Source organism: Antarcticimicrobium sediminis (assembly GCF_004348975.1).
Lineage (GTDB): Bacteria > Pseudomonadota > Alphaproteobacteria > Rhodobacterales > Rhodobacteraceae > Antarcticimicrobium > Antarcticimicrobium sediminis.
In genome coordinates this window covers 113,672-171,342 of the sequence record NZ_SMFP01000001.1, presented here as the reverse complement: position 1 = coordinate 171,342, position 57,671 = coordinate 113,672, and the positions used below count along the sequence as shown (strand labels likewise).

Genomic DNA, 57,671 nt, shown 5'->3' with positions numbered 1-57,671 from the left:
ATATCGACGATGTGGCGCCGCTTGCCCTGCGTCAGGTGGGTGGCCGGGTGGAGCGGTTCGGGATGCCAGTTGATCCAGGTAACCTGTTGTTTCTGGGGGATTTGTCCGGGCGTCCTGTGATCGGTCTGCCGGGCTGCGCGCGTTCCCCGGCGTTGAACGGGGTGGATTGGGTGTTGAGCCGCGTGGCCTGTGGGCTGGAGGTGAGCGAGGCTGATATTGCCGCGATGGGGGTCGGCGGGCTGCTCAAGGAGATCCCGACGCGACCGCAGCCCCGGGCTGGGCGCAAAGCCGAAACGTAGAGTTTCGGGGCGGTTTTGTACGATCTCGCCCTGTCGTCTAAGGGGGAGATCCGCCGGTTTGGGGCGTTTTCGGCCCGTTTTGTACAGTGCGGGTTTCGCGGACCGAACACCGCGCAGCCCTCCCCGGATCTGAGCTGGGATTAGGTGAGCGTCTTTTGACACCCCGGCGTAGGGGGCATCGAGGATTCGCGGGCAAAGGGCTGGTTCCGGGGGGTCGCTTATTTCTCGTTAGGGTTGTTCCGCATTCCCTCTCTCTGTCTTTTCGTTTGGCGTGGATCGGGCGCTGCCTTTTCGCAGGGCAGGGTCCGGAGCCTTGCGCCAAATTCAACCAAAGATTTCTGTTCTCAACGCAGCATTCGCGTGTTTAACTCCCCCTCGATAGAGCATCAAATCAACCGGGAGGAATTCATGACACAGGTGTCGATGACCGTGAACGGCGTGGCCGCCAGCGGTGATGTGGAGGGGCGCACCCTGCTGGTGTCGTTTCTGCGCGACCAGCTTGAACTGACGGGAACCCATGTGGGCTGTGATACCAGCCAATGCGGGGCCTGCGTGGTACATGTGAATGGCGAAGCGGTGAAATCCTGCACCATGCTGGCGCTGGAGGCCGAGGGGGCCGAGGTTTCAACCATCGAAGGGCAGGCCGCGCCCGATGGCACGCTGAACACCATCCAGCAGGCGTTTCAGGATCATCACGGGTTGCAGTGCGGATTTTGCACCCCCGGCATGGTGATGAGCGCAGCGGCGCTTTTGAAAGAGAACCCGAAGCCGAGCGAGGCAGAGATACGTGATTACCTGGAGGGGAATATCTGTCGCTGCACCGGCTATCACAACATCGTCAAGGCGATCATGGCCGCCAGCGGTCAGGACGTGAGCGCCATCGCGGCAGAGTAACAAGGACATGAGGGAGGGCGGCACTCTGCCCTGACGCCAACAAGGGGCGCAGGGGCAAACGGGCCACTTATTCCTCACAGGGAGGAGACACGAGACATGCCGAAGGATCACGGTATCGGCGCCAGCCCCAAGCGGCGCGAAGACATACGGTTCCTGAGCGGAACCGGGAATTATACCGACGACATCAATCTGCGCGGGCAGGCCTATGTACATTTCCTGCGCTCGGACGTGGCGCATGGCAAGATCAACGGGATCAACACCGAGGCCGCCGCAGGGATGCCCGGGGTGCTGCGCATCTTTACCGGCGCGGATTTCGAAGGCGTCGGCAGCATTCCCTGCGGCTGGCAGATCACCGACAAGCACGGCCAGCCGATGCAGGAGCCGGCGCACCCGGTTCTGGCGCAGGGCAAGGTGCGCCACGTGGGCGACCCGATTGCCGCCGTGGTGGCCGAGAGTGCCGCACAGGCGCGCGATGCCGCCGAGGCGATCGAGCTGGATATCGAGGAACTGCCGGCGGTCGTGAACATGAAGGCGGCGCTGGAAGAGGGCGCGACCAAGGTCCACGATGATCTGACCAGTAACCTTTGCTATGACTGGGGCTTTGTCGAGGAGAACAAGCCGGCGGTCGAGGAGGCGTTCCAGAAGGCGGCACATGTCACCACGCTGGAGCTGGTCAACAACCGGCTGGTTGCCAACCCGATGGAGCCGCGCGTTGCGGTGGGCGATTTCAACCGCGCCAGCGGCGACAGCACCCTGTACACCACCAGCCAGAACCCGCATGTGATCCGGCTTTTGATGGGGGCCTTTGTGTTGGGGATCCCCGAGCACAAGCTGCGGGTGGTGGCGCCCGATGTGGGCGGCGGTTTCGGCACCAAGATCTTTCACTATGCCGAAGAGGCGTTCTGTACCTTTGCCGCCAAGGCGTTGAACCGGCCGGTGAAATGGACCTCCAGCCGCTCCGAGGCGTTCATCTCGGATGCGCATGGGCGCGATCACGTGACCAAGATCGAACTGGCGCTGGACAGCGATAACAATTTCATCGCGCTGCGCACCGATACGATGGCCAATATGGGGGCCTATCTGTCGACCTTTGCGCCCTCGGTGCCGACTTGGTTGCATGGCACGCTGATGGCGGGGAACTACAAGACGCCGCTGATCTATGTGAACGTCAAGGCGGTGTTCACCAATACGGTGCCGGTCGATGCCTATCGCGGTGCCGGGCGGCCCGAGGCCACCTATCAGCTGGAACGGGTGATCGACAAGGCAGCGCGCGAGCTGGGCGTCGACCCCATCGCACTGCGTCGGCAAAACTTTATCACCGAGTTTCCCTATGCCACGCCGGTGGCGGTGGAATACGACACCGGCGATTACCATGCCACGATGGACAAGCTGGAGGAGATGGCGGACTTCAAAGGCTTTGCCAAGCGCCGGGAGGCGAGCGCGGCCAAGGGCAAGCTGCGTGGACTGGGCATGAACTGCTATATCGAGGCCTGCGGCATCGCGCCGAGCAACCTTGTCGGCCAGTTGGGTGCGCGCGCCGGGCTGTATGAAAGCGCCACGGTGCGGGTCAATGCCACCGGCGGGCTGGTGGTGATGACCGGCAGCCATAGCCACGGTCAGGGCCATGAGACCAGCTTTCCGCAGGTGATCGCCGAGATGATCGGCATCGACGAGAGCATGGTCGAGATCGTCCATGGCGATACCGCCAGAACCCCGATGGGCATGGGCACCTATGGCTCGCGCAGCCTTGCGGTGGGGGGCTCGGCGATGTTCCGGGCGACCGAGAAGATCATCGCCAAGGCCAAGAAGATCGCGGCGCATCTGATGGAGGCCGCAGATGCCGATATCGAGTTGAAGGATGGCGCGTTCAGCGTGGCGGGCACCGACAAGTCGGTGGCTTGGGGCGATGTCTGTCTGGCTGCCTATGTGCCGCACAACTATCCGCTGGAAGAGATCGAGCCGGGGTTGGAGGAAACCGCGTTCTATGACCCGTCGAACTTCACCTATCCCTCGGGCGCCTATGCCTGCGAGGTGGAGGTCGATCCCGAGACCGGCAAGGTCACCATCGAGCGGTTCTCGGCGGCGGATGATTTCGGCAATGTGGTGAACCCGATGATCGTCGAGGGGCAGGTCCATGGCGGGCTGGCCCAGGGCATCGGGCAGGCGCTGCTGGAGGGGGCGGTCTATGACGAGAACGGCCAGCTTTTGAACGCGTCCTACATGGATTACGCCATGCCACGGGCCAGCGATGTGCCGTTCTATCAGGTGGACCATTCCTGTGCTACGCCCTGCACCCATAACCCCTTGGGGGTGAAGGGCTGTGGCGAGGCTGGCGCCATCGGCAGCCCGCCGGCGGTGGTCAACGCGGTGATTGATGCGCTGCAATCTGCCGGGCGCGATGTCACCCATATCGACATGCCGCTGAGCCCGTCGCGGGTCTGGCAGGCGATGCACGGCTGATCAAGGGCGGGAGCGGGGGGCCAGCCCCCCGCGCCCCCCGGGATATTTCAAGTAAGAGGAAAGGGGGGACCCGGACCTCTTGAAGGAGAGACGAGATGTATAATTTCGAGTTTGAGAAGCCTGCCACGGTGGCCGATGCGGTCGCGGCGCTGGGCGCGGAGGAGGCGCAGGCGCTGGGCGGGGGGCAGACCCTGATCCCGACGCTGAAGCAGCGGCTGGCGAGTCCCACCAAGCTGGTGAGCCTGACCGGCATCGCCGAGATGCGGGGCGTCAGCGCCGCGGGCGGTGTCGTGACCATCGGCGGCGGCACCACCCATGCCACGGTGGCGGCGCAGGCCGGGGCCTATCCGGCGCTGGCGGCGCTGGCGGGCAATATCGGCGATCCGGCGGTGCGCAACCGGGGCACCATCGGCGGCAGCCTGGCCAACAACGACCCTTCGGCCTGTTATCCGGCGGCGGCGCTGGCATCGGGTGCGACGATCGTGACCAACACGCGCGAGATCGCGGCTGACGATTATTTCCAGGGCATGTTCACCACGGCGCTGGACGAGGGCGAGATCATCACCGGGGTGCGCTTTCCGGTGCCTGAGGCGGCGAACTATCAAAAGTTCGAGCAACCGGCCTCGCGCTTTGCTTTGGTCGGGGTTTTCGTGGCGAAATACGGCGCTGGCGTGCGTGTGGCGGTGACCGGCGCGTCGGAAGAGGGCGTGTTCCGCTGGAGTGAAGCGGAACAGGCGCTGGACCATGATTTCCGCAGTGACGCGCTGATGGATCTGGACATCAATCCGGACAACATGATCGGCGACATGCATGGCAGCAAGGCGTATCGGGCGCATCTGGTCAAGGTGCTGACCAAGCGCGCGGTTGCCGCGATGTAACAAGCGATTGATCTCGGCCGGGTTGATTTTGCTCAATCCGGCCGGCGCGTTTCGAGTGTAGAATAACCCCGTACATAGCCAAGAAGGATGCGCGTCGATGGGCGAGGACAAGACCACCTTTATCGATATTCCCGAGGCCGTCGGGGTGTTTGACAGTTTCGAGACCCTGCAACAGGCGATCTATGACCTGATGATCGCAGGGTTCAGCCGTTATGACATCAGCCTGTTGGGCGGCAAGGCAGAGATGGAGGAAAAGCTCGGTTCCTCGTTCTGGCAGGCCAAGGATCTGGAGGATAATCCCAAGGCGCCGCGCGCGGCCTTTGTCTCGGAAGAGGCGATGGGCGAGTTGGAAGGCGCCATTGGCGGCGGGTTCTTCTTTCTGGGATCTTACATTGCCATGTTGGCGATGCTGAACCCGCTGAGCACGCTGGCGGCCTCGATTGCGGCGATCACCATCGGGGGTGGACCGGCGGCAGTGCTGGGCACCTTGCTGGCGCGGCGGGTCAAAAAGAACCACCTTGCGTATTATCAGGAGCAGCTTGAAAACGGCGGAATTTTGGTCTGGGTGCGTGTTTCGGACAAGGAAAAAGAGCGGCTGGCGGTGAAAATCATGAAAGAGCATTCCGGCAAGGATGTTCATGTGCATGATTGGAGCGAATAGGTGTTGCGGTGAAACCGGGGCGGTTCAGGCGGCCAGTGCCGCAGGACCGGCCCCCTAGCAGATAGGAGACCAAGGATGGCAACCGGCAAGAAGGACGAGACGGTCAAGGACGCCAGCAAGGCCATGACCGATCTGATGGCGCAGTATCAAAAGATGGGTACGAACGCGATGTCGTTCATGGGCGGCGACTGGATGGAGCGGATGAGCGACATGGGCGCCGAGATGCTGCAGTTCTATACCCAGCGGATGCAGGAGGATGCGGCGCTGTATCAGAAGTTGATGCAATGCCGGGATCTGAAGGAAATGCACGATATTCAGGGTGAATTCCTGCAGCGTGCGATCAACCGCTATACCGAAGAAACCGGCAAGATCTTTGAGATGGGCAGCGGCGCTTGGACCAAGGGAAAGTGACAGGGCTGCGGTGAGGGAGCGGCTGACGCCGGACGCGTTAGCGTGTGTCGGTCAACGCGCCCTGCCGAGCCCTGAGGGGCATAGTGCCCCGTTCTTGAGGGCCCCGTTCTTGAGAGCGCGGTCGTGTCGGACATCAGATGATCATGTCGGAGACCAAAAAGCCCCCGCGTGGGCGGGGGCGATTGGAATTTGCATCAGGCGTCGCAGTTATTTCTGCGGCAGCGGGCCGACCAGCATGATCATCTGACGGCCTTCCATCTTCGGCATGTTCTCGACCTTGCCGAGTTCCTTGACGTCTTCGGCGACGCGTTCGAGCAGTTCACGACCCAAGTTCAGGTGCGCCATTTCACGACCGCGGAACCGCAGAGTCACCTTCACCTTATCGCCATTCTCAAGGAACTTGATGACGTTGCGCATCTTGACTTCATAGTCATGCGTATCGGTGTTGGGACGGAATTTGACTTCCTTGATCTCGATGATCTTCTGCTTCTTGCGGGCTTCGCTTTCGCGCTTTTGCTGTTCGTACTTGAACTTGCCGAAATCCATGATCTTGCAGACCGGCGGATTTGCGTTGGGCGAAATCTCGACCAGATCAAGGCCAGCCTCTTCGGCAAGCTGCATGCCCCGGGCCGGGGTCACGACGCCGACGTTGTCGCCATCGGCGCCAATCAGCCGAATTTCGTTGGAGCGGATCTTTGCGTTGACGCGCGGGCCGGTGTCACGTGTCGGCGGCGCATTGTGTGGTCTGCGAGCTATGGGTTTGTTCCTTCGGTTGTTTTCTAGGAGAATTCGATTTTGCACGATAAACTTGGGGCCCCGGTGTTTCAAGCGACAAATTGGCGTTCGCAGGGTCATAAATGCGATGGAATTCCCCCTTGCTGCGGCACCGAAGAAGGGTCAGGTGACAGGGTGCCAATGGATCGCCCGATCGGGCAGGGATCCGTGAGTGTAAAAGGAATTGATGAATGAACAAACTGCTTTGGGTCGTGATTGCCGCCGGCGCCCTCGGTGCCGGGTATTATGTGTATCAGGAGCAGACCAAGCCCGAGCCGATGACCGCTGCGCCTGAGGCCAAGCCTGAGGCCGCGCCGGAGATCGTGGCAGAGACCCCGGTGGAAGTGACCGTGGAAGAACCCGTGGAAGAGACCGCAGCTGAGTCGGTTGAAGAAGCCGCTGCTGACGTTGTTGAGGACGCGGCAGAGGCAGGCGCAGAGGTCATGGAGAAGGCCGGTGATGCCGCCAGCGCCGCCGGGGATATGGCGGACGCCGTTGCGGACAAGGCCGGTGAGATGGCCGATACCGCCGCTGACAAGGTGAGCGAGACGGTTTCTGAGGCTGTGTCCGGGGCCGTGTCCGGTGTAGTGTCTGGCGCGGATGTGACAGAGGGCGCAGTCGAAGCGGTGAGCGAAGGCGTTGCCGGGGCCGCAGACAAGGTTGTCGATGAGGTTGTTGAAGGCGTGACCGGAACCGTTGCTGATACTGCTACGGAGACAGTCACCGACGCCGTTTCCGGCGCAGCCACCGATGCCGCTACCGACGCCGTTACCGGTACTGCCACCGATGCCGTCACCGACGCTGTCACTGATACAGCTGCCGGGGCTGCCGGGGATGCGGTCAGTTCTGCTGCGGGCGATGTCGACTGGCTGAGTGTCGCCGGGTTCGACATGGACAAGGTGACCGAGGCGATCGACAATTCGGCGCTGGGTACGACGCAGAAGCTGCTGCTCAAGACCGGTGTCGAAAAGGCCAAAGACAATCCCGAGCTGCTGAGTGCTGCTCTGGACAAGGTGCGTGCGGCGCTGGGGCTGTAAACACAGTCCTTGGCGTCCACACGGAAACCGCCCGGTCTCTCACCTCGTGGCCGGGCGGTTTTTCTGTGTTTGGGGGGGGGCGTTTGGCGGGTTAGTCGAGGAAGGCTTTTTCAACCACGTATTGCTGCGGGTTAGAATTGGCGCCCTCAATAAGGCCGTAGCCTTCCATCAGCTCTTTGATCTCGATGTTGAAGGCAAGGTTGCCGCAGACCATGGCGCGGTCGGTTTCCGGCGAGAGCGGTGGCACACCAAGATCCTTGAACACATCGCCCGAGCGCATCAGGTCGGTGATGCGGCCCATCTTGGGGCTCTCCTCGCGGGTGGTGGTGGGATAATAGCGCAGCTTTTCGTGAAAGCCTTCGCCGATCAGTTCCGCCAGCAGTTCGTCGCTGCGGATGCTGTCGATCAGCTCCTTGCCATATTGCAGTTCGCCCACTTCGCGGCAGGTATGGGTGAGGATCACCTCGTCGTAATCCTCATAGGTTTGCGGATCGCGCAGCAGCGAGGCGAAAGGCGCGATGCCGGTGCCGGTCGAGAAGAACCAGATCCGCTTGCCCGGCAGCAGTGCGTCATGCACCAGCGTGCCCACGGGTTTGGGGCGCAGGATGATTTCGTCGCCCGGTTCGATATGTTGCAGCCGCGAGGTCAGCGGGCCGTCCTGCACCTTGATCGAATAGAATTCCAGTTCTTCCCCCCAAGAAGGGGAGGCGATGGAATAGGCGCGCAGCAAGGGTTTCTGCTTGCCGGTCTTGGGGTCGGGATCGCCCATCAAGCCGATCATGACGAATTCGCCCGAGCGGAAGCGCAGCGAGGCCGGTCGCGACACCCGGAAGGAGAACAGCCGGTCGGTCCAGTGTTTGACGAAGGTCACGGTCTGGGCGTCGGGCAGGGTGAGTTTCTTCGCGGGGGCGGGATCTGTGGCGGAATCTGTCACGGGGCGCATCTCGGTCATTGTTTCCTTGCCGGTTTGTATAACCGGCACCTCTGAGTAATCTTTGATTCAGGTCAGGTGAAGGGGGAATCTGCGGGATCGACCCGCCCGGCAAAGACCTTCAGGGCCTGGGCGCTGTACGCGAGCCGCGCAAACGGGCCTGATAATCATGCGCCTGCCAGTCGGCGCGGGCGCGCCATTGTTCCTGTGGCTGGCGCGCGGCGAGGGCGGCGTCGATTTCGACCTCGTCGAAACCGGCGCGCCGCGCCATGGCGTATTGATCGGCCAGAACATGACCCACGGCGCGCAACCGGCCGCGATAGCCCATGCGGCGCAAGGCGCGCGCGAGGGTGAAGCCGCGCCCGTCGGCAAAGCTGGCAAAGGGCACGCGGATCAGGTCGAGATCAGGCAGGCGGGGGGCCAGATTCTGGACCAGATCCGGGGTCAGATCCTCGGGGGCGAGGGTGGCGCTGCGGTGCTCGGGGCCGGTCCAGTCGTCGAGCGAAAAGCCGCTGTCGGTGACGAGTACGGTTTCGGGGGCCGGTTCGAGGCGTGTTTTCAGGGCGGTGTCGGTCATGCGTTGGCTCCTGTGCGGACGGGTTTGCCGTTGACGAAATGTATCCCGCATTCGTCCTTTTGCCGACCACGCCAGCGCCCGGCGCGGGGGTCTTCGCCGGGGGCGACGGGCGAGGTGCAGGGCGCGCAGCCGATCGAGGGATAGCCCTGCGCCACCAGCGGGTGACGCGGTAGGCGGTTTTCCTCGATATAGGTTTTCACGTCCTCCGGGGCCCAATGCGCCAGCGGGTTGATCTTGATCCGCCCGCTGTCCTTTTCGATCTCGAAGAAATCGAGCGCGGCGCGGCGGCCCGACTGGAACCGTTTGCGCCCGGTGATCCAGCCATCGAACCCCGTGAGTGCGACTTGAAGCGGCCGGGTCTTGCGCAGGGCGCAGCAGGCGTCGGGGTCGCGCCGGTGCAGGGTCGCGTCGGGGTCCTGATCCGGGATGTCGGCAGCGCGGATGATCTGCAGGTTGCGCAGGCCGAGCCGTTCGCTGAGTTCGCCCTGATAGACCAGCGTTTCGGTGAACAGCATTTCGGTGTCGATGAAGAGCACCGGCACGGCGCGATCAAGGACGGCGGCCATGTGCAGCAGCACCACCGATTCCGCGCCAAAGCTGGAGACCAGCGCGATGCGCCCGGCCTCGCTCAGGGCAGCGCGCATCACATCGGTCGCGCCGTGGTGGCGATAGCGGGCGTTGAGGCGGGCGACCTGTTCGGTGCGGGCTTCGACGGTTTCGATCGCCTCGACGGTCTTGATCGCGGCGGTGTCGGAGCCTCCGGCGGGAGTATTTTTGCCAAGAAGAAGCATGGGGTTATGCGGCCTTGGTACGGGCGCTGTCGTAAAGCGCGGATTTGAACGGGTCGGCGCCAAGGCGGCGGTAGGTTTCGAGGAAGGTTTCTTCCCGCCCGTCGCGCAGGGCGAGATAGGCGCGCATCAGCCGTTCGATCGCGGGCACGATTTCGTCTGCCGGGAACCCCGGGCCGGTGCGGCTGCCCAGCGTGGCGTCGGGGCCGCCGTCGCCGCCCAGCGTGATCTGGTAGTTTTCCACCCCGGCGCGGTCGAGGCCGAGAATGCCGATATGGCCGACGTGGTGGTGGCCGCAGGCATTGATGCAGCCGGAGATCTTGATCTTCATCTCGCCGATGTCGTGTTCCAGCTTGAGGTCCTCGAACCGGGTGGCGATTTCCTGTGCGATGGGGATCGAGCGGGCGGTGGCCAGCGCGCAGTAATCCATGCCAGGGCAGGCGATGATGTCGGAGATCAGCCCGATATTGGCGGTGGCGAGCCCCTGTGCCTTGAGCGCGGCATGGACTGCCGGCAGGTCGGCGCGGTGCACATGCGGCAGGATCACGTTCTGTTCGTGGCTGATGCGCAGTTCATCGTAGCCGTAGCGCGCGGCCAGATCGGCCATGGTGCGCATCTGTGCGGCGCTGGCGTCGCCGGGGGTTTCGCCGTGCGCCTTGAGGCTGATCGAGACGATGGCATGATCGGCGCGCCGGTGTCGGGCAAGGTTGGTATCGGCCCAAGAGCGAAACACCGGGTCGTTATCATAGGCGGTGTCATAGGGGGCGGTATCGCCGCTTTGAAAGGTGGGCGCGGCGAATTGGGCCTCGATGTCGGCCAGCAGCGCCTGGTCCGCGCCGGTGAAGTCCGGGCGGATCTCGGCAAAGCGGGCCTCGACCAATTGGCGGATCTGCTCGATGCCGTGGTCGTGCACCGTGATCTTGATCCGTGCCTTGTACTTGTTGTCGCGCCGGCCCAGCAGGTTGTAGGTGGCGAGCACCGCTTCGAGATAGGGCAGCAGGTCGGCGCGTGGCAGGAAGTCGCGCAGCACCTGACCGATCATCGGGGTGCGGCCCAGACCGCCGCCGATCAGCACCTGCAGCCCCGGTTCGCCGTCTTTCTCGACGAGGCGCAGGCCGATGTCATGGGCCTTGGTCACGGCGCGGTCCTTGGGGCTGCCGGTGATGGCGATCTTGAATTTGCGTCCGAGAAACTGGAACTCCGGATGATCGGTGGACCATTGGCGGATCAGCTCGGCCAGCGGGCGGGGATCGGCGATTTCATCGGCGGCGGCCCCGGCGAAGGGATCGGCGGTGGTGTTGCGGATGGTATTGCCCGAGGTCTGGATCGCATGCAGCCCGACCGCCCCCAGCGCATCGAGCATATCGGGGATGTCGCGCAGTTTCGGCCAGTTGTACTGGATGTTCTGGCGGGTGGTGAAATGGCCATAGCCCTTGTCCCAACGCTCGGCCAGGTAGGCGAGTTGGCGCATCTGGGCCGAATTCAGCGTGCCATAGGGGATCGCGACGCGCAGCATATAGGCGTGCAGTTGCAGATAGACGCCGTTCATCAGGCGCAGCGGTTTGAATTCGTCCTCGGTCAGGCTGCCGTCGATGCGGCGTTCGACCTGGGCGCGGAACTGGGCGTTGCGGCGGGCCAGAAAGGCAGTGTCGAAATCGGTATAGCGGTACATCGCGGGGTGCTCCTTGGGGCGGACCTAAAGGTCGGTCTGTTTGCCGTGGGCATAGTTCGAGGGGCCGGTGGCGCGGAACGCCTCGCGGAAATGGGCGGGTTCGGGGCCGCGCGGGCCGGGGCGGACCTCGGCCAGGTAGGGGCCGACAATGTGATCCTGTTGCCGCTCGGCAAGCAGCAGGCGCAGTTGGGCGTGGGCCTCGTCGGTGATCAGCTCGGCCTCGTCCAACTGGCGCGACCAGCGGTCATCGGCGGTCAGGTAGATGACGTCGCCCTTTAGCAGGTCAGAGGCGGTGACGATCTTGTGGCCAAAGGGGCGGGACATCAGGCGAATTCCTTTTGCGTGGCGGTCAAGTTGGTCAAGTCTGGCAGGGCCTGCGCGGCGGCGCGGGGGGCGAGCCCGTAGAGCGTGAGCACGGGACCGCTGAGGGCGGCAGCGGCAAGGTCGGTGGGCAGCCGGTCGAGTGTGGTGGCAAGGATGCGCTGATCGGGGCGCGAGGCGTTTTCGACCAGCGTGACCGGCGTGGTGCGCGCGGCCCCGTGCATGAGCAGGCGACCTTGGACAAAGCGGGCGGAGGACTTGCCCATATAGATCGCCGCCACCTCGCCCGGGCGGGACAGCGCGGCCCAGTCGTGATCGGCAAATCCCGCCATGTCGTGCCCGGTGAGCAGCCGCACAGAGGTATTGCGGCCACGGCGCGTCAGGCTTTGACCGATGGCGGCGACGGCGGCAGAGGCGGCGGTGAGGCCGGGCGCGATCTGCCACGGGATGCGGGCGGCGTCGCAGGCCTCGATCTCTTCATCGAGGCGACCAAACAGGGTGGGATCACCGGATTTCAACCGCACCACCCGGGCGCCGCTGCGGGCATGGGAGGTGATCAGCGCGTTGATCTCGGGTTGCGGCATGGAGGGGGCAAAGCCGCGTTTGCCGGTTTCGATCAGGCGGGCATGGGGGCCGGCCTCGGCAAGGATATCAGTGGCGATCAGGCTGTCGTGCAGGATGACATCGGCCTGTGCCAATGCACGCAGCGCCTGACGGGTCAGCAGATCGGGATCGCCCGGGCCTGCACCGACAAAGGCGACCGTGCCCGGCGCGAAAGCGGTGCGGGGGGCGGGATGGGATATCGGCTGCATGTCTGGCCCTTCCGGTGTGATTGACTTGAGGTCTAATATAGGAAAATATCCCGTTTGATTGCCATATGGGTGGGTCAATAAGGACATACGTTTCCCTACGCCAGGAACGGGGAGGGAATGTCCTGCATGTGAGAGAGGTGTGGAATGTCTGTGCGGATTGATGCGCTGGACCGGAAAATATTGGTCGAGCTGCAACGCGACGCGAGCCAGTCACTGGATGTGATCGCGGGCAATGTGGGCAGTTCGAAGACGCCGGTGTGGAACCGGATTCGCAAGCTGCGCGAGGCCGGGGTGATCGGCAAGCAGACGGTGATTCTGGATGCCGAGTCGCTGGGGTTCGAGGCCTGTTTCTTTGTGCTGATCCGCACTTCGGAGCATGAGGCGGACTGGCAGGGTGCGTTTCTCAAGGCGCTGCAGGACCGGCCCGAGGTGCAGGAGGCGCACCGGCTGGCGGGGGATATTGACTATATTCTCAAGGTGCGGGTGAAGAATGCGCGGGCCTATGATGCGTTCTATCAGGCGCTGATCTCGGAGGTGCGGGTGCATAATGTCACCGCGCTGTTGTCGATGGAGGAGATCAAATCGACCACGGATCTGCCGTTGGAGGGGTGAGGCCGTGGGCGAGGGGGATTTCAGTGCATGCCGTCTGGTCAATGCAAGCGCGGCTTTGCTAGTCTGGCCGCGATGAGCATGCCACCTGTCCCCTCCCGCCGGATCGCGCTGAGCTTTGCTCTGGTCTTCGTGCTGGGCGTGGTGGCGGTGGCGGCGGGGATCTGGCGCTATGGCTATCAGCAGGCGTTGGGGCAGTTGGCGCAGCGGGCCGAGGCAGATCTGGCGCTGGCCAGTGACCGGCTGACGACGCGCTTGCAGGTCTATCGCGAGTTGGCGGTGCTGACGGCGGATCATCCGGTCTTGCGCGGGCTGGAGGCGCCGGGGCGGCGTCGGGCTGCGCAGGCAATGTTGCTGGAGGTGGCCGACAAGACCGGGGCGTTGGATATCGTCTATGCCGATGCCAGTGGTCGGGTCCTGGCCGCCGCGCAGGGGGTGATCGGGCCCGATCTGGCCGACACCGGGTATTTCCGCCGCGCGCTGCATGGGGCGCTGGGGGCGGAGCACGGGTTGGCTGGGCCAGCGAGGGGTGGGCCAGCGAGGGTCGGACCAGAGCAGGCTGGGCCAGAACAGGCCGCGCCAGATCGGCGGCGGGCCTATTACTTTGCCGCGCCGGCTTTTGGCCCCGACGGGGCGGTGATCGGCGCGCTGGTGGTGGTGGCCGATGTCGAGGACGTGGAGCGCAGTTGGCGCGGTAGCCTGCCGGCGGTGTTCTTTGTTGATGAGCGCCACGAGGTGTTCATCGCCAACCGCTCGGACCTATTGTTCTGGCACCGGGAGCCGGGGCAGCTGGGGCTGACTCCGCCGGGGGGCAGGGCCTTGCCGTTTTCGACGACACGCAGCGGCGGGCATGAGATCTGGCGGCTGGACTGGGGCCAGTACCTGCCGCGTCAGGCGCTGCATCTGACGCGGGATTTGCCGCTGGTCGGGCTGACCGGCGAGATCCTTGTCGATGTGGCCCCGGCGCGGCGGCTGGCGGGATTGCAGGCGGCGACGGTGGCGGCGATCTGTCTGGCCTTTGGTGCGGTGCTGTTTCTGGTGACCGAGCGGCGCCGCGCGCTGGCGCAGGCCAACGCCCGGCTAGAGGTGCGGGTGGCAGACCGAACGCGGGCGCTGTCGCAGACCAATGCGATGTTGCGCCGCGAGGTGGCCGAGCGGCAAGAGGCCGAGGCGGCGCTGCAACAGGCGCAGGCCGATCTGGTGCAGGCGGGCAAGTTGAGCGCGCTGGGCCAGATGAGCGCGGGCATCAGCCATGAGTTGAACCAGCCGTTGATGGCGATCCGGCAATTCGCCGACAATGGGGCCGCCTTTCTGGACCGGGGACAGGGGGAAAAGGTGGCCGAGAACCTGAGCCGCATCGCCGATATGGCGGCGCGTATGGCGCGGATCATCAAGAACCTGCGGGCCTTTGCCCGCAACGAAAGCGAACCGATGGGCAAGGTGGATCTGGTGCAGGTGATCGACAGCGCGGTGGAGCTGACGGCGGCGCGGCTGCGCGCGGATGCGGTGCAGCTTGACTGGGCGGCACCTGCGGCTGCGCTATATGTCTGGGGCGGCGAGGTGCGTCTGGCGCAGGTGTTCGTCAATCTGATCAACAATGCCGCCGACGCGATGGCGGGCGGCGTGGTGCGGCGTATCGCGATCACCATCGCGGACGAGGAGGCGCAGCTGGCCGTGCATGTGGCCGACAGCGGGCCGGGGATCGCCGACCCGGACCGGATCTTTGAGCCGTTTTACACCACCAAGGAAGTCAGCGGCGAGGAGGGGATGGGGCTGGGGCTGTCGATCTCTTACGGGCTGGTGCAAAGCTTTGGCGGCAATATCCGCGGCACCAATGCCAGCACAGGTGGCGCCGTCTTTACCGTAGAGCTGGAGCGGTGCCGGCAGGAGCGTGCGGCATGACCAGGACCGTGCTGTTGGTCGATGATGATGCGGCGGTGCGCGATGCGCTGGGCCAGACGTTGGAACTGGCCGATCTGGAGGCGATCACGGCGGCCTCTTTCGTGGTGGCAAAGGACCATATCACGCCAGAATTCCCCGGCGTGATCCTGTCCGATATTCGCATGCCCGGGCGCGACGGGTTTCACCTGCTCGACTATGCGCAAAAGATCGACCGGGAATTGCCGGTGATCCTGTTGACCGGCGAGGGTGATATCCCGATGGCGGTGCGCGCCATGGGGCAGGGGGCGTTCGGGCTTCTGGAAAAACCCTGTGCCGCCGCTGATCTGTTGGCGGAACTGGAGCGGGCGCTGAAAACGCGGGCGCTGGTGCTGGAGAACCGGCAGTTGAAACAGCAGTTGGAGCGTGGCGATCCGGCGGCGCGTCTGATCTTTGGCGTCTCGCCGCAGGTCATGGAGATGCGCGCGCGGGTGCGCAGCGTGGCCCCCACCGGCGCCGAGGTGCTGGTGGTGGGGCCTCCGGGCAGCGGCATTCCGAAGGTGGCCGAGGTGGTGCATCTGATGTCGGGGGGCGCGCATGGACCCTTCGTCAAACGCCCGGCGGCGGGGCTGGCCCCTGGCGATTTTGCCGACCTGTGCGAGCAGGCGGCGGGCGGCTCGATCTTTCTGGACGAGGTCTCGGCGATGACCGAGGCGACCCAATACGCGGCGCTGGAACTGTTGGAGCAGGGCGCGCCGGCGCGGGTGATCGCGGGGTCCTCCGCCGATCTGGCACGCCGGGTCGAAGAGGGCCTGTTCAGCGCCGATCTGTTCTATCGGCTGGACGTGATGCGGGTGCGTATCCCGGCGTTGAGCGAGCGGCGCGAGGATATTCCGGTGCTGTTTCGCCATTATGTCGCCCAGGCGGCGGAACAGGCGGGCATCCCCGCGCCCGAGATTGACCCGGATCATCTGGCGGGGCTGTTGGCGCAGGACTGGCCCGGCAACACGCGTTCGCTGATGTCGGCAGCGATGCGCTTTGTGCTGGGGATGCCGGAGGAGGCGTCGCCGGGCGGAGGGCTGGGGCTTGCCGAGCAGATGGCGCAGGTGGAACGGTCGCTGTTGATCGCGGCATTGGGGCGACAGAACGGGCGCGCGAGCGCTGCCGCAACCGCGTTGAAACTGCCGCGCAAGACGTTTTACGACAAGCTGGCCCGCTATGGCATTCGACCGGAGGATTACCGGCGCTGACCGTGTCCTTTTTGGGGGCCGCAAAGCTGTGCGGAATTTCGCACAGGGTGGCGAATCCCTGTGCGGAAATCCGCACGTCGGTATCGAAGCTGGGCCGGAGACCCCGATTCGATTCGTGTAAGGGCTTGCTGTAAATGAAGTTTTTAAAACGCTTAAACACTGGGCTGCCGATGCTTGAGTGCGGTGGCGCAAACCGGTTCACTGTCGTGGACGCATCGATTCTCGGTGCGGCGGGGCGATGGAGCCCCGAATCAGGATCACAATATCGGGAGGAGAAACCGATGAAACTGTTTGGTGTGGCAAGCCTTGCCCTGGCGATGGGCATTGGGGCCCCGGCGGCCTTTGCGGCCTGCGACGATGGCGAGATCGTCATCAAGTTCAGCCATGTGACCAATGCTGACAAGCACCCCAAGGGGATTGCGGCGACACTGCTGCAACAGCGCGTCAATGACGAGATGAACGGCAAGGCCTGTATGGAGGTTTTCCCGAACTCGACACTTTATAACGACGATCAGGTGCTCGAGGCGATGCTGCAGGGCGATGTGCAGATGGCGGCGCCGAGCCTGTCGAAGTTCGAGCAGTTCACCAAGAAGTATCGCATATTCGACCTGCCGTTCATGTTTACGAACGTCGAGGCGGTGGATGAATTCCAGACTTCTGAAGCCGGTGAGGCGATGAAGGAAACCATGGTGCGTCGTGGGCTTCTTGGGCTGGCCTTCTGGCACAACGGCATGAAACAGATGTCGGCCAACAAGCCGCTGATCATGCCGGAAGACGCCAAGGGGCTGAAATTCCGGGTGCAGAATTCCGACGTGCTGAAGGCCCAGATGAAGGCGATGGGCGCCTCGCCGCAGCCGATGGCGTTTTCCGAGGTCTATGGCGCGCTGCAAACCGGTGTCGTCGACGGGCAGGAAAACACCTGGTCGAACATCTACGGCAAGAAGTTCTTTGAGGTTCAGGACGGCGTAACCGAAACCAATCACGGCATCATCGACTATATGTTGGTGACTTCGGTCGATTGGTGGGAGAGCCTGCCGGACGACGTGCGCGATCAATTGGCCACCATCATTCAGGAAGTGACCGATACCCGCAACGCGCAGTCGTTTCAGGTCAACCAAGACGCCAAGCAGGCCGTCATCAAGGCCGGTGGTGTGGTGCGTCAGTTGACGCCTGAACAGCGTCAGGCCTGGGTTGATTTGATGAAGCCGGTTTGGGCCGAATTCACCGATGACGTCGGTCAGGAAAACATCGACGCTGCACAGGCGATCAACGCCAAGCACTAAACCTAGCGCGAGCTGGCAGGCCCGGCCCCGTTGACCGGGGCCGGGCCTGCCATATCCGCCGTCGGAGGGGGGGAGCCATGTCGGATCACTCACAATCGAATAGCGTCTTTGGTCGCATCGTCAACGAGATCGAGGAAACCGCCATTGCGGTCATTCTCGGGCTCATGCTGCTGATCACCTTTATCAATGTCCTGCTGCGCTATGGATTCAATACCGGGTTGATCTGGGGCCTCGAGATTACCTCGTTCCTGTTCGCCTGGCTTGTGCTTTTTGGTGTCAGCTATGCGGTCAAGGTGACCGCCAACCTGGGGGTCGACGCGGTGACAAACATGCTCCCGCCGGGCGCGCGCCGGGTGCTGGCGCTGATCGCGGCGGCTGTGTTCATCGCCTATAGCGCTCTGGTGCTGAAAGGGGCCTGGGATTACTGGGCCAATTTCGCCAACCTGCCACAGACCACCGGACGCTGGTTCCCGACCGGGTTCGAAGAGATGAAGCGCACCAGCTATCGCGGCTGGTACGAGGTGGTGGACATCCCGATGCCCGATTGGCTGCGTTGGCTTGAGCCGCTGATGAACGAGGGCGAGGAATACGAGAAGATCCCGCGCTTTATCCCCTATTTCATCCTGCCCTTCGGCATGGCGCTGTTGCTGTTCCGGGTGCTGCAGGCGAGCTGGCGTATCCTCACCGGTCGCGCCAAGAGCCTGATTGTCAGCCACGAGGCCGAAGACGCGGTCGAGGGTGTTGCCCATATGAATCGGGAGAGCTGATCCATGGACGTTGTTCTTCTTTTCTGCACGATCGTGGGTCTGATGCTGATCGGCGTGCCGATCGCGGTCTCGCTTGGGTTTTCGTCGATCCTGTTCCTGCTGGTGCTGAGCGAGACCTCGCTGTCGGCCATCGCGCAGAGCCTGTTTCAGGCGATGGCGGGGCATTACACGCTGTTGGCGATCCCATTCTTTGTTCTGGCGTCCAGCTTCATGTCGACCGGCGGGGTGGCGCGACGGATCATCCGGTTCTCGATTGCGCTGGTGGGTCATTTCCCTGGCGGTCTGGCGATTGCCGGGGTGTTTGCCTGTATGCTGTTCGCCGCCCTGTCCGGGTCGAGCCCGGCGACGGTGGTGGCGATCGGCTCTATCGTGATCGCGGGGATGCGTCAGGTCGGCTATACCAAGGATTTTGCCGCCGGTGTCATTGCCAACGCGGGCACGCTGGGAATCCTGATCCCGCCCTCCATCGTGATGGTGGTCTATGCCAGCGCCACGGATGTGTCGGTGGGCCGGATGTTTCTGGCCGGTGTCATTCCGGGCCTGATGGCAGGCGGCATGCTGATGACGACGATCTACCTGATCGCGCGGTTTCGCAATCTGCCGCGCGGGGAATGGAAGGGCTGGGGCGAGGTTCTTGAATCCGGCACCGAGGCTGGCTGGGGGCTGTTCCTGATCGTGATCATTCTGGGCGGCATCTATGGCGGCATCTTCACCCCGACCGAGGCGGCGGCGGTGGCGGCGGTCTATGCGTTCTTGATCGCCAGTTTCGTTTATCGCGACATGGGGCCGTTGGCGCGCCCGGAGGGCGAGCGCAATCTAACTCTGCTGCAGAAGCCGGTGGCGTTGATCACCGTGTTCTTCCACCGCGATACCCGTGACACGCTGTTCGAGGCGGGCAAACTGACGGTGACGTTGATGTTCATCATCGCCAATGCGCTGATCCTGAAACACGTGCTGACCGATGAGCAGATCCCGCAGCAGATCGCGGCGATGATGCTGAACGCGGGCTTTGGTGCGGTGATGTTTCTGGTGATCGTCAACGTCATCCTGCTGATCGGCGGTCAGTTCATGGAGCCCTCGGGGCTGATCGTGATCGTGGCGCCGCTGGTGTTTCCGATTGCAATCGAATTGGGCATTGATCCGATTCACCTTGGCATCATCATGGTGGTGAACATGGAAATCGGCATGATCACACCACCGGTCGGGCTGAACCTTTTCGTCACCTCCGGGGTGGCCGGGATGCCGATGATGCGGGTGGTGCGTGCCTCGCTGCCGTTCCTTGCCGTGCTTTTCGTGTTCCTGATCATGGTGACCTATATCCCGGTGCTGTCCACCTGGCTGCCGACCACGTTCATGGGGCCAGAGATCATCACCAAGTAAAGGGATGACCACCAAGTGAGGGAGCTACCTTGTCGGTTGTGAACGAGTGATTTGGAAACGAGTGGGCCGCGCGGACAGAGATGTCCGCGCGGTTTTCGTTTTGAGAGCCTTGAACGCGCCGGTTTGAGCGCGCCACAGCTTGACCTTTTGGGGTAATCTTGACCGCGCCGGGCGGTTCAGCTTTGGGGCATTTTCAGGGTGTGGTTGCGACCGCCCTTTTGATACTGGAGCTGGCTTTCGCCAATCGCCAGCACCCGGCCGCCGTCGATGCTGTCGCCGACCTTGACCTTTTTGTAGCGGCCGCTGGCCAGACGGACCAGCGCGCGGCGGTTTGCAGCGGTGCCATAGACGCCGATCAGATTCACCCGGCGCAGATTGATCGCGTTGTCGAGCGTGGCCTGTCGCGCCACCGAGGCCGAACTCGGGATGCTGGGCGTCACGGTGGCCGGGGCGGCAGCGGCGGCGGTCTGGGTGTTGGGGATGCCGATCGAGGCGCGTTCGGAATTGCGCACGGTCTGTTGGAATTCGCGCGGGCGCGCCTTTGGGGTCAAGGCGGTGGCCACGGCTTGCGCGGTGGCTGACGACAGGTTTGAGAGGGCGGAAGGGGCGTCACCATCGGTCGCGGCAGTGGCAGAAGCGACGGCCGCAGCGATGGCGGCGGTCTGCTGCGCGCTGGCGGGCCGGGTGCGGGGGCGCAACCCGCCCAGTTCGGCGCGGCTGCGCCCGCCAAGCTGGGTGCGCTCGCTTTGTTCTACCAGATCGCCCGGGCGCGGGCGGGGCCGGAACCCGGCTAGCCGCAGGCGCAGCACGTCGGCCTCTTCCGCGGCGTCGTCGGCGGGGCTGACCCGTGGCGGGGTGGCGGGCGGCACCACCGGGGGGCGGCCCTGATAGACGGTGATCCCGTCGGGGGTGACTGTGCCCTCGGGTGTTGCCGCCACCAAGCCCTGAGCGTCGAGCGCGAAGGCGGTGCCAGCGGCGGCGGGCGAGGTCACGCCATTGAGCGCGGCGTCGGTGGCAAGATCGCGCGGGGCGGGTAGGGCGACGGCATCCTGCGACAGGTCGGTGCGGTCGATCGAGGCGACATAGATGTCGTCCATCCCGATGATCGAGGGGGTTTCCGGGGTGTCCGGGGCGGTGGTCCAGATGCCGGTTGCCGCATAGAGCGTATCACTGTCGGCCAGATTGCCCGCCAGATCGTTGGCTGCTTCGGGTTCGGGCTCCAGATCGGTTTCCAGATCGGGGCCGGTTTCCGGCATCTGCTGGACATCGAGCGCGGTGGTGTCGAGGGCGGCGGGCTGGCTGATCCCGGAGTCTTCGCGCAGGGCGTCAAGCACGGCGCTGTCGGTCGCGCTGAGCGCGGGCGGCGCGGGTGTGGCCAGATCGCCGGTCGGGGTTTGCGGCGGTACTGCGCTGATCAGCGGCGGCTGCGTCGGCGCGGGGCCGGTGTCGATTACAGGGTCGCTGTCGATCTCGGAGCCAGTGTCGACGGGGCCGGTCTCTTGGCCAGCATCTTTGGGCGAGGTCGGGGCGGGATCTGTGGCGGTCTCTTGCCGATCGGTGGAGGGGGAGAACAACCGGGCAAACCCGCCTTCGGGACCGAGCGTGGCCCAAGCTGCCATGGCCGCAAGGAAGAGCAGGAGCACGACCGTGAGGATCAGGCCGAGATGGCGTGGCTTGCCGCCGGTCCGCTGCGTCGGGCGGGCACCGAATACGGTCATGCGCTCGGACTCGTCGCGCGGCGGTTCGCTTATCGGGACGGCGGCGGTGAAGCCCTGATCGGCAGGGGGCTGCGCAATCGGCCGGGGCGTGGGGTTTGCGGGGGCCGGTTTGGCAGGGGGCGGTTTGGAGGACGCAGGTTTGGCAGGCGCGGGCGTTGCTGGCTTGGGCCCGGGCTTGGTCGGTTTACTGCGGATCAGGCGGGACTTGGCACGGTTCAGGATCGCGGCGCCGCGCGCGGGTTTTCCGGCGTCGGCTTTTGCGTCGCTCGGCTGCGTATCGGCGGTGGCGGTGGCGGCAGTCGCGGTGGGGCCGGGCACGGGTTTCGGCACGGCTTTGGAGGCTGGTTTGGGTGCGGCGGGTGTGGATATGGGGGCTGCGCCGCCGGTTTTGTCGGGGACGCTCCCGGCGATGGCGGGGGCGGGGTGCGCCGCGTCGGGCTGGGCGCCGCGACTGGCCCCGGCAAGGGCCGGAGCCGCGCCGTTCGTGTCGTCCTTGCCGCGGCGACTGGAAAACCCGATGGCGGGCGGGGCCGGTTCGGGCGGGGCCGGTTCGAGGTTGGCCTTTTGCGTCTGAGCCGGGGCCTGCACCTGAGCCGAGGGGCCCTTGGGGTGTGTATCAGGTTGTGTCGCGCTCGCGGGTTTTGCCGCACCCTTGGACTGTGCCGTGCCCTTCGCCGCTTTTTCGGGGTCGGGGAACACGGCGGGGCCGGTGACCACCACGGCGACGCCGTCGGGCTCTATCTGGGTGCTGCCGGCGTTTTTCGTCGCGCCAAAGAACGGCTCGCCCAGAAACGACTGATCGCCGGGGATAGCGACGAAGCTGACCGGGTTGAAGTGATTTTCGATCGCAAAGGCTTCCGCCTCGTCCAGGGTTTCGCGGGCCACCGCCGCGACATGGGTCAGGTGCCCCTCGACCGAGATGTCGAAGACCAGATCCTCCACCGCATAGGGCGTCGCACCATCCAGCGCCGCACGCACCTTGGCCCGGCGCGCTTCGCCTTCGTCGCGGCCGGTCTCCAGCGTCAGATAGCGAATCTGGTCGTTGGGAATGATCAGTTTGCAACTCAGCCCCTCGGGCTGGAGACGCAGCGCCGTGTCGCGCAGATCGTTGAGGGCGACCGAAAGATCGGGCACGTCGAGGGTCACGTCGCCGACACGACGCCAGCCACCGGCGGCGCGGTGCAACAGGGAAATACCCTCGAACGAAAGAGAGAGCGCGAAACCTGGTTTCATACTGTCGAAATACTACCCAACCCGTTTCTGGGGGCACAGATTGCGCCCATGCCGGAGCATAAAGCAGGAGTTTGCCGAGGAAAAGAAAAACACACGGCGGTATCTTGCCGATGGGCGCGGCGGTGGCGCAGTCTGGGACAAAGACCACAAAGGAGAGATGTCGTGACAAGACGGATTTCAGCCACAGCGCCCTTGGTTTGTGCCCTGTTGGCCCCGTTGTTTTTTGCCCTGTCGGCAACGGATGTGCGGGCCGAGGAGGCCGCCCGCCACATCACCGTGACCGGAGAGGGAAGGGTAGAGGCCGCGCCGGATATGGCGACGATCACGCTGGGGGTGACCCATGAGGCCAAGGAGGCGCGTGCGGCGATGCAGGCGACGTCAGAGGCCGTGGCCAAGGTGCTGGACCGGCTGACCGGGATGGGCATCGCGTCGCGTGATCTGCAAACGCGCGATCTGTCGTTGAGCCCGCTTTGGTCTGATCCGGACCCGACGGGGGAGAAACGCCGCCAGATCACCGGTTTTGTTGCCTCGAACACGGTGTCGGTGCGGGTGCGCGACCTTGCCGATCTGGGGGGCGTTCTGGATGCGGTGATCGAAGATGGCGTAAATGATTTCAATGGCTTGCGCTTTGGGGTTCAAGAGTCTGATCCGCTGATGGACGAGGCGCGAAAGCGGGCGGTGGCCGATGCGATGGCGCGGGCGGCGTTGCTGGCCGGGGCGGCGGGCGTGACGTTGGGCCCGATTCAGTCGATCGAGGCGCAGGGCGTCGGGCGGCCGATGCAGATGGCCGAGATGGCCATGCGCGCCAGTCCGGGCGGCGCACCGATCGCCGCCGGAGAGATCACGGTCGAGGCGCAGGTGTCGATGGTGTTTGCCATCGCGGAGTGAGCGGACCCGCCCGGCGCTGCGTCGCACCCTTGTGCCTTTGGCCGCGGGGTGTCACGGGCGGACATGAAAAAGCCCCGACCACTGGCCGGGGCTTTTCTAAATCTCTTGTCGAAAGGCGCGCTCGACAGGAACGGTCAGGCGCGCTCAGGCGGTGGCCTTGGCGAGGGCCTGATCCAGATCGCCGATCAGATCGTTGATATCCTCGATCCCGATCGAGATGCGTACCACGTTGGGGCCCGCCCCGGCCGCGATCTGTTGTTCTTCGGTCAGCTGGCGGTGGGTGGTGCTGGCCGGGTGGATGACCAGCGAGCGGGTGTCGCCCAAGTTGGCCACATGGCTGAACAGGTCCAGATTTTCGACGAATTTTACGCAGGCTTCATAGCCGCCCTTCAGCGCGATGGTGAACAACCCGCCGGTGCCTTTGGGAAACAGCGCCTTGGCGCGGGCATGATAGGGAGAGCTTTGCAGCCCGGCATAGGTCACCGTTTCCACATGCGGGTTGGTTTCAAGCCATTCGGCGGCTTTCTGCGCGTTCAGGCAGTGCCGTTCCATCCGCAGCGACAGGGTTTCGATCCCCATCAAGGTGTAATGCGCCGCCTGCGGGTTCAGGGTCATGCCCAGATCGCGCAGCCCGATGGCGATGCCGTGGAAGGTAAAGGCGAGCGGCCCGAAGGTTTCGTGGAATTTCAGGCCGTGATAGGCGGGCTCGGGTTGGCTGAGCGAGGGAAACTTGTCGCTGGCCGACCAGTCGAATTTGCCCGAATCAACTACCGCGCCGCCCATGACGGTGCCGTTGCCGGTCAGATATTTGGTCATCGAATGCACCACCAGCGTGGCGCCCAGTTCGATCGGCCGACACAGGTATGGCGTGGCCGAGGTGTTGTCGATGATCAGCGGAATACCGGCGGCCTCGGTTACTTTGGCCAGCGCCGGGATGTCGGTGACATAGCCGCCCGGGTTGGCGATGGTTTCGCCAAACACCGCGCGGGTGTCATCGTCGATGGCCGCTTTCACCGCCTCGATATCGTCGAAATCGACGAATTTGGCGGACCAGCCGAACCGCGTGATGGTCTGGCTGAACTGGGTCATTGTTCCGCCATACAGCCGGGTCGAGGCAACGATATTCTTGCCGGGGCTCATCAGCGGGAACAAAGCCATCAGTTGCGCCGCATGACCAGAGGAGCAACAGACCGCGCCGACGCCACCTTCAAGCGTCGCCATGCGTTCTTGCAGCACGGCGATGGTCGGGTTGGTCAGGCGCGAATAGATATAGCCCACCTCTTGCAGGTTGAAGAGGGCGGCGGCGTGTTCGGCATCGCGAAAGACATAGGCGGTGGTCTGATAAATCGGCGTCTGTCGCGCGCCGGTGGCCGGGTCTGGCCGGGCTCCGGCGTGGATTTGCAGGGTGTCGAAACCGTATTGCGGCGCGTCGGTCATTGGGGTGTCCCTCCTCGGATGGATCGAATGTCGCGCAAAGGGTTAGGCCATTGCCGCTGGCATGGCAACCACGGCGAAAGGTGGCGGAACCCCAATTAAACATATCAAAAAGGGGATGTGAGACACCGTCTGGATGCGGTCTGGATGTGGGCGATCCGGGTGTGATTGGTGCAGCGCCAGCTGCAGGCCGAGGCAGGAGGATATGCGTAGAATACGCCTAAAACATACTGCAAATGTATGTTGACAGGTCGTGCGTATCACCATATTGCTGCGGTATGTTATTCATTGAGGTGCAACATGGCAATCAAACTCAAAGCTGTCACGGATACCGCGAAACCGGGCAAGAAGTTCGGCGGCAAAGGTGCCGGGAAATCCGCCTCTTCCTCGGCTGAGGCCCAGCCCGAAGATCAAGCAGCCCGCCGCAAGGTGCGGATGGATCGTATGGCCGCCGCCAACAAGGTCACGGTGACCTTTCAAACCGAAGTGCGCAAATCCCTTGCGGCCCAAGCCAAGGCCGAAGGCATGGATATGGGGCATTTCCTGCAGAAGCTGGCCGAAAGCCATATTCTGGAAACTGCGCCGGCTGGCGATCCGCTGGCGGCGCAAATCAGCGCGCGCCGGGGGGTGATCGACCATGTCATCAAGCTGGCGCAGACGATGGACCAAGAGGGGGCGTTTGACGCCGATTTCATCCTCAAAGTGATCAAGCGCGCCCATGCGGATCCGAAATTTGCTGGCATGTATACGGCAGCTGTGACCGAGGCGGGCAAACCAAAGCTGACCAATCGCGCTGGCGTGGCGCTGAACCAGCAGTTCGGCCGGTTGATCAAGCGCGCCGTGGGTGCCCGCAGCAAGCGCGACGCCGATGGCAAGATCATGCGGGCGCAGGTGAAGGACGAGGTTATCACCTCCTACACCCTGCTGGAGAAGCCTGCCGCCTGACCCGGCTGTCTTGCGCAAGTTAAAAGGGGCCGTCCCGGTGGGGCGGCCTTTTTCATGGGGCGCGTCCCCCGTTATCGCATCCAGAACCCGTTGGATTTGATCCGATTGCGGATCGCCTGTTCCTTGCGGGGCAGGTTGTCTTGATCGAACAGCGCTCGCACCTTTTCGCCGCGCCCCTGATAGACCAGCCGCTTGATCGGCTCATAGCCTTTCAGCACTTTCTTGATCTTGTTGGGGGCGGCGACCTGTTCCAGCACTTCGACCACCCGGTCGCTTTCGCGGGCATAGAGCAGCGGAAACAGCCGGTAGTGGCAGGTCACATCGCCGTCCAGCAGGCCAGGGGGCAGCGCGTCGCGCCCGCCACCAAAGGAATGCACCACCAGCGGCAGCGCGATCTGATCGAGCCAGGGATCGAGGCTTTGCCCGACCAGTTCGACCGGCGGGTCGTCGCGGATGCTGCGGGCATAGTCGAGAAAGCGCGCGCCAAACAACCGCGGGCAGCGATGGAAGAAATAACCGGCGTTGAAATAAAGGTACTTCTGCCAGTATTCGTCCGGCTGGGTCGGATCCAGACTGCTCTCGAACTCCAGCCCGAAGCGATCATACAGCGATTTCCACATCGCCCCGTAGCCCGGCCCATAGAGGGTGGGTTCGGGCCATGTCCCCTCGCGCCGGAGCGAGGCGCCGGGGCGGTCGAAATCGAACGGCACATGGGCGAGATCACCGGTCACCAGCGTGTCGGTGTCAAAGAACACAAAGGGCTCGCCCGCGGGCAGGGACGAGAGGCATTCGATCTTGTTGCCCTGCGGGTAGGCGGCACCGAAGACCTGTGATTGAAACGGCACGATTTCGGCTCCGAGCCGCCCAAGCGCGTCAAGCACTTCGCTGTTGTGGATCGCGGGGTCGCTTGCCCAAAGCGGCCCGGCCTGCGGCACCGCGACGAACAGACGCCCGGTGAAGTCGGGCGACATCGCGCGCAGCGAGGCGGCAAACAACAGCGCCTCGTATTGCAGCCGACCGGTTTGGCCGACGACAACGATATTGAACGCTTGGCTAGGGGTCGGATTATTTGCCATAGTTTCCTTGCCGCGGGATGAATTGCGCGGCGACTGCTTGATGTGGGCAGTATAGGGCGCGTACGGCGTCCCCAAAAGCCCGCAATTTGATTTTGGATCAGGGAATTTCGGAGGGATACGATGCTAGAGCTTTTTCTGGTGATGTTCGCGGTGACGGTGCAATCCGCCGGGCAAGAGGTGGCGCGGACCACGGCAGCACTGCCGCCAGCCCCGGCGGCCACCGTGACCGCCCCGGCTACTGAGCCGGCAGCAGCTCCGGGGCAGGAGACAGCCAGCGCGCCGCCAACCTTTCTTGCGCCGGCGGGCAAGGCAGAACAGGCCTCCGAGGCGCCGCCGGTGTTCTTGGCACCAGGGACCGGGGTGGCAGGGGGTGATGCGCCGCCAGCCTTCCTTGCCCCGAAGGTGACCGCGCAGGCGGAGGCGGCTCCGGTCTTTCTGGCGCCTTCCGGGCCCCAGTTGATGGCCGAGCCGCAGATTCCCAGTGGCCGGTATACCACCGCGATCGAGATCAAGCCGATCCTGTCGGCCACCAAGGCGAACTGGATCGCCGTGCGCCAATACGAGGGCTTGGATTACCTCTATGTGACGCAGATCTGGTCGTGGCGCTGTGGGCTGGTTCAGATGCGCTTTGGCGTCAATGGTGGCCCGCTGCAGGTTTGGCCGCTGCCCGCCTGTCACGAGGAATTTTCGACCCCGAACGCGATTCTTGAGAGCGACGGTAACCCGATGCTGATCTATCCGCCGGGATCGATTGGCACCGTTGATATCGAGCTGACCTATGACGATCTGAGCACCGAGCGGGCGCAGTTTTCCCGTGCCAGCGTACTGATGCCCTGACCCGGCCTGTCCTGTTTGCGGCGCATTTGCGGCGTGGCGGCGCGCAGACAGGATAAAACCGCCCGCCCTCAACTGCTTGATTTTTAAGCATGAGGGGCGGGTGATGGATTTTTTGTGCCGAATTGCAAATTTTACCAATTGATAAAAAATTCGTTTGTGGCAGTCTGGGTGAAAGAAAAGAAACAGGGAGACACCCAATGGCACAAGGCCATCAGGCATCCGGGATCGTGGCAGGTCGTCTGTCCGAAGATGAAATTGCCTCAAATTTCAGTGACTTGCATTCCGCCTATGCCCCGCATGAGGCAGCCGTGGCGGCGGATCGCTGCTATTTCTGCTATGACGCGCCCTGCGTCACCGCATGTCCCACCGATATTGATATCCCACTGTTCATCCGCCAGATTCAGGTGGGCCAGCCCGAAGGGGCGGCGCAGACCATTCTGAGCCAGAACATTCTGGGCGGCATGTGCGCGCGGGTCTGTCCGACCGAAACGCTGTGCGAAGAGGCCTGTGTCCGTGAGGCGGCCGAGGGCAAGCCGGTCGAGATCGGGCGGCTGCAACGCTATGCTACCGACACCTTGATGGCGCGCGGCACGCATCCTTTTACCCGCGCAGACGCCACGGGCAAGCGCGTGGCGGTTGTCGGGGCGGGGCCGGCGGGGCTGTCCTGTGCGCATCGTCTGGCCATGCTGGGCCATGACGTGAGCCTGTTTGAGACCAAGGGCAAGCCCGGCGGGCTGAACGAGTTTGGCATCGCCGCCTACAAGAGCACCGATGATTTCGCCGCGCGCGAGGTCGACTGGCTGCTCAAGATCGGCGGCATCACCGTTGAGACCGGCAAGGCGCTGGGCTCTGGTCTGTCGCTGGATGCGCTGAAGGCAGACTATGACGCGGTGTTCCTGTCCATCGGTCTGGCGGGCGTCAATGCCCTGCGCGCCGCGGGCGAGGATCTGTCCGGCGTGCGCGACGCGGTCGATTTCATCGAGGATTTGCGCCAGTCCGATGATCTGGGCAGTCTGCCGGTGGGCCGCAACGTGGTGGTGATCGGCGGCGGCATGACGGCGGTGGACGCCGCGGTGCAGGCCTCGCTGTTGGGCGCGCAGAACGTGACCATCGCCTATCGTCGGGGTCGGGACGCGATGCCGGCTAGCCCGTTTGAACAGGATCTGGCCGCGGCAAAGGGCGTCAAGCTGATGTTCAACGTGATGCCGGTGGCCATTCTAGGCGATGGCGCTGTGACCGGGATCGAGCTGGAATACACCAATGTCGAGGATGGCCGGGTCAAGGGCACGGGCGAGACGGTGACCTTGGTCGCCGATCAGGTGTTCAAGGCGATCGGCCAGACGCTGGACGGCGCGCCGGATGGCGTGGCGCTGGAGGGCGGCAAGATCGCGGTCAGCGGGCCGGGCCGGACCAGTGTCGCGGACGTCTGGGCTGGCGGCGACTGCGCTAGCGGCGGCGAGGATCTGACCGTGACCGCCGTGGCCGAGGGCCGCGACGCGGCGATGGACATCCACGCAAAGCTGACATCGTGCTAGGATCGCTCGGGGGATCGTGATCCCCCGACCCAGTCCTGACTTCGGAGGCACCACTTTGGACACCCTTTTCCTGACCTTGGGCGCGCCCTTCTATCGTGACGAAGGCCGCCTCTATGTCGAGGCGCAGACCGTCAGTGGGTTGAAGGCCTGGCAACAGGATTTCGACCGGGTGATCGCCTGTTCGGTCTGCAAGACGGGTCAGCCTCCTGCGGGATGGATCGAGGTCAGCGGAGAGGGGATCGACCCCCCAACGTTTGAGCTGATCGAACTGCCGGACGGCTATCACCTGCCGACCTATCTGCGGACAAGATCGGCGGTGCAGAAAACCCTGCTCGACGCGTTGCGGCGGGCTGATTTCAGGTTGTTTGCCATTGGCGGCTGGATTGGCGACTGGGGCGTGGTCGGCGCGCGGCTGGCCCATGCCCACGGCATCCCGCATGGGATCTGGTTCGACCGGGTCGAATCCCAGGTCTTTGCCGCGGCGCATGACGGCAGCGTCAAGGGGCGGGCCAGGGCCGGGCTGAAATCGCGCATCACGGCGCGGACCGAGGCGCGATTGCTCAAGAACGCCGATCTGGCGCTGCTGCATGGGCAGACGGTCTATGACCGCTTTGCCGGGCTGACCCGCAACGCGCAGATCGTCGAGGACGTCCACCTCGAACAGGCCGACCGCATCCCGGAGGATCAGCTGGCCGACAAGCTGGCGGGCGCCGGGGCAGGCCCGATCCGGATCTGCTATGTCGGGCGGGCGGATCAGATGAAGGGCGGATTGCTGTGGATCGACGCGCTGGCGCGATTGGCGGGAACCGGGGTGGACTTTGTTGCCGAATGGGCCGGGGATGGGCCGCAACTGGAAGAGATGCGCGCCTTGGCGACCCGGTTGGGCCTGAGCGAGCATATCCGCTTTCACGGTTTCGTCTCGGACCGGTCCACGGTTCTGGGTATTCTACGGCGCGCCCATGTTCTGCTGTTCTGTCACATGACGGATGAATCCCCGCGTATCCTGATCGAGACGCTGTTTTCGGCAACGCCGCTGGTCGGGTTTCGCGACCCCTTTGCCCAAAGTCTGGTGGCGGAACAGGGGGCTGGAATTCTGGTGGAGCGCGGTGACGTGGCCGCTTTGGCCGAGGCCCTTTCCGGGCTGAACGCCAACCGTCCGCAGCTGCGCGACATGATCGAAAAGGCGGGCCAATCCGGTCTGCACCTGACGCGGAGCCAGGTCTTCGCGCATCGGGCAAAAATAATCAGAGATAACCTGAGACATGATAGGGAGGCCGCATAAATGGCTGATTTAACAACAGATTTCTTGGGCATCAAAAGCCCCAACCCGTTCTGGCTGGCCTCGGCGCCGCCGACCGACAAGGAATACAACGTACGCCGCGCCTATGAGGCGGGCTGGGGCGGTGTGGTGTGGAAGACGCTGGGCTCGGAAGGGCCGCCGGTGGTGAACGTGAACGGGCCGCGCTATGGCGCGATCTATGGCGCTGACCGGCGGCTGCTGGGGCTCAACAATATCGAGCTGATCACCGACCGGCCGTTGCAGACCAATCTGGAAGAGATCACCCGCGTCAAAAAAGACTATCCCGACCGGGCGCTGATCGTGTCGCTGATGGTGCCCTGTGACGAGGAAAGCTGGAAAGCGATCCTGCCCTTGGTCGAAGAGACCGGCGCCGACGGGATCGAGCTGAACTTCGGCTGCCCGCACGGGATGGCGGAACGCGGCATGGGCTCGGCCGTGGGGCAGGTGCCGGAATACATCCAGATGGTGACGCAATGGTGCAAGCAGTACTATTCCAAGCCGGTGATCGTGAAGCTGACGCCGAATATCTCTGACATTCGCAACCCGGCGCGGGCGGCCTTTGCTGGCAATGCCGATGCGGTGTCGCTGATCAATACCATCAACTCGATCATTTCGGTCGATCTGGACCAGATGGCGCCGCAGCCGACGCTGGACGGCAAGGGCACCCATGGCGGATATTGCGGCCCGGCGGTGAAGCCGATCGCGCTGAACATGGTGGCCGAGATCGCCCGCGACCCGGAAACCACCGGCAAGCCGATCAGCGCCATTGGCGGTGTGACCACCTGGCGCGATGCGGCGGAATTCATGGTGATGGGCGCGGGCAATGTGCAGGTTTGCACCGCCGCGATGACCTATGGTTTCCGCGTCGTCGAAGAGATGAAAGCCGGGCTGAGCCAGTGGATGGACGAAAAGGGGTATACCTCGACCGCTGATTTCATCGGTCAGGCGGTGCCCAATGTCACCGATTGGAAATATCTGAACCTGAACTACGTCAGCAAGGCCAAGATTGATCAGGACGCCTGTATCAAATGCGGCCGCTGCTATGCCGCCTGCGAGGATACCAGCCATCAGGCGATCTGGATGAAAGAGGACCGGGTGTTCGAGGTCAACGACGCCGAATGCGTGGCCTGCAACCTGTGCGTCGAAGTCTGCCCGGTCGAGAACTGCATCAGCATGGAGGCGGTGACGCCGGGTGAGGTTGATCCGCGCACCGGCAAGGTGGTGCAGGGCGATTACGCCAACTGGACCACGCATCCCAACAACCCGTCAGCAGTTCAGGCGGCAGAGTGAGGATGGGGCGGGCCACAGCCGTGTCCCGCCCTTTCGGCCCAAACTGGTTTGGCGTAATCTGGTTTGACGCTAACCGGTTCAGCTCAGTTTGGGGTGAGCAGTCGCCGATAGAGCGTTTCCATGAACTCCGGGGTGGCGGCAAAGGGATCTTCTTCGCCCAGAACCGCGCGCACCTGGACCTCGAAATCGGCGTAATGCTGGGTCAGCGACCAGATCGAGAAGATCAGGTGATAGGGATGCACCGGCGCGATACGGCCGGCGTCGCTCCAAGCCTTGATCACCGCAACTTTTTCGTCGACCAGCGCCCTGAGATCGGTGGACAGGACGTCGTGAATGCGCGGCGCCCCCTGCACGATCTCATTGGCGAACAGCCGACTTTCGCGCGGGTAATCGCGGCTCATCTCAAGCTTGCGCTGCACATAGGCCAGAATTTCCTCCAGCGGATCGCCCGCCGGGTCGAGCGCGCGCAGGGGATCAAGCCAAGTGTCCAGAAGCTGGCTCAAAACCTCGTTGTGGATCGCTTCCTTGGAGGGGAAATAATACAGCAGGTTGGGTTTGCTCAGCCCCGCGACCGTTGCAATCTGGTCAACGGTGGCGCCGCGAAACCCTTGTGCCGAGAACACGTCGAGCGCGGCGTCAAGAATGGCGGCGCGGTTTTTCTGCTGGATTCGGGTTGGGGCGCGATCCTTGGGCATCGGATGGTGACTCCGTTCTTGCAAAGGTGCCTGTTTTTTCGACCATGCCCATTTTTAGGGCGAGGAAAGGGTTTTGTGCCACGGCAATTTCTTGACTGGTGCGGCACCCGTGTTAGCGTGTGTTTGACCGTTTGGTCAAATCATACATGAAGACAATAAATCAATAAGGGAGTGCGAGCGATGGCCGCACCGGCGCAAAATCTTAAAATCAACGGCGACCGTCTTTGGGACAGCCTGATGGACATGGCCAAGATCGGCCCGGGTGTTGCGGGTGGCAACAACCGTCAGACCCTGACCGACGAAGATGCCGAGGGGCGGGCGCTGTTCCAGAAATGGTGTGAGGCCGCCGGCATGACCATGGGTGTCGACAAGATGGGCACCATGTTCATGACCCGTCCGGGTGAAGACCCCGACGCGCTGCCGGTCTATGTCGGCTCGCACCTTGATACCCAGCCGACCGGCGGCAAGTACGACGGGGTTCTGGGGGTGCTGGGCGCGCTGGAACTGGTGCGCACGCTGAACGACCTTGGGGTCAAGACCAAGCATCCGATCGTGGTGACCAACTGGGCCAACGAGGAAGGCGCGCGGTTCTCGCCGCCGATGCTGGCCTCGGGCGTGTTCGCCGGGGTGCATTCGCTGGACTATGCCTATGGCCGTCAGGATCTTGAAGGCGACACCTATGGCGAAGAGCTGAAGCGGATCGACTGGGTCGGCGATGAAGAGGTCGGCGCGCGCAAGATGCATGCCTATTACGAGCTGCACATCGAACAGGGCCCGATTCTGGAGGCCGAGAACAAGCAAATCGGTGTTGTCACCCATTGCCAGGGCCTGTGGTGGCTGGAATTCACCCTGACCGGTACAGCTGCGCACACCGGATCGACCCCGATGAACATGCGCACCAATGCGGGGCTCGCCATGGCGAAGATCCTCGAGATGGTGGAAGTTGTGGCGATGGAGAACCAGCCCAATGCCGTCGGCGGTGTCGGGCAGATGACCTTCAGCCCCAATTCGCGCAACGTGCTGCCGGGGACGGTGGTGTTCACCGTCGATATCCGCACGCCGGATCAGACCAAGCTGGACGCCATGCGCGCCAAGATCGAAGCCGAAGCCGCCAAGATCTGCGACGGGCTGGGGGTTGGCTGTTCGGTCGAGGCGGTGGGGCACTTCGATCCCGTCACCTTCGCGCCGGAACTGGTTGCGAACGTGCGCAATGCCGCTGAGCGGCTGGGCTATAGCCATATGGATCTGGTGTCGGGCGCCGGTCACGATGCCTGTTGGGCCGCCAAGGTGGCGCCGGCAACCATGGTGATGTGCCCCTGCGTCGATGGTTTGAGCCATAACGAAGCCGAGGATATTTCCAAGGATTGGGCGTCGGCCAGTACGGATGTGCTGTTGCATGCGGTGTTGGAGACGGCAGAAATCGTGGAGTGATCCCGAAACCGGGGGCGGGGGCGCTGCCCCCGTCGCGCCCTGCGCGACTCCCCCGGAGTATTTGAGGCCAGAAAAAGGGTGTGGGCCCGGAAAGCGGCGATGGACAAGGCGGAGCATTCCGTACCGGAACAGATCAAGACGCTGATCGCGGGCGAAATCGCCGCCTATCCGGCGGGCGACCGGGCGGGGCGGATGACCCTTGCGGCCTTCAAGGAAAACCTGCGCGCGCCGCGTCTGGTGACGGTGAATTTCTCTGGTGGGATCACCCAGAAATGCTGGTCGGTGACGCGGGGGGACGGCTGCTATCGGGTGATCTACCTTCCGACGGCGGGGTATTTTTCGCTCTGTGTCGAGAGCGATTTCGGGCCGCTCGACATCGGTGTGCATGGGGATGCGATCGGGTGCTATGCCTCGGTCTGACGAAAATAACGTGGGAGTAATGAAGAATGAGCAAAGTGATCAAGGGCGGCACGGTCGTCACTGCGGATCTGACCTATAAGGCAGATGTGAAGATCGAGGACGGCAAGATCGTCGAGATTGGTCCCGACCTGAGCGGGGATGAGATTCTTGATGCGCAAGGCTGTTTCGTGATGCCCGGCGGGATCGACCCGCATACCCATCTGGAGATGCCCTTCATGGGCACCTATTCCAGTGATGATTTCTATGCCGGCACCCGCGCGGCGCTGGCCGGCGGCACCACCATGGTGGTCGATTTCGCGCTGCCAAGCCCGGGTGAGAGCCTGCTGGATGCGCTGAAGACCTGGGACAACAAATCGGCCCGCGCCTGCTGCGATTATTCCTTTCACATGGCGGTGACCTGGTGGAGTGAGCAGGTCTTTGACGAGATGAAAGTGGTGGCCGAGGAAAAGGGCATCAACACCTTCAAGCACTTCATGGCCTACAAGGGCAGCCTGATGGTGAACGACGACGAGATGTTCTCCAGCTTCAAGCGTTGCGCCGAACTGGGGGCGACCCCCTTGGTGCATGCCGAGAACGGCGATCTGGTCGCCGAGATGACCGCCAAGCTGCTGGCCGAGGGCAACACCGGCCCCGAGGGTCATGCCTATTCCCGCCCGACCCAGGTCGAGGGCGAAGCCACCAACCGCGCCATCATGATCGCCGATATGGCCGGTGCGCCGCTCTATGTGGTCCATACCTCCTGCGAGGAGAGCCATGAGGCGATCCGGCGCGCGAAGCTTGCTGGCAAGCGGGTCTGGGGCGAGCCGCTGATCCAGCATCTGGTGCTGGATGAGAGCGAGTATTTCAACGAGGATTGGGATCATGCCGCGCGCCGGGTGATGTCGCCGCCGTTCCGCAACAAGAAGCATCAGGACAGCCTTTGGGCCGGTCTGGCCTCGGGTACGCTGTCTTGCGTGGCGACTGACCACTGCGCCTTTACCACCGAGCAGAAACGCTATGGCGTCGGCGATTTCTCGAAGATCCCGAACGGCACCGGCGGGCTGGAGGACCGGTTGCCGGTTCTGTGGACCCAAGGGGTCGAGACCGGGCGGATCACCATGAATGAATTTGTGGCAGTAACCTCAACCAATATCGCGAAAATCCTCAACTGCTACCCGCAGAAAGGGGCGATCCTTGTGGGCGCGGATGCGGATATCGTGGTGATGGATCCGGGGATGGGCAAGACCATCACGGCTGAGGCGCAAGCCTCTTCCATCGACTATAACGTCTTTGAGGGCATCGAGGTGACGGCGCTGCCGCGCTATGTGCTGACCCGCGGCTATGTGGCGGTGGAGAATGGCGAGCTGAAGGCCAAGGAAGGCCATGGCGAATTCGTTGCCCGCGATCCGAATGCGACCGTCAACACCGCACTGTCGAAGTGGAAAGATCTGACCGCGCCGCGGCCCGTCGCGCGCAGCGGCATCCCGGCCACAGGCGTTTAATCCGGTCTCGGGCCGCCCAAGGGGGCGGCCCGAAATCCACGACTTATCAAGGCGGTACAATGAACACTGAAACGAGCACCCAGACCGACCCCTCGCACGTCGCAGCGCCCCCTGTCGCAGCGCCCCCTGTCATCGAGGCCCGAGGTGTGGATTTGACGTTCCAGACCAATGACGGCCCGGTGCATGCGCTCAAGGACGTCAACCTGACCATCAACAAGGGCGATTTCGTCAGCTTCATCGGCCCGTCGGGCTGTGGCAAGACCACCTTTCTGCGGGTGATGGCGGCGCTGGAGCAACCCACCGGCGGCACCGTCACGGTGAACGGCATGACCCCGGACGAGGCGCGGCGCAATCGCGCCTATGGCTATGTGTTTCAGGCGGCGGGCCTGTATCCGTGGCGCACCATCGCCAAAAACATCATGCTGCCGCTGGAGATCATGGGCTATAGTCGGGCGCAGCGGGAAGAGCGGGTGCAGAAGGTTCTGCAACTGGTTGATCTGGAAGGCTTTGGTGAGAAATTCCCCTGGCAGCTTTCGGGCGGAATGCAGCAGCGGGCGAGCATCGCTCGCGCGCTGGCCTTTGACGCCGACATCCTGCTGATGGACGAACCCTTTGGCGCGCTGGACGAGATCGTGCGCGACCATCTGAACGAGCAGCTGTTGAAGCTTTGGGCGCGGACCAACAAGACCATCGGCTTCGTGACCCACTCGATCCCCGAGGCGGTGTATCTGAGCACCCGGATCGTGGTGATGAGCCCGCGTCCGGGCCGGATCACCGATGTAATCGAAAGCACATTGCCGAAGGAGCGACCGCTGGAGATCCGCGACACTCCGGAGTTCATCGAGATCGCCCATCGCGTGCGCGAAGGGCTGCGGGCGGGGCATTCCTATGACGAATGATCTGTCAGTGAGGAGCGGGCGCGCGGTCGGGCCGCAGGACATGCCTTGGGCAACAGGGGGGCGGGTGTCATGAGACAGGTGGTTCTTCCGGTTCTGACCGTGCTCGCCGCGATCGTGGTGATCTGGTACTGCGCGGCGGTGGCGCTGAATGCGAAATGGGTGCGCGATCAGGCCGCGCGCGCCGACGAACAGGTGAGTTTTTCACAGCTTGTCGCGGCCACCATGGTGCAGGAGCGTCCGGTCATGCCGGCGCCGCATCAGGTGGCGCAGGGGCTGTGGAAGGGGCTGGCCGGGCAGAAGGTGACCTCTAAACGCAGCCTTGTGCGCCATGGCTGGATTACCTTTTCGGCCACGATGCTGGGCTTTGTCATCGGCACGGCGGCGGGAATCGCGCTGGCGGTGGGGATCGTGCATCTGCGCTCCATGGATATGAGCGTGATGCCTTGGGCGATCGCCAGCCAGACCGTGCCGATCCTGGCCATCGCGCCGATGGTGATCGTGGTTCTGGCGAGTCTGGGGATCAAGGGGTTGTTGCCCAAGGCGTTGATCGCCGCCTGGCTGTGCTTCTTTCCGATCCTCGTGGGCATGGTGAAGGGGCTGCGCGCCCCCGACCGGATGCAGTTGGATCAGTTGCGCACCTGGAATGCCAGTGGCGGGGATACGTTCTGGAAGCTGCGTCTGCCCTCTTCGATGCCCTATTTCTTTGCCTCGCTGAAAGTGGGGATCGCGGCGGCGCTGGTCGGCACGATCGTGGCCGAACTGCCGGCGGGGGCCACCGCCGGACTGGGCGCGCGGTTGCTGCAGGGCAGCTATTATGGACAGACGATCCAGATCTGGGCCGCGCTGTTCACTGCCGCGGCACTGGCTGGCATGTTGGTGGTCGCGGTCGGCGTGATCGAACGCGTGGTTCTGAAACGGATGGGGATGGCACAATGAGCGTGCTGATTGGGTCGCTGCTGTTCTGGGCCTTGGCCACCGTTGCCTGCTGGCAGATCGCTGCGCGCTGCGCGCAGGCGCGGTGGGCAAAGATGCTGGTGCCGGCGCTGTTCGGGGCGACGTTGCTGTTCCTGTGGGAGGGCATTGTGCGGGGCTTGAACGTGAGCCCGGTGATCTTGCCCGCGCCAAGCCAGATCGCCGCGCGTTTCGTCGACAGCACCGATGTCCTGTGGATGGATTTCGCCCAGACGATCCTGAAAGGGGCCTTGTCGGGCTATCTGATCGGCTGCACGGCGGCTGTTCTTGTCGCGGTGCTGATCGACCGCTCGCCGTTCCTGCAGCGCGGGTTGTTGCCGGTGGGCAATTTCGTCGCCGCCCTGCCAATCGTGGGCATCGCCCCGATCCTGGTGATGTGGTTCGGCTTTGACTGGCACTCAAAGGCCGCGGTCGTGGTGGTGATGGTGTTCTTTCCGGTCCTGGTGAACATGGTTGCGGGTCTCAAGGAGACCGATCCGCTGCAGCGCGATCTGATGGCGACCTATTCGGCCAGCTACGGGCAGGCGTTGACCAAACTGCGGCTGCCGGCGGCGATGCCATTTCTGTTCAACGGGCTCAAGATCGCCACCACGCTGGCGCTGATCGGGGCCATCGTGGCGGAATTTTTCGGCTCGCCGACGCGGGGCATGGGCTTTCGTATTTCGACCGCCGTGGGGCAATTGGACATGCCGCTGGTCTGGTCGGAAATCACGGTCGCGGCCTTGGCAGGCACGGGGTTTTATGGTCTCGTGGCCGCCATGGAGAAGGCCGTGACCTTCTGGCATCCCTCGCAACGATCCGACCGCTGAGGCGTCGGGGCGCGGGGCAATAATTTATCATCGGAGCCGGGATAGGAAAATCCCGGCCATAAACAGGAGAACATGAAGATGAAAAAATGGATGATCGGGGCGGCGCTGGCCGCGTTCTCAGTGGGCGCGGCCCATGCCGAGGACGTGAAATTGCAGCTCAAATGGGTCACCCAGGCGCAGTTCGGGGGCTATTACGTGGCGCTCGACAAGGGGTTCTATAAGGACGAAGGCCTCGACGTGACGATCCTGCCCGGTGGGCCTGACATCTCGCCGACCCAGGTCATGGCAGGTGGCGGCGCGGATGTGACCGTCGACTGGATGCCCTCGGCGCTGGCTGCCCGCGAAAAGGGCCTTGCGCTGGTCAATATCGCACAGCCGTTCAAATCCTCGGGCATGATGCTGACCTGTCTTGAGGAAAGCGGCATCAAGGGTCCTGAAGATTTCAAGGACAAGACCTTGGGCGTCTGGTTTGGCGGCAACGAATACCCGTTCCTGAGCTGGATGGCGACGCTGGGCATCCCCACCGATGGCTCCGAGGGCGGTGTCGAGGTTCTGAAGCAGGGCTTCAACGTCGATCCGCTGCTGCAAAAACAGGCAGCCTGCATCTCGACCATGACCTACAACGAATATTGGCAGGTCATTGATGCGGGGATCGCGCCCGACGATCTGGTGACCTTCAAATACGAAGAAGAAGGTGTCGCCACGCTGGAAGACGGCCTTTATGTGCTGGAAGACAATCTCGCTGACGAAGCCTTCAAGGCGAAGATGGTCAAATTTGTCCGCGCCTCGATGAAAGGCTGGAAATATGCCGAGGCCCATCCGGACGAAGCCGCGATGATCGTTCTCGACAATGACGAATCCGGTGCGCAGACCGAAAAGCACCAGAAGCGCATGATGAGCGAAATTGCCAAGCTGACCGCCGGCTCGAACGGGGCACTGGACCCGGCTGACTATGAGCGCACGGTGAAAATCCTGCTGGGTGGCGGTTCGGACCCTGTGATCTCGTCGGCACCGGTTGGCGCCTATACGATGGAGATTTCGGACGCAGCGCTGAAATAAGAACTTGGGGGAGTGTTCGCGGGCCGTTCACTGGCCCGTTCCCTTGACGCCCGTCCCGGAGATCCGGGGCGGGCGGTTTGCGTTTTACCCCGCCTGAGGCCTGTCACGATAGTTGCCAAAGAAAAAGGCGCGCCTCCCATTGGGGGGCGCGCCTTTCCGGTCTGTCGTGCAGGCCTTATGCCGTTACTCGGCGGCGCGCTTTTCCGTCACGATTGCCGACATCTGGTCAACCGGCAGGTAGCCGCGCAGCAGCTCGTCCTGCAGCACAAAGGTGGGGGTGCCGCTGATCCGAAGTTTTTGTGCAAGATCGCGGGTCTTGCTCAGCTCGTCGGTGACCTCGTCGCTGTCCATCTGGGCCAGGATCGCGTCGGCGTCCAGACCCAGCCCCTCGGCCAGACGACGCAGCACCACGTCACTCAGATCGCCCTGAAGGTCGAGCAGGGCGGTATGGGCCTGTTCATAGGCGTCGTCGCCAGCCACCTGTTTGGTCGCCACGGCAAAGCGCGAAGAGATCAGCGACGCTTCGCCCAGGATCGGGAATTCCTTGACGATGAAGCGGATATTGCCGTCCTGCTCCAGCAGTTGCTGGACCTCGGGCACGGCCTTGCGGCAATAGCCACAGCGGTAATCCATGAACTCCACCAGGGTGATGTCGCCGTCTGGATTGCCACCGACCCAGGAAAAGCCGTCGTTGAAGATGGCGTCGGCATTGTCCGCGACCATGTCGAAATCGGCCTTGGCCTCGGCGCTGGCTTGGCGCTGCTCCAGAAGCTGTACGGATTCGAGGATGACCTCGGGATTGTCCATCAGATAGGATCGCACCTCGGCGCGAAAGGCGGTGCGCTCGGCATCGCTCATCTGGGTCAGGTCAAGCGCCTGTGCCGGGCCGGCCAAAAGGGCAAGCGCGGTCAGGGCCGGGGCGGCAAATCGGATCATCGTCAGTTCCTTTTCGGTGACTTTCAGGGGGCACTCAACACATCGCGGGCGCGTTGCCAAGGTTTGCCAAGGGGAAGCTGCGGGCGCAAGGCGTCGCAAGGGCGCAGCGCGTCCGCACACAGAACGAGCTCACAGAACGCCGGGGCCGGGATTGACGCCAGCGGGGAGAAACGCTCAATAGCCATGGTGCAACCATGGGAGCAGATCATGCGAAACTCAACCCGATCCAAGGTCGATCCCTTCATTGTGATGGATGTGATGGAATCCGCCCGCCAGGCCGAGGAGGCCGGGCGTCACATCATTCATATGGAGGTGGGTCAGCCCAGCACCGGCGCACCGAAAGCGGCGATTGAGGCATTGAAAACCGCGCTGGATCAGGATGCGATGGGCTATACCGTGGCGTTGGGGCTGCCGGCGCTGCGGGCGCGCATCGCGCAGCTTTATGGCGAATGGTATAATGTCGATTTGAACCCGGAGCGGGTGGTGATCACGCCGGGCTCCTCCGGGGCCTTCATTCTGGCGTTCACGGCGCTGTTCGATAGCGGCGACAAGGTCGGGATCGGCGCGCCGGGCTACCCATCCTACCGGCAGATCCTCAAGGCGCTGGGGATGGTGCCTGTCGATCTGCCCACCGCGCCAAAGAACCGCTATCAGCCGGTGGCGGCGGATTTCGCCGGGATGGATCTGGCCGGGCTTATGGTGGCCTCGCCCGCCAATCCCACCGGCACGATGCTGGACCATGAGGCGCTTGGCGCCTTGATCGGTGCGGCGCAGGGGCAGGGCGCCGCCTTTATCAGCGACGAGATCTATCACGGGCTGGAATACGAGAAAAAGGCGGTGACGGCGCTGGAGATCAGCGATGATGTCTATGTGATCAACTCGTTCTCCAAGTATTTCTCGATGACCGGTTGGCGCGTCGGCTGGATGGTGGTGCCCGAGGATCATGTGCGGGTGCTGGAGCGGATCGCGCAGAACATGTTCATCTGCGCCCCGCATGCAAGCCAGGTGGCGGCCTTGGCGGCGATGGAATGCAGCGAGGAACTGGAGGCCAATCTGGAGGTCTACCGCACCAACCGAGCGTTGATGCAGGCGGGACTGCCGCAGGCCGGGTTCGACAAGATCGCGCCGCCTGATGGGGCGTTCTATTTCTATGCCGATGTGTCGGAATTCACCAGCGACAGCCGCGCCTTTGCCGCCGAGATTCTGGACAAGGCGGGGGTGGCGGTGACGCCGGGGCTGGATTTCGATCCGGCGCGCGGGGCGACGACGCTGCGGTTCTCCTATGCGCGCGCGACCGCCGACATCGAGGAGGGGCTGGCGCGGTTGGCCCGCTTCATGCAGGCGCGGGGCTAAGGGCTCTTTCACCTTTTTCTGGCCCAAAATACTCCGGGGGTGCGGCGCAGCCGCAGCGGGGGCAGGGCCCCCGGCCTGCATTCCCGCTGCAGGCGAATTCCGACATTCCCAAGCCCGCTGCGCTGGGCTATCGTGGGGCAAGCGGTCCGCGACGTGACGGCAGGGGTGTGATGAGAGAGCGGGCGGTGCGTGTGACTGGCAGGATTTTGACGATTTTGGCCGCGATCTGGGCCTTGGCGGGCCCGGCCCCGGCGCAGGAGTTTTCCGGGCTGGCGCGGATCGATGCGGAGCAGAGCCGGATCACCGCCGCGAGCCGCCGCGAGGTCGGCATCGACCTGCATCTGAGCCAAGGCGTGCCCTATCGGCTGTTCACGCTGGACGGGCCGCCGCGGCTGGTGCTGGATTTTCAGGAGGTGGACTGGAGCGGGCTCAAATCCGGGGCGCTGGTGCAAACCGACCGCATCCGGAAGGCGCAGTTCGGTGCCTATGTGCCCGGCTGGTCGCGCATGGTGTTGGAACTGGCCGGGCCGATGGCGGTGACGCAGGCCGGGCTGAAGATCGACGCGGTGACGGCGGCGGCGCATCTGGCGGTGCGGCTCAAACCGGTCTCACCCGAGGATTTCGCCGCGACCGCCGGCCCGCCCTATGATCCGCGCTGGGATTTGCCGGTCCCGGCACCGCTGCCGGGACGGGTGACGCGCGATCCCGATGCGCCGCTGCTGGTGGTGATCGACCCCGGCCATGGCGGCATTGATCCGGGGGCCGAGGTTGGTACCTCCAGCGAAAAGGACCTGATGCTGACATTGGCGCGCGAGCTGCGCGAGGTGCTGCTGCGCTCGGGCGGGTTCGAGGTGGTGATGACCCGCGACGATGACCGGTTCGTGTCGCTGGAGCGGCGGGTGGCGCTGGCGCATCAGGCGGGGGCGGATGTGTTCCTGTCGCTGCATGCCGATTCGCTGTCGGAAGGGCTGGCGCATGGGGCCACGGTCTATGTGCTGGCGAAGTCGGCCTCGGACAAGGCCAGTGCGTTGCTGGCAGAGCGGCACGATCGCGCCAACCTGCTGGCGGGGGTGGATCTGAGCGCGGCGGATGACGAGGTGACGGACATCATGCTTGATCTCGCGCGGCAGGAGACCCGACCCCGGACCGAGGCGCTGGCCAGCGCGTTGATTTCGGGCATGACCAATATGGGCGGGCCGATGAACCGGCGGCCAAAACGCTCGGCCGCGTTTTCGGTGCTCAAGGCTGCTGATATTCCCTCGGTGCTGATCGAGGTGGGGTTCCTGTCGAGCCCGCGTGATCTGCGCAATCTGCGCGACCCGGAGTGGCGCTCCACAATTGCCAGCGGCATCCGCAACGGGGTGCTGAATTGGCGCAAGACCGATGTGGCGCGCCGCGCGCTGGTGCGGCAATGAGCGCCGCCGAGGGCCGAAAGGACAGGGTATGAGCCGTTTGCGCATCATCAATCTGGGCTTGCCGAAATCGGGCACCACCACGCTGGGCGTGGCGCTGGACAAGGCGGGGCTTCGCGTTGCTGACTGGCGCATCCGCAAGGGCCAGACCGAAGATCGCCGGATCCTGTCGGGCTTTGTCGGCGATCATCTGTATCGGGGGTATTACGAGACCGGCGATCCGCTGGCCTTGCTTGATGAGTTCGACGCGGTGACCGAGATGAGCGTGGCGTCAAAGGGGTTGTCGCTTTGGCCGCAGATGGACTGGGGCTTGCTTGACGCGATCCGGCGGCACCATCCCGGGGTGAAGTTCCTGCTGAGCCATCGCGATCCGGCGGCGTTGGTGAACTCCATGCTGGGTTGGTCCAATCTGGGCCGCACACGGCTGCCGCAACAGAATATCCCGGGGCTTCCGGCGGGCTATGGCGGCACGCCGGAGCAGTTGATGCGCTGGATCGAGGGGCACTACGCCTTTTGCCGAAGGATCTTCGCCGGTGATCCTGATTTTCTGGAATACGACCTGACCGACCCCGAGGCACCGCAGAAGATCGGGGCCTTCCTCGGGATGGATCTGCCGTGGTGGGGCAAGGCCAATGTAAAGGATCGCGATGCCGAGGAGGCGGATCAAGCCGAGGCGGAAACGCTGGCGGCCCCGGCGCCGGTCCGCGGGGCCAAGCCGGCGCGCCAGACCTATCTGCATGCGGGCGGTCATCGCACCGGCAGTTCCAGCCTGCAGCTTTGCCTTGATGAGAACCGCGATCTGCTAGGCTCCAAAGGCTATGCCCTGGGCTATTCCTCGCGCGATGGCGCGCCGGGCGGCACGCTGCGGCTGAAACTGCCGGAGCCGCGCCATGCGGGCGGGCAGATCGCACAGCTGACCGAGGCGGCGCGTGACGAGATCGAGCGCGTGGCGGCGGGGCAGGGACGGCTGATCCTGTCAGAGGAAAATGTGCCGGGGCGGATGATGCACCTTTATAACGGGCGGTTTTTCCCCGCAGCCGAGGCTCGGGCGCAGGTGCTGGCGCAGGCGTTGGGGGGGGCGGAAAACGGGCCGATTGCGCATCTGGTCTATGTCGTGCGCGAGTATGCCGGGTTCTTTGTCTCCTGCCATCGCAAACGGGCGGTGCAACGCCCGGTGCCGGGCTTTGACGTGCTGCGGGCGCAACTGGATGGGCTTGACCGGGGCTGGCCCGCGTTGATTGCGCTGTTGCGCGACCAGCTCAGGCCGCAGCGGTTCACCGTCGTGGATTATGCCCAGAGGGGCCAAAGCCGCGATCTGCTGGCGCGGTTGCTGCCCGATACCACAGCGCAGGAGCTGCGCGAGCCGGACCGGATCGTCAACCTCAGCGCCACCGACCGGGCGCTGGAGGCGGTGCAGGCGCGGTTTGCCGAGGTCGGGGGGAGGCTGCCGCAATCCGAAATCGACGCGCTGGTCGCGGCCCATGCCGGGGACCGCAGCGATCTCGGATTCGCCCGTTTCCCGCAGGAGGAGAGCCAGCGCTGGCAGGCGCGCTATGATGCGGATCTTGACCAGATCGCCGCGATGCCCGATATCGAGCTTCTGCGCGGCTGAGTTGCCCCCACGACCGGCATCAATTTGCCGGTTCCTGTTTTGACCCCTTGGGTCCGGCACCCTATATAGCAGAGATTGCGCGAGAAAAGGCTTCACAGTGCTTCGGTTTATCTTCTCTTTCTTTGGGGCGATCTTCAGCCTGATTACGCTGAGCATCTTCATGGTGGCGCTTGGCGTCGGTGGCGTGTTCTGGATGTATGCCCGCGATCTGCCCAGCCACGAGGCGCTGGCGCAGTACCGCCCGGCCACCATCAGCCGGATTTATTCCGGCGAGGGGGCGCTGATCGACGAATTCGCGCAGGAGCGGCGGTTGTTCACCCCCTCTGACGAGATTCCCGACCTGATCAAGCAGGCCTTTATCTCGGCCGAGGACAAGAACTTCTATCAGCACAAGGGCTATGATCCGCGCGGGATCGCGGTGGCGGCGTTCGAGGCTGTTCGCACGCGCGGCAAGACCGTGCGCGGGGCGTCGACGATCACCCAGCAGGTCATGAAGAACTTTCTGCTGTCGGGCGATCGCAAGATCGCGCGCAAGATCAAGGAAATCGTTCTGGCGGCGCGGCTGGAGAACACGCTGGACAAGGAAAAGATCCTTGAGCTCTATCTCAACGAGATCTTTCTGGGCCAGAACTCCTACGGGGTGACGGCAGCGGCGCAGACCTATTTCAACAAGACGTTGGGCGAACTGGCCCCGCATGAGGCCGCGTTCCTGGCCTCGATGCCCAAGGCGCCGTCGGATTTCCATCCGGTGCGCAACAAGGCGCGGTTGCGCCAGCGCCGCGATTATGTGCTGCGGGAAATGAAAGAGAACGGCATCATCACCCCGGCGGTGTACGAACACGAGGTGGCGCTGCCACTGCGCTCGGTCCAGAATGGTGATTTCCAGAGCTTTCGCACAGCGCTGCCGCCGCGTGATTATTTCACCGACGAAATTCGCCGCCAGTTGAGCGAAGATTTCGGCGAGGGCGAATTCTTTACCGGCGGGTTTACCGTGCGGGCCACCGTCGATCGCGAGATGCAGGTCGAAGCGGCCCGGTCGCTGCGCGAAGAGCTTGAGAAATACGATCGCGGCCGGGGTGTCTGGCATGGCACGCTTGGCCAGATCCCGGCGGACAAGCTGGCAACCGAGGAAAGCTGGCGCGCCGCCCTGTCCGAGATGAAGGCGCCGCGCGACGTGACGTTGAGCGCCCCGTGGCATCTGGCCGTGGTGCTGGAGGTCGGCAAGAACGACGCCCGCATCGGGATCGAGGGGGTCGACGTGGCCGAGGGGGGCGACTGGATCCCCGCCAAGGACGTGCTTTGGGCGCGCAAGCGGCTGGACGACGGCAAGCTGGCGAAGAAGGCCCGCGTGGCTGGCGATCTGCTGGAGCTTGGCGATGTGGTGCTGGTGCGCCGGATGGTCGCCGACAAGGACGGCGCGTTCATCCGATGGACGCTGCGTCAGGTGCCCGAGGTGCAGGGCGGCTTTATGGCGATGGACGTCAATACCGGCCGGGTGATCGCGATGCAGGGCGGTTTTTCCTATCAGGACACGGTGTTCAATCGTGCCACTCAGGCGATGCGCCAACCGGGTTCGTCGTTCAAACCTTTCGTCTATGCCGCCGCGCTTGACAGTGGTTATACCCCCGCCACCATCGTGGTCGACGCGCCGATCGAGATCGACACGCCGCAGGGGCTGTGGCGACCGCGCAATTCGTCGAACAAGTTCTATGGGCCGACCCCCATGCGCACCGGCATCGAGATGAGCCGGAACCTGATGACCATCCGTCTGGCGCAAGAGGTCGGCATGCCGGTGGTGGCAAGCTATGCCGAACGCTTTGGTGTCTATGACGAGATGGGTCCGTATCTGGCCAACTCGCTGGGTTCGGAAGAAACCACGCTGTACCGGATGGTGGCGGCCTATGCGATGTTCGCCAATGGCGGCGAACGGGTGGAGCCGACGCTGGTTGACCGGATTCAGGATCGGTTTGGCAAGACGATCTATCGTCATGACAAGCGCGCCTGTGCCGATTGTGATGTGGCGACGCTGCCGCCGGGGCAGCCCCCGCGCATCCTGTCGAACCGGACCCGGGTGATGAATGCGATCACCGCCTATCAGCTGACCTCGATGATGCGCGGCGTGGTCGAGCGCGGCACCGCCAGCGGTGCGGTCAACCTGCCGGTGCCCACCGCCGGCAAGACCGGCACCACCAACGAGGCGCGCGACGTCTGGTTCATCGGGTTCACCAGCAATATCGTCGCCGGCTGTTATATCGGCTATGACCGGCCGCGTCCGCTGGGGCGGGGGGCCTATGGGGCCTCGATGTGCGGGCCGGTGTTCCAGTCGTTCATGGAAAAGGCGGTCAAGAAATTCGGCGGCGGCCCGTTCAAGGTGCCGCCGGGCGGTCACTTCATCAAGATCGACCGCTATACCGGGGCCCGGCTGCCGGATGACGCCAGCGGGCAATATGTGGTGGCGGAATATTTCCGTGACGGCGAAGAGCCGATCTTTGGTCTGGCCTATGACGGCGGCTTTGCCATGGGGTCGAACCTGCCGCTGTTCGAAGAGGTCAGCGGGGGCGGTCGTCAGGTGATCACCTCGGGCGGCGGAACGGTGACGGTCGGACCGAAGGCGAATTTCGGAACCGTCAGTTCGGGCGGGTTGTACTAAGGCCCTGTTGTCCTTGACCGCACCTCGGTTGCCCCGTTGGGGGCAACCCCTGCGCCGGAGCGCGCGGAACGCATCCGGTTCATTTCTTTAATCTTGCGTCCTTTGCTGCCCGTTTTGTAGTACTTTGGGCGACTGCGATTTTTAAGAAGTGGATGTCATAAATGATTTCTGTCGGCCCTTTTGAAGTTTCTGATGTGCTTGAAGGCTATCGCCTGACCTCGACCATGAAGCATCGCGATGTTGCTGTGGCAGATGTGGACGGCAAGACACTGGTTTACCTCAGCGGCACGACGGATGGCGGTACGCCGATCTTTGAACTGGACGCAGATGGCCGGTTCAATGCGCTTGGGGGCGCGTCCGAGGGCATGCCCAACGAAGATGGTCTGTCCACGCTGGTCACGCACAGGGGGAAAAACTTTCTGTTGATGGCCGACCCCTCCAGCTCTTGGGTCGCCTCCTATCGCATCGTCAAGTCGGGCGATCACGCGGGGGAGCTGCGGTTTGGCGATCTGGTGGGGAACAAGGACGGCTATGATTTCGAGTACGTTCAAGATGTTGTTCCGTTCAAGATCGAGGGCAGTCCGTATTTCGCCGTAACGGGGGCAGAGACGCTGTCGGTCTTCGCGCTGGAAACCAATGGCGATATGTCCTTCGCCGCCAGCGTCGATTATTCCGAGGTGCCCGAGCTTGAGCAGATCGTCGGGGCGACGGCGCTGCAGATCGGTGATCAGACGCTGCTGTTCACCCATTGGGTGAAGGGGGGCGGCGGCTCTAAATCGACCAGCGGGATCGTCAGTTTCGCGATGGACGCTGACGGTGTGCCCAGCCAGTTGTCGAAGATGGAAATCCCGGGGCGCAGCGAGCTTGCCAAACTCTCCGTCCTGTCGGCCGGGGGAACAGATTATCTGGTCGGCTACGACAGCCGGAATGACAGGTTCCTTGTCTACCAGAGCGATGCTGCGGGCGTGTTGGGCGAGGTGTCGTCGCTCGATCTGGACCCCGGCTTCTTCGATCTAGGGGCTGTGGAGGTGATCGAACTTGACGGCATTCAGATGCTGGCGGTGATCGATCAGGATGACAACGCGCTGCGGCTTTACGGCATTGGCGCGGATGGGACGCTGTCACTGGCGCAGGAGCTGGTGGACGAGACGTATGGAGAGGCCGCCGACGGTTTGAACTTTGCCGAGGTGGAGGGCCATTCTTTCCTGCTGAGCGATGGCGGCGGCTGGCCACATGAAGATATTGCCATGTTTTCGATGGAGATTGGCGGTGGCAAGGATCTGCTCAAAGGCGCGGCCGGGGACGATGTGTTGCTGGGACTAGCCGGCAATGATCGGCTGTTCGGACTGGGGGGCAAGGATCTGCTGAAAGGCGGGATCGGGCGCGATGTGCTCAAGGGCGGTGCCGGGGCCGATGATCTGTGGGGGGGCAATTGGGCCGACCGGCTGTTCGGGGGCAATGGGGCCGATCTGCTGCAAGGGGGCCTTGGTGCCGACCTGATGGTGGGGGGCAATGGCAAGGACACGGCCAGCTATGCCGGATCTTCGGCGGCTGTCGAGGTGAACCTGGGCACCGGTCTGGGGGAGGGCGGCGATGCGCGGGGGGATATCCTGCGGACGATCGAAAACCTGATCGGCTCGAACTACAAGGATGTGCTGGTGGGGGACGATGGGGCCAACAGTCTTGAAGGTGGACGCGGCAAGGACCAGCTGGAGGGCAAGGGCGGGAACGACCGGCTGGAGGGTGGCGGCGGCAACGACCAGCTGCTGGGCGGTACCGGCGATGATACCCTGCTGGCGGGCGTGGGACGTGACCGGCTTGAGGGCGGCGCGGGAGACGATGTTCTGATCGCCGGCAAGGAGGACGGCTTCGATGGCGGCGATCTCCTGTTTGGCGGGAGGGGAGATGACATCCTCATTTCCGGCTCCGGCTTCGATACCGCGAAAGGCGGCGCCGGCGCAGATACCTTCGTCTTCGACGACGACAGCCTCTATCTCAAGATACGCGATTTCACGCCGGGCAAGGACAAGGTCGATTTTTCGGACTTTGGATCGCTGAACCGTTTCAAGCAGGTGACCAAGGTATTGGAGGATGGCGGCGACGGGGCGTTCATCTTGGCCGAGGGGAAAATGATCAAGTTTATGGGCGTTGAGGCCGCTGATCTGGCTGCGGACGACTTCCTGTTCTGATCCGTTCGTGCCGTATGGGGAATGGCCACCGCCCCAAGGTGATGGCCGTTTCCGCCTTTTTGCGGACCAGCCACCTTGCCCGCATGTCGGGGCTGGTCTATCACCCACATTCAATTCACGCAGTATTGCAGGACGTCCCATGCGCGCCGAGACGCAGAACACCGTTGCCGAGATCGAGAAATCGCTGGACCTGCTGGCCCAGCGGATGAACCATGAGACCGCGCAGCACCGGCTGGAGGAATTCAACGCCCGCGTTGAGGACCCCAACCTGTGGGACGATCCGCAGGCTGCGCAAGCGCTGATGCGCGAGCGTCAGATGCTGGTCGACGCGTTGGAGATCTATGACACGATCAAGCGTGATCTGAACGACAATGTCGAGATGATCGAACTGGGCGAGATGGAAGAGGACGACGAGGTCGTTCAGGACGCCGAAGCGGCGCTTAGCGCGCTCCGGGACAAGGCGGCTCAGAAAGAGCTGGAGGCGCTGCTGAACGGCGAGGCCGACAGCAATGACACCTTCCTTGAGATCAACGCCGGGGCCGGCGGCACCGAGGCCTGTGACTGGGCGCAGATGTTGCAGCGGATGTATGTGCGTTGGGCCGAAAAACGTGGCTACAAGGTCGAGTTGCAATCCGAGGAAGCGGGCTCTGAGGCCGGGATCAAATCCTGCGCTTACAAGATTTCGGGACATAACGCCTATGGCTGGCTGCGATCGGAAAGCGGTGTGCATCGGCTGGTCCGCATCTCGCCGTTTGGCAAGGGGACGCGCGAAACCTCTTTTGCCTCGGTCTGGGTCTATCCGGTGGTCGATGACAATATCGATATCGACGTGAACCCCGGTGATATCCGTATTGATACTTACCGCTCCTCGGGCGCGGGCGGACAGCACGTGAACACCACCGACTCGGCGGTGCGGATTACCCACCATCCCACCGGCATCGTGGTGACCAGTTCCGAGAAATCGCAGCACCAGAACCGCGACATCGCCATGAAGGCGCTGAAATCGCGGCTGTATCAGCTGGAACTCGACAAGCGCAACGCCGATATCAACGCCGCGCATGAGGCCAAGGGCGATGCCGGTTGGGGCAATCAGATCCGCTCCTACGTGTTGCAACCCTATCAGATGGTCAAGGATCTGCGCACCTCGCATGAGACTTCGGACACCAAGGGCGTGCTCGACGGCGATCTGGACGGGTTCATGGCCGCCACGCTGGCAATGGACGCTGCCGGAAAAAGCCGCGCCGAGGCCCAGGGCGAGGGCTGATCCCCGCGCGGGTTGGGAGGAGCCGCTAAAATATGTGGCTCAACAATATGTTTGCTTGATTTCGGGCAGCGGCTAGGCTGACGTCGAACCGACACCGAAACAGGCACCTCATGACTTTGACCCGACAAAGCGCCAGCACGATTCTGGCCGATCTTTCCTCTGGGCGGCTTTCTGCTGCCGAATTGATGCAGGCCACGCTGGCGCGCATCGCAGACGTCAACCCGCAGCTCAATGCCATCGTCGCCTTGCAGGATGCTGATGCGCTGATGGCGGCCGCGCGTGCCGCCGACGCGGGGCCGTGGCGCGGGCCGCTGCACGGGCTGCCGGTCGCGGTCAAGGATCTGGCCGATGTGGCCGGCCTGCCTACGACCAAGGGCTCGCCCCTGTTGGCCGATTTCGTGCCCAAGCGGGACGAGCTGATCGCGGCGCGGATGCGCGCGGCGGGGGCCATTTTCATCGGCAAGACCAATGTGCCGGAATTCGGTCTGGGATCGCACACCTTCAACCCGGTCTATGGCGCCACGGTGAACCCCTATGATCCGACGCTCAGTTGCGGCGGGTCTTCGGGCGGGGCGGCGGTGGCGCTGGCCACCGGGATGCTGGCACTGGCCGACGGCTCTGACATGATGGGCAGCCTGCGCAACCCGGCGGCATGGAACAACGTCTATGGCTATCGTCCAAGCTGGGGGCTGGTGCCGTCAGAGCCTTTGGGCGACACCTTTCTGCACCAGTTGTCGACGCTGGGCCCGATGGCGCGCAGCCCGCAGGATATCGCGCTTTTGCTCGATGTGATCGCCGGGCCAGATCCGCGCCAGCCGCATGGGATGCGTCACGAGCCCATCGCACCGCTGGAGCCTTGCGATCCCAAGGGGCTGCGCATCGGCTGGCTCGGCGATTGGGGCGGGGCCTATCCGATGGAGGCGGGCGTGATGGAGTGTTGCGAGGGCGCGCTGCGCAGCTTTGAGGCGATGGGGTGCCATGTTGAGGCGCTGGCGCCGCCCTTCCCGGCGGAAAAGATCTGGGACAGCTGGACCACGCTGCGGTCGTGGCAGGTGGGGGCCGGGCTGGCGCCGATGATGGAACAGCCCGATCAACGCGCCCAACTTAAGGACAGCGCTCGCTGGGAGGCCGAGCGCGGCATGGCTTTGAGCGCGATGGAGGTGCACCGCGCCAGCGTCCTGCGCTCGGACTGGTTCAAGCGGGCGGCGGCCTTGTTCGAGGACTATGACGCGCTGGTGCTGCCATCGGCGCAGGTCTGGCCGTTCGACGTGGCGCAGCCCTATCCGACCTCGATCGCGGGGCAGGAGATGGATACCTATCACCGCTGGATGGAGGTGATGATCCCGGTGAGCTTGCTGGGGCTGCCCTGTCTTGCCGCACCGGCGGGGTTTGGCGCGCAAGGGGTGCCGATGGGGGTGCAGATCTTTGGCCCGCGCGGCAGTGATGCGCGGCTATTGGCCTTGGGGGCGGCCTATCACGAGGCGACCGGTTGGCCACAAAAGGCACCGGCGATGTAACGAAATAACAGGGAGGAGGATCAAAAGGGATGGAAAAAAAACATGGCGTACCGCCGCTGCGCCCGATGACGGGGGCGATGCTGCGTCAGGCGCTGGCTTGCGGCTGGCGCGATATGCGGCGCGCACCGCTTTGTGGGCTGGTCTTTGCGGCGTTCTATGTGCTGGCGGGCTGGGCGATGATCGCGATCACCTGGTCCACGGGAACCACGTTCTGGCTGGTGCTGGCGGCGATCGGATTTCCGCTGATCGGACCGTTCGCGGCGGTGGGGCTTTACGAGGTGTCGCACCGGTTGGAGCATGGTGAATCGTGGCGGCTGGGTGAAATCATGGGCGTGGTGGTGCATCAGAGCCGCCGACAACTGCCGTCGATCTGCGCCATCATCGTGGTGGTGTTTCTGTTCTGGTTCTTTCTGGGCCACATGATCTTTGCCCTGTTTCTGGGGCTTTCGACGATGACCAACATCACCTCCTCGCTTGAGGTTTTTCTCAGCTGGAACGGGATCGAGATGCTGAGCGTCGGCACGCTGGTGGGGGCGCTGTTCGCGCTGTTGCTTTACATGATCACGGTGCTGGCGCTGCCGCTGTTGCTGGATCGCGAGGTGGATTTTGTCACCGCGATGATCACCAGCTTTTCCTATGTGCAACAGAACCCGGTGCCGATGCTGGCTTGGGGCATTTTTGTCGCCGGGCTGACCTTTGTCGCGATGGTGCCGGGCTTTCTGGGGCTGCTGGTGGTGTTGCCGCTGTTGGGCCATGCGAGTTGGCATGTCTATCGGCAGGCGCGCATGACCGGGGCGGCGCAGACGGCGGCGCCCTGTGCGGAGACGGCCTGAGCGCGGGCAGGGCGCGGGGAGAGGGCCCGTCAGGCGCTCTCCCGGCCCGCCGCAACCAACTGCGCGCGCAGGGCCGGGGCGTCGGCGTGTCCCGCCTCCAGCGCATAGATATAGGCTTGGGTGAGGAAAAAGCCGCGCGCCTGATCCTCTTCGGCGCTGTCGGCGGCCTCGAGATATAGCGGCACCAGCGCCGACTGATCGCCCAGCGCATGGGCGGCCAGAAGACGGGCATCAAGATCGCTCACTGTGCCGCCTTGGCGGTGCTGCGATGCGCCTCGATGCGGGAGGCAACCCAGTCGTGGAACAGATGCGTCGGCCCGTCCATCACCGGCGAGAACCGGCCACCGTCGAAACCGGGGGCGTGGCGGCCTGCCTGCATCCCCTCGACGACAAAGATGTCCTCTTCGAACACGGCTTTCCACAGGGCGGTATTCTGCACCCGCAGGGTCGCGTCAGTCTCGGGCGTGGCGTAATAAAGATGCGCCTGTTCCACCGTGCGCTCGCATGCGGCCGGTTGCAGCACGATGGCAAAGGCATGGTCGCGATGCACCCCCATCAACACGTTGGGATAGACCGAGACATATTCGGCGGCGGTGTTCCAATCGTCGGACAGCCCGGCGAAATCGGGAAATCTGCGGTCCTTCTCGTCGCTCAACTGGCGATAGACTCGGGTGCCTTGCCCCGAGAACCGACCCGGTGCCTCGATGTGATAGTGATCCTCCAGCCGGGAATAGCTGTTGAGCCCGGGGTGAACCCAGGGCAGGTGGTAGCTTTCGCAATAGTTTTCCACCGCCAGCTTCCAGTTGGCCTGCACCTTCAGCGTGAACATGCTGTCTGCTCCGCCGTGATACAGGGGCTGATCAAAACCCGCCCAGCGGGTCATCAGGTCGCCATGCACCTGTTCGAACGGGGGGGCGTCGCCGCTGATGTTGATCCAGACCACGTCGCGCCAGATATGGCTGCGGACCTCCAGCAGAGCGAGGGTGGATTTGTCGATGCCCGCGTGGCTGTTCTGGCCGGGACCGCCTACATGCGGGGTGGAGACCAACCGCCCATCGGTGCCGTAGCACCACGAATGATAGGGGCAGCGGATCGCGCCCTCAACCCGGCGCGGTTCCGGGATCAGGATCATGCCGCGATGGCGGCAGACGTTCTGAAACACTCGCACCAGCCCCGCGCGGTCGCGCAGTAACAGCAGCGGTATGCCAAGGAAGGTGATCGGGCGGGCATCGCCGGGCTCTGGCACCTCGGCGGCGACAGCGAGCCCGGCCCATTGCCGCGCCAACAGCGCCGTGCCCTCTTCGGTAAAGAGGGTGTCGTCGGTGTAATGGGCGTTGGGCAGGCCGTTAGCCTGCGCGATGGGGCGCCGGACGGCGGACAGATCGGGGCCTGTTGTGGTCATGGCTGTCTCTCCCTTGTGGTGACATCAGCCCAACCGCATTGCGGGCGTGCGTCCGCCATCACAGCGACAGGAGTTTTCCCAAAACGACAGATCCGGCAGAAAAATGCGCCTAGCGAAAGGGCTCGTCGATTTGCAGCAGGCGTTTGTGAAAGGGCAGCAGGTCGTCGGCACCGTGAAACCCGCTGCTGCGCGCTGCCGCCAGTATCGAAGCAGAGTCCTGAGCCAGATACTCAAACGCCATCCGGGTGATCCGTGCCGTGGTCACGGTTTCACGTATGGTGCGGGTGGAATAGCCAACCCAGAAATTGTTCTCGAACGAGGGTACCCGCGACAAGTAGTTGAAGGAACAGGTCATCACGTTGTGACGCGCGATGACAAACGCGATGCCATCCTCCTGCCGGGTGACATAGCCGCGATATTCTCGCGTGCGGGCATCACTGGGCAGCCCCTGCTGGCGCATCGCCTCTTTCGGTTCGAACCCACGCACAAAGGTCATGCCGTCGTTGCGCAGAACATGGATCAGGCCAACGGAAAACTGGGACTCGTCGATGAAACTGCGCCGGGAAAAACGATAGAACCCGCTTGGAAAGCTCTCTTCCGGGACGCGCACGGCGGCCGCGCCCATGAAATCGGCGAGGTATGGGCTGTTGAGAACCTGCGTGGTGCGGGTGAGGGTTTCGACCGGTTCCAGCAGGATGCGCGCGTCGACGTCGAAAAAGGTACAGATGCGATCCAACACATCCGGACGCGGGAAGCTTTCGCCCGAGAGATACCGGTTGAGCTGCGTCCGGTTGATCCCGAGGCGCCGCGACAGGTCCGATACTGACGGATAGGCCCGGGACAGGACCTTCAGGTTGGTGCCAAACATGTTGCGCACGTCCGGCGGAGAGCGCGAAGGTCTATTCATTCTACAATGACCTGTTTCAAATCGGGACCGCGCCTGCGCGCAAAATGCGCTGCGGTCCTTGAGAGAGTAGCATGATCTGCACGAAAAATCAGCAACTGTATCTGGCTCGACCAGATCTGACGCCAACTGGCGTCAAAAATCACGGAAACGGACACCATAAATGAGGCGGCACAACTGCCGGGCTGGCCGTCCTTCCGCAAGATTACGGAAACGTCAGAAGACGGAAAAAAGGACGTTTGGCGTGGTGTTCTGGTGTGTCTCGGGCGGGGGCAAGGCGGTGATCTGGTGCGAGGCGCACGGTGATCTGGCCTGTTTGCCACCCCCGGACGTTTTGCCTGACAAGGGCACGCGGTAGGGGGCAAGGTCCCGTCTTGGATCCGGCGCGGGGCGAGCGCCGGATCGGATTTTTCGGGAGGGGGCGCGGCTGAGCGTTACTCGCCGCGCAGTAGGGCGGCAACGCCAGTGCGCGCAACCTCGGTCAGACCCAGCGGGCGCATCAGATCTGCGAAGGCGTCAATCTTTTCCGGGGCGCCGGTGATCTCGAAGACGAAACTTCCAAGCGTGCTGTCGACCACGCTGGCGCGGAAGATGTCGGCGAGCCGCAGGGCTTCGACCCGTTTTTCGCCATCGCCCACCACCTTGAACATGGCCAGCTCGCGTTCGACCGAGGGGCCATCGACAGTCAGGTCATAGACCTCGTGGACCGGCACGATACGGCCAAGCTGGGCCTTGATCTGTTCGATCACCTGCGGCGTGCCGGTGGTGACGATGGTGATGCGGCTGAGGTGGCCGGTATGGTCAACCTCGGCCACGGTCAGGCTTTCGATGTTATAGCCGCGCCCGGCGAACAACCCGATGACACGGGCCAGAACGCCCGGTTCGTTCTCGACCAGAACGGCGAGCGTGTGCTTTTCCTGCACGTCGGAGAAGGTGGGGCGCAGGTTGTAGGCGGAATGCTTGGTCGCGCCTTTCTTGATGTGTAGGGCAGACATGTGGTCCCTTTCTGTCCGTTTTCGCGTTTGGGTAAGCGCGGTGCTTCCCGGCGAAACCCTTTGATATATTGCGGTTAAACCAGCACCGAACCTTTGGAATCGATCACACCCTGCGTCTTGGCCATGCCCAGAAGCATTTCATTGTGCGCCTTGCCCGATGGGATCATCGGGAAGCAGTTTTCATGCTTTTCAACCAGACAATCAAAGATCACCGGCCCGTCATAGGCGATCATTTCCATGATCGCGTCATCCAGATCGGCCGGGTCCGAGCATCGGATCCCCTTGGCGCCAAAGGCCTCGGCCAGTTTGACGAAATCGGGCAGGGCTTCGGACCAGCTTTGCGAATAGCGTTCGCCATGCAGCAGCTCTTGCCACTGGCGCACCATTCCAAGGCGTTCGTTGTTCAGGATGAACTGCTTGACCGGCAGGCGGTACTGCACCGCGGTGCCCATCTCCTGCATGTTCATCAGCCACGACGCCTCGCCCGCGACATTGATCACCAGCGCGTCGGGATGCGCCTTTTGAACGCCGATCGAAGACGGGAACCCATAGCCCATGGTGCCAAGCCCGCCAGAGGTCATCCAGCGGTTGGGCTCTTCAAAGTTCAGGAACTGCGCTGCCCACATCTGGTGCTGGCCAACCTCGGTCGTGATATAGCGGTCGTGTCCCTTGGTCAGCTCTTCCAATCGTTGCAGCGCGTATTGCGGTTTGATCGTTTTCTCGCTGTCCGTGAAGGCAAGGCAGTTGACCTTGCGCCAGTCGCTGATCTGGGTCTGCCATTTCGCAACAGCCGACGCTTCGGTCTTGCGTCCGCGCGCTTTCCAGACCTTCAGGATATCTTCCAACACATGGCCCACGTCGCCGACGATCGGGATGTCGGTCTTGATCACCTTGTTGATC

The 57,671-nt window shown here is 63.5% G+C and carries 51 protein-coding genes (2 of these 51 running past the window's edge); 34 read left to right on the top strand and 17 right to left on the bottom strand.

The window, feature by feature from the left end:
* The 6 genes from E1B25_RS00770 to E1B25_RS00745 all read left to right on the top strand — a co-directional run.
* Positions 1–299: the 3' end of a molybdopterin-binding protein gene (locus tag E1B25_RS00770; RefSeq protein ID WP_132826775.1), read on the top strand. The gene continues 709 nt to the left of window position 1, outside the view; 299 of the gene's 1,008 nt are visible here — the last part of the coding sequence; its start codon lies beyond the left edge, outside the window; it ends in the stop codon at positions 297–299.
* Positions 300–707: 408 nt separating this feature from the next.
* Positions 708–1,193, top strand: a complete 486-nt coding sequence (locus E1B25_RS00765) for a (2Fe-2S)-binding protein (RefSeq protein WP_132826774.1) — start codon at positions 708–710, stop codon at positions 1,191–1,193.
* 96 nt (positions 1,194–1,289) lie between these two features.
* Positions 1,290–3,653, top strand: coding sequence for a xanthine dehydrogenase family protein molybdopterin-binding subunit (locus E1B25_RS00760; RefSeq protein ID WP_132826773.1), 2,364 nt, complete (start codon positions 1,290–1,292; stop codon positions 3,651–3,653).
* Between the two features lie 95 nt (positions 3,654–3,748).
* Positions 3,749–4,531 (top strand): FAD binding domain-containing protein, encoded by a 783-nt coding sequence (locus E1B25_RS00755; protein ID WP_132826772.1) that lies wholly within the window; start codon positions 3,749–3,751, stop codon positions 4,529–4,531.
* 97 nt (positions 4,532–4,628) lie between these two features.
* Positions 4,629–5,192: a hypothetical protein gene (locus tag E1B25_RS00750; RefSeq protein WP_132826771.1), complete on the top strand. Its 564-nt coding sequence runs from the start codon at positions 4,629–4,631 to the stop codon at positions 5,190–5,192.
* Between the two features lie 75 nt (positions 5,193–5,267).
* Positions 5,268–5,603, top strand: coding sequence for a phasin family protein (locus tag E1B25_RS00745; RefSeq protein ID WP_132826770.1), 336 nt, complete (start codon positions 5,268–5,270; stop codon positions 5,601–5,603).
* 207 nt (positions 5,604–5,810) lie between these two features.
* On the opposite strand, the gene infC is transcribed toward E1B25_RS00745, so the two are convergent.
* Positions 5,811–6,458 carry a translation initiation factor IF-3 gene (infC, locus tag E1B25_RS00740; RefSeq protein WP_132826769.1) on the bottom strand — a complete coding sequence of 216 codons (648 nt, stop codon included), beginning with the start codon at positions 6,456–6,458 and terminating at the stop codon, positions 5,811–5,813.
* A gap of 110 nt (positions 6,459–6,568) precedes the next feature.
* On the opposite strand from infC, the gene E1B25_RS00735 reads away from it, so the two are divergent.
* Positions 6,569–7,414 (top strand): translation initiation factor 3, encoded by an 846-nt coding sequence (locus E1B25_RS00735; RefSeq protein WP_132826768.1) that lies wholly within the window; start codon positions 6,569–6,571, stop codon positions 7,412–7,414.
* A 91-nt stretch (positions 7,415–7,505) separates the two neighbouring features.
* Here E1B25_RS00735 and E1B25_RS00730 read toward each other — a convergent pair whose 3' ends face one another.
* The 6 genes from E1B25_RS00730 to cobA form a co-directional block, all read right to left on the bottom strand.
* Positions 7,506–8,366: a ferredoxin--NADP reductase gene (locus E1B25_RS00730; protein WP_132826767.1), complete on the bottom strand. Its 861-nt coding sequence runs from the start codon at positions 8,364–8,366 to the stop codon at positions 7,506–7,508.
* Between the two features lie 100 nt (positions 8,367–8,466).
* Positions 8,467–8,922, bottom strand: a complete 456-nt coding sequence (locus E1B25_RS00725; protein WP_132826766.1) for a DUF934 domain-containing protein — start codon at positions 8,920–8,922, stop codon at positions 8,467–8,469.
* Positions 8,919–9,713, bottom strand: coding sequence for a phosphoadenylyl-sulfate reductase (locus E1B25_RS00720; protein WP_132826765.1), 795 nt, complete (start codon positions 9,711–9,713; stop codon positions 8,919–8,921). The genes E1B25_RS00725 and E1B25_RS00720 overlap by 4 nt, the downstream gene beginning before the upstream one ends.
* Positions 9,714–9,717: 4 nt before the next feature.
* Positions 9,718–11,382 carry a nitrite/sulfite reductase gene (locus E1B25_RS00715; RefSeq protein WP_132826764.1) on the bottom strand — a complete coding sequence of 555 codons (1,665 nt, stop codon included), beginning with the start codon at positions 11,380–11,382 and terminating at the stop codon, positions 9,718–9,720.
* Between the two features lie 24 nt (positions 11,383–11,406).
* Positions 11,407–11,706: a DUF2849 domain-containing protein gene (locus E1B25_RS00710; protein WP_132826763.1), complete on the bottom strand. Its 300-nt coding sequence runs from the start codon at positions 11,704–11,706 to the stop codon at positions 11,407–11,409.
* Positions 11,706–12,515 carry a uroporphyrinogen-III C-methyltransferase gene (cobA, locus tag E1B25_RS00705; RefSeq protein WP_245510574.1) on the bottom strand — a complete coding sequence of 270 codons (810 nt, stop codon included), beginning with the start codon at positions 12,513–12,515 and terminating at the stop codon, positions 11,706–11,708. The genes E1B25_RS00710 and cobA overlap by 1 nt, the downstream gene beginning before the upstream one ends.
* A gap of 144 nt (positions 12,516–12,659) precedes the next feature.
* On the opposite strand from cobA, the gene E1B25_RS00700 reads away from it, so the two are divergent.
* From E1B25_RS00700 to E1B25_RS00675, 6 genes are all read left to right on the top strand, one after another.
* Positions 12,660–13,127 carry an Lrp/AsnC family transcriptional regulator gene (locus E1B25_RS00700; RefSeq protein WP_132826761.1) on the top strand — a complete coding sequence of 156 codons (468 nt, stop codon included), beginning with the start codon at positions 12,660–12,662 and terminating at the stop codon, positions 13,125–13,127.
* Positions 13,128–13,205: 78 nt separating this feature from the next.
* Positions 13,206–15,026 (top strand): sensor histidine kinase, encoded by a 1,821-nt coding sequence (locus tag E1B25_RS00695; RefSeq protein WP_132826760.1) that lies wholly within the window; start codon positions 13,206–13,208, stop codon positions 15,024–15,026.
* Positions 15,023–16,252, top strand: a complete 1,230-nt coding sequence (locus E1B25_RS00690) for a sigma-54-dependent transcriptional regulator (protein ID WP_132826759.1) — start codon at positions 15,023–15,025, stop codon at positions 16,250–16,252. The genes E1B25_RS00695 and E1B25_RS00690 overlap by 4 nt, the downstream gene beginning before the upstream one ends.
* 281 nt (positions 16,253–16,533) lie before the next feature.
* Positions 16,534–17,535 (top strand): DctP family TRAP transporter solute-binding subunit, encoded by a 1,002-nt coding sequence (locus tag E1B25_RS00685; RefSeq protein ID WP_132826758.1) that lies wholly within the window; start codon positions 16,534–16,536, stop codon positions 17,533–17,535.
* Between the two features lie 77 nt (positions 17,536–17,612).
* Positions 17,613–18,302, top strand: a complete 690-nt coding sequence (locus tag E1B25_RS00680; protein ID WP_132826757.1) for a TRAP transporter small permease — start codon at positions 17,613–17,615, stop codon at positions 18,300–18,302.
* 3 nt (positions 18,303–18,305) lie between these two features.
* Positions 18,306–19,682 (top strand): TRAP transporter large permease, encoded by a 1,377-nt coding sequence (locus E1B25_RS00675; RefSeq protein WP_132826756.1) that lies wholly within the window; start codon positions 18,306–18,308, stop codon positions 19,680–19,682.
* 176 nt (positions 19,683–19,858) lie between these two features.
* On the opposite strand, the gene E1B25_RS22715 is transcribed toward E1B25_RS00675, so the two are convergent.
* Positions 19,859–22,633 (bottom strand): hypothetical protein, encoded by a 2,775-nt coding sequence (locus E1B25_RS22715; RefSeq protein ID WP_132826755.1) that lies wholly within the window; start codon positions 22,631–22,633, stop codon positions 19,859–19,861.
* A gap of 162 nt (positions 22,634–22,795) precedes the next feature.
* On the opposite strand from E1B25_RS22715, the gene E1B25_RS00665 reads away from it, so the two are divergent.
* Positions 22,796–23,521 (top strand): SIMPL domain-containing protein, encoded by a 726-nt coding sequence (locus tag E1B25_RS00665; RefSeq protein WP_245510593.1) that lies wholly within the window; start codon positions 22,796–22,798, stop codon positions 23,519–23,521.
* Between the two features lie 144 nt (positions 23,522–23,665).
* Here E1B25_RS00665 and E1B25_RS00660 read toward each other — a convergent pair whose 3' ends face one another.
* Positions 23,666–24,958 carry an O-acetylhomoserine aminocarboxypropyltransferase/cysteine synthase family protein gene (locus tag E1B25_RS00660; RefSeq protein ID WP_132826753.1) on the bottom strand — a complete coding sequence of 431 codons (1,293 nt, stop codon included), beginning with the start codon at positions 24,956–24,958 and terminating at the stop codon, positions 23,666–23,668.
* Positions 24,959–25,255: 297 nt separating this feature from the next.
* Between E1B25_RS00660 and E1B25_RS00655 the strand changes: the two genes are divergently transcribed.
* Complete coding sequence (locus E1B25_RS00655; protein ID WP_132826752.1) at positions 25,256–25,900, top strand: hypothetical protein; 645 nt, start codon at positions 25,256–25,258, stop codon at positions 25,898–25,900.
* Between the two features lie 71 nt (positions 25,901–25,971).
* Here the strand turns inward: E1B25_RS00655 and E1B25_RS00650 are convergent, their stop codons facing one another.
* Positions 25,972–26,976 (bottom strand): hypothetical protein, encoded by a 1,005-nt coding sequence (locus tag E1B25_RS00650; RefSeq protein WP_132826751.1) that lies wholly within the window; start codon positions 26,974–26,976, stop codon positions 25,972–25,974.
* 120 nt (positions 26,977–27,096) lie between these two features.
* Between E1B25_RS00650 and E1B25_RS22450 the strand changes: the two genes are divergently transcribed.
* The 4 genes from E1B25_RS22450 to preA all read left to right on the top strand — a co-directional run bounded on the left by E1B25_RS22450 (position 27,097) and on the right by preA (position 31,938).
* Positions 27,097–27,813 carry a hypothetical protein gene (locus E1B25_RS22450; protein ID WP_245510572.1) on the top strand — a complete coding sequence of 239 codons (717 nt, stop codon included), beginning with the start codon at positions 27,097–27,099 and terminating at the stop codon, positions 27,811–27,813.
* A 197-nt stretch (positions 27,814–28,010) separates the two neighbouring features.
* The gene (locus tag E1B25_RS00640) at positions 28,011–29,348 is read left to right on the top strand and encodes an NAD(P)-dependent oxidoreductase (RefSeq protein ID WP_132826750.1); all 1,338 of its coding nucleotides are present in this window, start codon (positions 28,011–28,013) and stop codon (positions 29,346–29,348) included.
* 55 nt (positions 29,349–29,403) lie between these two features.
* The gene (locus E1B25_RS00635; protein WP_132826749.1) at positions 29,404–30,630 is read left to right on the top strand and encodes a glycosyltransferase; all 1,227 of its coding nucleotides are present in this window, start codon (positions 29,404–29,406) and stop codon (positions 30,628–30,630) included.
* Positions 30,631–31,938, top strand: a complete 1,308-nt coding sequence (gene preA / locus E1B25_RS00630; RefSeq protein ID WP_132826748.1) for an NAD-dependent dihydropyrimidine dehydrogenase subunit PreA — start codon at positions 30,631–30,633, stop codon at positions 31,936–31,938.
* 83 nt (positions 31,939–32,021) lie between these two features.
* On the opposite strand, the gene E1B25_RS00625 is transcribed toward preA, so the two are convergent.
* A complete protein-coding gene (locus tag E1B25_RS00625; protein ID WP_132826747.1) occupies positions 32,022–32,633 on the bottom strand; it encodes a TetR family transcriptional regulator C-terminal domain-containing protein in 612 nt (203 codons plus the stop codon).
* Between the two features lie 180 nt (positions 32,634–32,813).
* Between E1B25_RS00625 and E1B25_RS00620 the strand changes: the two genes are divergently transcribed.
* From E1B25_RS00620 to E1B25_RS00590, 7 genes are all read left to right on the top strand, one after another.
* Positions 32,814–34,064 (top strand): Zn-dependent hydrolase, encoded by a 1,251-nt coding sequence (locus E1B25_RS00620; RefSeq protein WP_132826746.1) that lies wholly within the window; start codon positions 32,814–32,816, stop codon positions 34,062–34,064.
* 99 nt (positions 34,065–34,163) lie between these two features.
* Complete coding sequence (locus E1B25_RS00615; protein ID WP_132826745.1) at positions 34,164–34,484, top strand: hypothetical protein; 321 nt, start codon at positions 34,164–34,166, stop codon at positions 34,482–34,484.
* Positions 34,485–34,510: 26 nt separating this feature from the next.
* Complete coding sequence (hydA, locus tag E1B25_RS00610; protein WP_132826744.1) at positions 34,511–35,965, top strand: dihydropyrimidinase; 1,455 nt, start codon at positions 34,511–34,513, stop codon at positions 35,963–35,965.
* A 59-nt stretch (positions 35,966–36,024) separates the two neighbouring features.
* On the top strand, positions 36,025–36,864 hold the full coding sequence (locus E1B25_RS00605) for an ABC transporter ATP-binding protein (protein ID WP_132826743.1): 840 nt from the start codon (positions 36,025–36,027) through the stop codon (positions 36,862–36,864).
* Positions 36,865–36,933: 69 nt separating this feature from the next.
* Entirely contained in the window at positions 36,934–37,800 is an 867-nt protein-coding gene (locus E1B25_RS00600; RefSeq protein WP_132826742.1) for an ABC transporter permease, read from the top strand.
* Positions 37,797–38,645, top strand: a complete 849-nt coding sequence (locus E1B25_RS00595; RefSeq protein ID WP_132826741.1) for an ABC transporter permease — start codon at positions 37,797–37,799, stop codon at positions 38,643–38,645. The genes E1B25_RS00600 and E1B25_RS00595 overlap by 4 nt, the downstream gene beginning before the upstream one ends.
* Before the next feature lie 78 nt (positions 38,646–38,723).
* Positions 38,724–39,704, top strand: coding sequence for an ABC transporter substrate-binding protein (locus E1B25_RS00590; RefSeq protein WP_132826740.1), 981 nt, complete (start codon positions 38,724–38,726; stop codon positions 39,702–39,704).
* A 183-nt stretch (positions 39,705–39,887) separates the two neighbouring features.
* Here the strand turns inward: E1B25_RS00590 and E1B25_RS00585 are convergent, their stop codons facing one another.
* On the bottom strand, positions 39,888–40,640 hold the full coding sequence (locus E1B25_RS00585; protein WP_132826739.1) for a DsbA family protein: 753 nt from the start codon (positions 40,638–40,640) through the stop codon (positions 39,888–39,890).
* 207 nt (positions 40,641–40,847) lie between these two features.
* On the opposite strand from E1B25_RS00585, the gene E1B25_RS00580 reads away from it, so the two are divergent.
* From E1B25_RS00580 to E1B25_RS00545, 8 genes are all read left to right on the top strand, one after another.
* Entirely contained in the window at positions 40,848–41,993 is a 1,146-nt protein-coding gene (locus E1B25_RS00580) for a pyridoxal phosphate-dependent aminotransferase (protein ID WP_132826738.1), read from the top strand.
* Between the two features lie 170 nt (positions 41,994–42,163).
* Positions 42,164–43,408, top strand: coding sequence for an N-acetylmuramoyl-L-alanine amidase (locus E1B25_RS00575; RefSeq protein ID WP_132826737.1), 1,245 nt, complete (start codon positions 42,164–42,166; stop codon positions 43,406–43,408).
* A 28-nt stretch (positions 43,409–43,436) separates the two neighbouring features.
* Positions 43,437–45,017: a sulfotransferase gene (locus tag E1B25_RS22775; protein WP_342635581.1), complete on the top strand. Its 1,581-nt coding sequence runs from the start codon at positions 43,437–43,439 to the stop codon at positions 45,015–45,017.
* A 97-nt stretch (positions 45,018–45,114) separates the two neighbouring features.
* Complete coding sequence (locus E1B25_RS00565; protein ID WP_132826736.1) at positions 45,115–47,667, top strand: penicillin-binding protein 1A; 2,553 nt, start codon at positions 45,115–45,117, stop codon at positions 47,665–47,667.
* A gap of 161 nt (positions 47,668–47,828) precedes the next feature.
* Positions 47,829–49,856, top strand: coding sequence for a calcium-binding protein (locus tag E1B25_RS00560; protein ID WP_132826735.1), 2,028 nt, complete (start codon positions 47,829–47,831; stop codon positions 49,854–49,856).
* A 139-nt stretch (positions 49,857–49,995) separates the two neighbouring features.
* Positions 49,996–51,120 (top strand): peptide chain release factor 2, encoded by a 1,125-nt coding sequence (prfB, locus tag E1B25_RS00555; RefSeq protein ID WP_132826734.1) that lies wholly within the window; start codon positions 49,996–49,998, stop codon positions 51,118–51,120.
* A gap of 77 nt (positions 51,121–51,197) precedes the next feature.
* Complete coding sequence (locus tag E1B25_RS00550) at positions 51,198–52,637, top strand: amidase (protein ID WP_280960239.1); 1,440 nt, start codon at positions 51,198–51,200, stop codon at positions 52,635–52,637.
* A 29-nt stretch (positions 52,638–52,666) separates the two neighbouring features.
* On the top strand, positions 52,667–53,470 hold the full coding sequence (locus tag E1B25_RS00545; protein ID WP_132826732.1) for a DUF2189 domain-containing protein: 804 nt from the start codon (positions 52,667–52,669) through the stop codon (positions 53,468–53,470).
* Between the two features lie 29 nt (positions 53,471–53,499).
* Here E1B25_RS00545 and E1B25_RS00540 read toward each other — a convergent pair whose 3' ends face one another.
* The 5 genes from E1B25_RS00540 to E1B25_RS00520 all read right to left on the bottom strand — a co-directional run.
* The gene (locus tag E1B25_RS00540) at positions 53,500–53,715 is read right to left on the bottom strand and encodes a hypothetical protein (RefSeq protein WP_132826731.1); all 216 of its coding nucleotides are present in this window, start codon (positions 53,713–53,715) and stop codon (positions 53,500–53,502) included.
* Complete coding sequence (locus E1B25_RS00535; RefSeq protein WP_132826730.1) at positions 53,712–54,872, bottom strand: aromatic ring-hydroxylating oxygenase subunit alpha; 1,161 nt, start codon at positions 54,870–54,872, stop codon at positions 53,712–53,714. Before E1B25_RS00535 ends, E1B25_RS00540 begins: the two co-directional genes overlap by 4 nt.
* A 109-nt stretch (positions 54,873–54,981) precedes the next feature.
* On the bottom strand, positions 54,982–55,779 hold the full coding sequence (locus E1B25_RS00530; RefSeq protein ID WP_206338486.1) for a helix-turn-helix domain-containing protein: 798 nt from the start codon (positions 55,777–55,779) through the stop codon (positions 54,982–54,984).
* Positions 55,780–56,210: 431 nt separating this feature from the next.
* A complete protein-coding gene (gene ilvN, locus E1B25_RS00525) occupies positions 56,211–56,771 on the bottom strand; it encodes an acetolactate synthase small subunit (protein WP_132826729.1) in 561 nt (186 codons plus the stop codon).
* Positions 56,772–56,845: 74 nt separating this feature from the next.
* On the bottom strand, positions 56,846–57,671 hold the final stretch of the coding sequence (locus E1B25_RS00520; RefSeq protein WP_132826728.1) for an acetolactate synthase 3 large subunit. Its footprint extends 926 nt past the window's final position; only the last 826 of its 1,752 coding nucleotides appear in the window; its start codon lies beyond the right edge, outside the window — the gene reads right to left on this strand; it ends in the stop codon at positions 56,846–56,848.

Coding starts and splice junctions, on each gene's coding strand:
- E1B25_RS00580 (WP_132826738.1), top strand. CDS start 40,848: ATGCGAAACTCAACCCGATCCAAGGTCGATCCCTTCATTGTGATGGAT.
- E1B25_RS00605 (WP_132826743.1), top strand. CDS start 36,025: ATGAACACTGAAACGAGCACCCAGACCGACCCCTCGCACGTCGCAGCG.
- E1B25_RS00745 (WP_132826770.1), top strand. CDS start 5,268: ATGGCAACCGGCAAGAAGGACGAGACGGTCAAGGACGCCAGCAAGGCC.
- E1B25_RS22450 (WP_245510572.1), top strand. CDS start 27,097: ATGCTAGAGCTTTTTCTGGTGATGTTCGCGGTGACGGTGCAATCCGCC.
- E1B25_RS00600 (WP_132826742.1), top strand. CDS start 36,934: ATGAGACAGGTGGTTCTTCCGGTTCTGACCGTGCTCGCCGCGATCGTG.
- preA (WP_132826748.1), top strand. CDS start 30,631: ATGGCTGATTTAACAACAGATTTCTTGGGCATCAAAAGCCCCAACCCG.
- E1B25_RS00685 (WP_132826758.1), top strand. CDS start 16,534: ATGAAACTGTTTGGTGTGGCAAGCCTTGCCCTGGCGATGGGCATTGGG.
- E1B25_RS00545 (WP_132826732.1), top strand. CDS start 52,667: ATGGAAAAAAAACATGGCGTACCGCCGCTGCGCCCGATGACGGGGGCG.
- E1B25_RS00690 (WP_132826759.1), top strand. CDS start 15,023: ATGACCAGGACCGTGCTGTTGGTCGATGATGATGCGGCGGTGCGCGAT.
- cobA (WP_245510574.1), bottom strand. CDS start 12,515: ATGCAGCCGATATCCCATCCCGCCCCCCGCACCGCTTTCGCGCCGGGC.
- E1B25_RS22715 (WP_132826755.1), bottom strand. CDS start 22,633: ATGAAACCAGGTTTCGCGCTCTCTCTTTCGTTCGAGGGTATTTCCCTG.
- E1B25_RS00730 (WP_132826767.1), bottom strand. CDS start 8,366: ATGACCGAGATGCGCCCCGTGACAGATTCCGCCACAGATCCCGCCCCC.
- ilvN (WP_132826729.1), bottom strand. CDS start 56,771: ATGTCTGCCCTACACATCAAGAAAGGCGCGACCAAGCATTCCGCCTAC.
- E1B25_RS00755 (WP_132826772.1), top strand. CDS start 3,749: ATGTATAATTTCGAGTTTGAGAAGCCTGCCACGGTGGCCGATGCGGTC.
- E1B25_RS00765 (WP_132826774.1), top strand. CDS start 708: ATGACACAGGTGTCGATGACCGTGAACGGCGTGGCCGCCAGCGGTGAT.
- infC (WP_132826769.1), bottom strand. CDS start 6,458: ATGACCCTGCGAACGCCAATTTGTCGCTTGAAACACCGGGGCCCCAAG.
- E1B25_RS00695 (WP_132826760.1), top strand. CDS start 13,206: ATGCCACCTGTCCCCTCCCGCCGGATCGCGCTGAGCTTTGCTCTGGTC.
- E1B25_RS00720 (WP_132826765.1), bottom strand. CDS start 9,713: ATGCTTCTTCTTGGCAAAAATACTCCCGCCGGAGGCTCCGACACCGCC.
- E1B25_RS00575 (WP_132826737.1), top strand. CDS start 42,164: ATGAGAGAGCGGGCGGTGCGTGTGACTGGCAGGATTTTGACGATTTTG.
- E1B25_RS00675 (WP_132826756.1), top strand. CDS start 18,306: ATGGACGTTGTTCTTCTTTTCTGCACGATCGTGGGTCTGATGCTGATC.
- E1B25_RS00615 (WP_132826745.1), top strand. CDS start 34,164: ATGGACAAGGCGGAGCATTCCGTACCGGAACAGATCAAGACGCTGATC.
- E1B25_RS00595 (WP_132826741.1), top strand. CDS start 37,797: ATGAGCGTGCTGATTGGGTCGCTGCTGTTCTGGGCCTTGGCCACCGTT.
- E1B25_RS00725 (WP_132826766.1), bottom strand. CDS start 8,922: ATGACCGACACCGCCCTGAAAACACGCCTCGAACCGGCCCCCGAAACC.
- E1B25_RS00715 (WP_132826764.1), bottom strand. CDS start 11,382: ATGTACCGCTATACCGATTTCGACACTGCCTTTCTGGCCCGCCGCAAC.
- E1B25_RS00585 (WP_132826739.1), bottom strand. CDS start 40,640: ATGATCCGATTTGCCGCCCCGGCCCTGACCGCGCTTGCCCTTTTGGCC.
- E1B25_RS00560 (WP_132826735.1), top strand. CDS start 47,829: ATGATTTCTGTCGGCCCTTTTGAAGTTTCTGATGTGCTTGAAGGCTAT.
- E1B25_RS00535 (WP_132826730.1), bottom strand. CDS start 54,872: ATGACCACAACAGGCCCCGATCTGTCCGCCGTCCGGCGCCCCATCGCG.
- E1B25_RS22775 (WP_342635581.1), top strand. CDS start 43,437: ATGAGCCGTTTGCGCATCATCAATCTGGGCTTGCCGAAATCGGGCACC.
- hydA (WP_132826744.1), top strand. CDS start 34,511: ATGAGCAAAGTGATCAAGGGCGGCACGGTCGTCACTGCGGATCTGACC.
- E1B25_RS00655 (WP_132826752.1), top strand. CDS start 25,256: ATGGCAATCAAACTCAAAGCTGTCACGGATACCGCGAAACCGGGCAAG.
- E1B25_RS00640 (WP_132826750.1), top strand. CDS start 28,011: ATGGCACAAGGCCATCAGGCATCCGGGATCGTGGCAGGTCGTCTGTCC.
- E1B25_RS00530 (WP_206338486.1), bottom strand. CDS start 55,779: ATGAATAGACCTTCGCGCTCTCCGCCGGACGTGCGCAACATGTTTGGC.
- E1B25_RS00650 (WP_132826751.1), bottom strand. CDS start 26,976: ATGGCAAATAATCCGACCCCTAGCCAAGCGTTCAATATCGTTGTCGTC.
- E1B25_RS00590 (WP_132826740.1), top strand. CDS start 38,724: ATGAAAAAATGGATGATCGGGGCGGCGCTGGCCGCGTTCTCAGTGGGC.
- E1B25_RS00735 (WP_132826768.1), top strand. CDS start 6,569: ATGAACAAACTGCTTTGGGTCGTGATTGCCGCCGGCGCCCTCGGTGCC.
- E1B25_RS00620 (WP_132826746.1), top strand. CDS start 32,814: ATGGCCGCACCGGCGCAAAATCTTAAAATCAACGGCGACCGTCTTTGG.
- E1B25_RS00750 (WP_132826771.1), top strand. CDS start 4,629: ATGGGCGAGGACAAGACCACCTTTATCGATATTCCCGAGGCCGTCGGG.
- prfB (WP_132826734.1), top strand. CDS start 49,996: ATGCGCGCCGAGACGCAGAACACCGTTGCCGAGATCGAGAAATCGCTG.
- E1B25_RS00625 (WP_132826747.1), bottom strand. CDS start 32,633: ATGCCCAAGGATCGCGCCCCAACCCGAATCCAGCAGAAAAACCGCGCC.
- E1B25_RS00700 (WP_132826761.1), top strand. CDS start 12,660: ATGTCTGTGCGGATTGATGCGCTGGACCGGAAAATATTGGTCGAGCTG.
- E1B25_RS00660 (WP_132826753.1), bottom strand. CDS start 24,958: ATGACCGACGCGCCGCAATACGGTTTCGACACCCTGCAAATCCACGCC.
- E1B25_RS00760 (WP_132826773.1), top strand. CDS start 1,290: ATGCCGAAGGATCACGGTATCGGCGCCAGCCCCAAGCGGCGCGAAGAC.
- E1B25_RS00710 (WP_132826763.1), bottom strand. CDS start 11,706: ATGTCCCGCCCCTTTGGCCACAAGATCGTCACCGCCTCTGACCTGCTA.
- E1B25_RS00680 (WP_132826757.1), top strand. CDS start 17,613: ATGTCGGATCACTCACAATCGAATAGCGTCTTTGGTCGCATCGTCAAC.